Raw genomic sequence first — 55,101 nt, forward strand, 5'->3', positions numbered from 1 at the left:
GTTCGTCGCCGCGCAGGGCATCCACGTCGGCGTCGCCATCTCGCTGCGCCAGGGCGGCCTGATCGCCCCGGCGCTGCACGACGTGGACCACAAGCCGCTGGATGTGCTGATGCGCGAGCTCGCCGACCTGGTCAGGCGCACGCGTGCCGGTTCGCTGCGCAGCTCGGAGATGGGCGATCCGACGGTCACCGTCACCAATCTCGGCGAGCAGGGCGTGGAGGCGGTGGCGGGCGTGATCTATCCGCCCCAGGTCGCCCTCGTCGGCTTCGGCCGCATCGCGCTGCGGCCCTGGGTGCGCGAGGACCGCGGCGAGCTGTGCGTGATGCCCGTCGTCACCGCCAGCCTCGCCGCCGATCATCGCGTCTCCGACGGCCACCGCGGCGCGCTGTTCCTCGCCGAGCTGCGCGAGCTGCTGCAGCGGCCGGAGGAACTGTGAACTCCCATTCCGGACGGAACCGCCATGGACGACACCGAACTGCGCAGCATCGTCATCGCAACGCTGAAGGAAATCGCTCCGGAAATCGAGGAGGCCGGGCTGCGCCCCGAGCGCCCGCTGCGCCAGCAGGTCGACCTCGATTCGATGGACTGGCTGAACTTCCTGGTCGGTCTTGCCGGGCGGCTGGCGGTCGAGATTCCCGAGGCGGACTATCGCAAGCTCGCGACGGTGAATGACCTGGTCGCGTACCTGCGCGACGCGCGCCGGCGAGCCGGCTGAGCCCGACGACGATCGCCCGAACGGCCGCAAACGTCCGGCCGGTGCCGACCCCGCTCTCGGCGCGCGCCACCTGCGTCAGGATGCGTGCGGCCGGCCTCGATGCCCGGCCGCGTCGGCGTCGTCTTCGTGTCCCCGCCGCGCAAACTCGCGCTGCATCCTCGCCAGCTTGCGCAGGCCCTCGACGACGCGCCGGCTCATCGAGCCCGCAGCCATCCTGCCCTGCTCGTCCGGCACGCCCGCCGCCACGCCGGTGAGCAGCTCCACCGCCTCGTCGGCGTCGGCCACCGCCCACACGGCGAAGCGCCCGGCCCGCACCGCCTCGACCACGTCGTCGCGCAGCATCAGGTGGCAGACGTTGGCGCGCGGAATCAGCACGCCCTGGCGGCCGTCGAGACCGCGCACCGCGCACAGGTCGAAGAAGCCCTCGATCTTCTCGTTGATCCCGCCTACCGGCTGCACGACGCCGAACTGGTTCACCGAACCGGTCACGGCGAGCGACTGCTTCACCGCCACGCCCGAGAGCGCCGAGAGCAGGGCCACCAGCTCGGCGAGCGAGGCGCTGTCGCCCTCGACGCCACCGTAGGACTGCTCGAACACCAGGCTCGCCTTGAGCGAGAGCGGCAGCATCCAGCCGAAGCGTGCGGCGAGGAAGGCGGACAGGATCAGCACGCCCTTGGAGTGGATCGGCCCGCCGAGCTTGACCTCGCGCTCGATGTCGATGACCTCGCCGGCGCCGGCGCGCACCGTGGCGGTGATGCGCTGCGGGTGGGCGAAGCTGTCTTCGCCGAGCGGCACCACCGCCAGGCCATTGACCTGGCCGACGTGGCTGCCCGCGGTGTCGATCAGCCACTGCCCGCGCAGGATCTGGTCGAGGTGGCCGAGGCGGATGCGTTCGTGGCGGCGCCGGTGGGCCGCGATCGCGGCGTCCACATGCTCGCACTCGATGCGCGCGGCGCCGGCGGCGAGGGCGAAGTGGGCCGCCTCGCGCAGGCGGTCGTCGAGCGGCTGGGTGCGCGCGCTCAGGCGCTCGGCGTCGGCGGCGAGGCGCGCCGCGTGCTCGATCAGGCGCGCCAGCGCCGGCGCCGACAAGGGCGGCAGGCCGGCGCGGCGCGCCAGGGTGGCGAGCAGGCAGGCGTAAGCGGCGGTGTTGTCCGCGGAGCGTTCGATCTCGCTCTCCATGTCGGCGTTGATGCGGAACAGCGCGGCGAACTCGGGATCGTAGCGGCCGAGCAGGTAGTAGGTCAGGCGATCGCCGATCAGCACCACCTTGAGCTCGAGCGGCATCGGCTCGGGCTCGAGCTGCACCGAGCCGGTCACCCCGATCAGCTCCGAGAGCGACTCGATGCGCAGGCGTGCGGATTTGAGCGCGCGCTTGAGCCCCTCCCAGGCGAAGGGCTGGGACAGCAGCTTGAGCGCATCGAGCACCAGGAAGCCGCCGTTGGCGCGGTGCAGGGCGCCGGCGCGGATCAGGGTGAAGTTGCTCACCAGGGTGCCCATGTGCACCAGGTGGTCGATGCGGCCGACCAGGTTCTGCAGCGTGGGGTGGTCTTCGTACACCATCGGTCGGGTGCCGTCGGCGGGGTTGGCGACGAGCAGGTTCACCAGATAGCGCTGCACGCTGATGCTGCCGGTGTAGGTCAGCGTCTCGCTGTCCTCGTCGGCGTGCGGCGTCGCGCGCAGCGACTCGCCGCTGGCGACGACGTCGGCGAGCACCGCGTCCAGATGCGCGCACACCTCGGGCAGGTCTGCGTGACGCGCCTTCAATTCGTCGACCATGTGGGTGACGGTGGCGCGGATCGCCTCGCGCCCGGCGTCGCGGATGCGGTTCTGCAGCTCGTGCCGCCAGCGCGGGAAATCGCCCATCAGGCGGTGCAGGCGCTCGTGCAGCGCGCGGATGTGCTCGCCGAGCTCGTGCTGGCGTGCCTCGGGCAGCTGCTCGAATTCTTCCTGCGTGAGCGTGCTGCCCTCGTCCTTCATCGGCAGGAAGGCGAAGCCGTGCGGGGTGCGCAGCAGCGCGACGCCGAGCTTCTGGGCCTCGTCGCCGAGGCTGCGCAAGGCGCTCTCCTCGCGCGTCTTGGCCTCCTCCTGCAGGGCCTCGATGCGGTTGCGGTGCTCCTCGCTCTCGAACACCGCGCCGATCGCCGGCACCAGCTCCTCGACGAAGCGGGCCAGATCGTCGCGCAGCGCCGGGCCGCGCCCGCAGGGCAGGCGCAGCAGCCGAGGCTGGGCGGCGTTGGCGAAGTTCCATGCGTAGCACCAGTCCGCGGGTGCATCGCCGCGGCCGCGCGTGTCCTCGAGCAGGCGGCGGACGAGCTCGTGGCGGCCGCTGCCGGGGTCGCCGAGCACGAAGAGGTTGTAGCCCTCGGCGCGGATGTCGAGGCCGAGCCGGATCGCGTCGACCGCGCGGCCGTGGAGGCGGGCGACGTCGAGCTCGGGCAGTTGGGCGGAGGTTTCGATGCCGAGCGCTGCCGGGTCGCAGCGAGTCGCCAGGCGCTCGACGGGCAAGGGGGCCGGCGGCGTGAGCGGAGCGGACATGGGCGCGCCTCCTGCGCTTGGGGTTCTTCTGCGAGTCATCTTAACCCCGGGGCGGGGCGGCGGACCAAGCGGGGAGGAATGCGCGGGGCGGGCACCGTGCGCCCACGGGAGGAGGGGGCACGAACGTGCGAGAGCCGCAGGCGCGAGGGAGACGACGCTGCTGCGGGCGAGGCCTCGTTTACCTCACCCGGAACGGCAGGTTCGCCGTCCCTGCCTTGCCCTCGCGGTCGCGCACGGTGATGAAGAGGCGGTAGGCGCCGGGCTGCGCCGGGGCGACGAAGCTCACGCTGGCGGCATCGGCGTGCAGCACGCGCACGTCGATGCGCGTGGGCGGGGTCTCGGCATCGCCGCCCTTGCGCAGGTCGGTGGCCTCGGCGTGCACGGCCCACTCGGCGGCGAGCGCGCTGCCGTCGTGGGCGACCGCGTCGATGCCGGCGGAGATCTCCGCGCCGGCGGCGAACTCGTCCGCGCCGATGCCGATGCCGCGGATGCGCGGTGCGGGCCGAGGCTGCGGCCGCCCCCAGGCGGCGGCGAGAGCGTCGCTCATCGCGGTGGGGCTACCGTCGGCGAGCAGCAGTCCGTGCCAGGTCGCGGTCTGTTCCTGCTTCGCGCCCCACAGGAAGGGGAAGACGCCGCGGATCTGCGCCTGCTGGTCGAGGAAGGCGAGGGCCTCGGTGAAGAAGCGCGCCTTCTCGGTGCTGGTGAGCTCGACCGGCGCGCCCCAGGGCTTGCGCCCGGCCTGCCACTGCCCGAGCGGGCCGAGCTCGGCGACCACCACCGGCTTGGCGATGCCGGCCGCGCGCAGGCGCTGCGGCAGGTCGAACACCGCACCGGCGTAGACGTTGATGCCGAGCAGCTCGACGTTGGGGCAGCAGCCGGCGAGTGCGCGGAAGGCGTCCATGCCGGTGTCGGCGACCACCATCATGGTGGGGTGGTCGGGGTCGAGCGCGCGGATGCGCGCGGCCAGCCGGTCGACCGCGCGCCACAGCGGCAGCGGGTCGGCGACCCCGGTCTCGATCTCGTTGCCCACGCCCCAGGCGAGCAGGGCAGGGTGCTTGCGGTGGCGGGCGACGAAGTCGAGCAGGGCGTCTTCCTGTGCGCGCATGGCGCGCGCGTCGGCGTAGTCGAAACCGTGGCGCGGGTGCTCCAGCCACAGCCCCATCACCACCTTCAGGCCGAGGCGGTGCGCCTCGTCGAGCACCCAGGCGTCGGACTGGCGGTACACGCGCACGACCTTGGCGCCGGCGGCGGCGAGGCGGGCGAGGCTGGCGCGGTCGCCCTCGAAGGCGGCGCCCTTCCATCGTGCGTCCATGGAGGCGGCGAGGGGGGGAGGTTGGCTTTGGGCGTGGAGGGGCGCCGCGGCGAGCGCCATCACGGCGCAGAAAAAAGTTAACAGGAAGCGCACTTGAAATCCTCTGGACCCGTCCCTATTATTAGCACTCGTTGGCGTCGAGTGCTAACAAGCCTCGATCGACGGGTGCAAGCCCGTCCATCGCCACAGCAGATCCTTTTCCTGCGGACTGGTTCCGCGTGTTTCATCAACCCAGACAGTTGAACCTCAGTTAGGAGAGAACTCGATGAAGATTCGTCCCCTGCATGATCGTGTGATCGTCAAGCGCCTCGAAGCCGAACGCAAGACCGCCAGCGGCATCGTGATCCCGGACAGCGCCGGCGAGAAGCCCGATCAGGGCGAAGTCCTCGCGGTCGGCAACGGCAAGATCCTCGACGACGGCAAGGTCCGTCCGATGGCCGTCAAGGTCGGTGACAAGGTGCTGTTCGGCAAGTACGCCGGCCAGACCGTGAAGGTCGAAGGCGACGAACTCCTCGTGATGCGCGAGGAAGACATCATGGGCGTGGTCGAGGCCTGAGCCTCCCCCGCACCGATCAACCCTAATCGAAACGATTCCGGAGTTCTGAAGAATGGCAGCTAAAGAAGTCAAGTTTGGTGATTCCGCCCGCGAGCGCATGGTCGCCGGCATCAACATCCTCGCCAACGCGGTCAAGGTGACCCTGGGCCCGAAGGGCCGCAACGTCGTGCTCGAGCGCTCGTTCGGCGCCCCGACCGTGACCAAGGACGGCGTCTCCGTCGCCAAGGAAATCGAGCTGAAGGACAAGTTCGAGAACATGGGCGCGCAGATGGTCAAGGAAGTCGCTTCCAAGACCTCGGACATCGCCGGTGACGGCACCACCACCGCGACCGTGCTGGCGCAGTCGATCGTGCGCGAAGGCATGAAGTTCGTCGCCGCCGGCATGAACCCGATGGACCTCAAGCGCGGCATCGACAAGGCCGTCGTCGCCACCATCGACGAGCTCAAGAAGCTGTCGAAGCCCTGCTCGACCAACAAGGAGATCGCCCAGGTCGGCTCGATCTCGGCCAACTCCGACAGCGACATCGGCGACATCATCGCCCGTGCGATGGACAAGGTCGGCAAGGAAGGCGTGATTACCGTCGAAGACGGCAAGTCGCTGCAGAACGAACTCGACGTGGTCGAGGGCATGCAGTTCGACCGCGGTTACCTGTCGCCCTACTTCATCAACAACCCGGACAAGCAGGTTGCCATCCTCGAGCAGCCCTTCGTCCTGCTCTTCGACAAGAAGATCTCCAACATCCGCGACCTCCTGCCGGTGCTCGAGCAGGTCGCCAAGTCGGGCCGTCCGCTGCTGATCATCGCCGAGGACGTCGAAGGCGAAGCGCTCGCCACCCTGGTGGTGAACAACATCCGCGGCATCCTCAAGACCTGCGCCGTCAAGGCCCCGGGCTTCGGCGACCGTCGCAAGGCCATGCTGGAAGACATCGCCATCCTGACCGGCGGCCAGGTCATCGCCGAAGAAGTCGGCCTGACCCTCGAGAAGGCCACCCTGGACGACCTCGGCCAGGCTGCCCGCATCGAAGTCGGCAAGGAAAACACCATCATCATCGACGGCGCCGGCCAGGCCGACCGCATCGAGGCGCGCGTCAAGCAGATCCGCGTGCAGATCGAGGAAGCCAGCTCCGACTACGACCGCGAGAAGCTGCAGGAACGCGTGGCCAAGCTGGCCGGCGGTGTTGCGGTGATCAAGGTCGGTGCCGCCACCGAAGTCGAGATGAAGGAGAAGAAGGCCCGCGTCGAGGACGCCCTGCACGCCACCCGCGCTGCGGTGGAAGAGGGCATCGTCCCCGGCGGCGGCGTCGCGCTGCTGCGTGCCCGCGCCGCGCTGGGCGAGCTCAAGGGCGACAACCACGACCAGGATGCCGGCATCAAGATCGTGCTGCGCGCCATGGAACAGCCCCTGCGCGAGATCGTCGCCAACGCCGGCGACGAGCCGAGCGTGGTGGTGAACAAGGTCGTCGAGGGCTCGGGCAACTACGGCTTCAACGCCGCCACCGGCGAGTACGGCGACATGGTCGAGATGGGCGTGCTGGATCCGACCAAGGTCACCCGCACCGCGCTGCAGAACGCCGCGTCCGTCGCCGGCCTGATGCTGACCACCGACTGCATGGTCGGCGAGCTGGCCGAGGACAAGCCGATGGGCGGCATGCCCGACATGGGCGGCATGGGTGGCATGGGCGGCATGGGCATGGGCATGTAACTGCCTGCCCGGGAAGGTCCGGTCCGCCGGACCTCCCGCCCGCTGCAAGCGAACAAGGCCTCGTCGAGGAATGCCCTCGGCGGGGCCTTTTTGCGTCCATCGGTTCCGGCACGGCGCGGGCCGTCCCGCGTCCAGCCGCCGGGGAGGCTGCCTGCGACTGCGCAAAGCGTGGGATAATTATTTAATTCGGGGAGTAAAAGTCGGTGGGGAGCGCCGCGGCCCAGATGGGCGGGCGCTCCCCGGAACGCCGCTGCGCGCAGCAGCCACGTCCCCGAAGACCGAGCAAAAGGAGAACAGCGGAAACATTCTCTGAATCTCCGCTTACAAGCAACTTACAGCCGGAATGCTATGCGTATCCTGTTGGCGGAAGACGATCCGGTGATCGCCGACGGCATCTGTCGCGCCCTGCGGCGCGGTGGTTGTGCAGTCGATCACGTGGCGGACGGCATGGAGGCGGATGCCGCGCTCGCGGGCCAGGGTTACGACCTGCTCATCCTCGACCTCGGCCTGCCGCGCATGAACGGCATCGAGGTGCTCAAGCGCCTGCGCGCGCGCAAGTCGGCTCAGCCGGTGCTGATCCTGACCGCGCAGGATGGCGTCGACGACCGCGTGCGCGGGCTCGATGCCGGTGCCGACGACTACCTCACCAAGCCTTTCGCCCTGCCCGAACTGGAAGCGCGCGTGCGTGCGCTTACCCGCCGCGGCACCGGCCAGCCGCGCTGCATCGAGATCGGTCAGCTGAGCTACGACCAGGCCGACCGCGTGGTCAAGATCGGCGGCCAGCTCGTCGAGCTGTCGGCGCGCGAGATCGGCCTGCTCGAGATCTTCCTGCTGCGTGTCGGCCGCCTGGTCAGCAAGGACCAGCTCGTTGACCACCTGTGCGGCTGGGGCGAGGAGGTGTCCAGCAACGCGATCGAGGTCTATGTCCATCGCCTGCGCAAGAAGCTCGAGGACAGCGGCGTGCGCATCGTGACCGTGCGCGGCCTGGGGTACTGCCTGGAAAACCCCGATGCTGCCCCTGCGGCGAAAGTCCAGGCCTGAGCGCGCGCCGCGCGGCGCAAACGCGCCGCGCAAGTCCGGGCCGCCGAACTCGCTGTTCGGCGAGATCCTCGACTGGATGCTCGCGCCGCTGCTGTTCCTGTGGCCGATCTCGATCATCGTCACCCACAACGTCGCCGACAGCATCGCCAACCAGCCCTACGATCTCGCACTCGCCGACGGCGTGCGCGCGCTCGCGCGCCTGGTCGAGGTCGAGGACGGCCAGGTGGTGGTGCGCTTTCCGGCGCCGCCGCGCGCGCTGTTCCGCGCCGACCAGGACGACGTCGTCTACTACCAGGTGGCCGACGTCAATGGCGTCACGGTCAGCGGCGACGCCGAGATCCCGCCCATGCCGACCTCGTCCGCAGTCGACGGCGAGGAGGTGCAGCTGCGCGATGCCATGATCCAGGGCGAGGAGGTGCGCATCGCTTGGCGCTTCGTGCGCCCCGACCCTGCGCAGGCCGATCGTTTCGTGCTCGTGCAGGTCGCCGAGACGCGCAACAAGCGCACCGACCTCGCCTCGCGCGTGGTCACCGGGGTGCTGCTGCCGCAGTTCGCCATCATCCCGCTCGCGGTGGTGCTGGTGTGGGTGGGCCTGAGCCGCGGCATCGCGCCGCTCAACCGGCTGCAGAGCCTGATCCGCCGTCGTCGCCCCACCGACCTGTCGCCGGTCGAGCCATCGAGCGTGCCCGAGGAGGTGCGTCCGCTCATCATCGCCTACAACGACATGATGGCGCGCCTGGAAGAGAACCTGCAGGCGCAGCAGCGCTTCATCGCCGACGCCGCGCACCAGATGCGCACGCCGCTGACCGGGCTCAAGATGCAGACCGACCTCGCCATGCACGAGACCGACCCCGACCAGCTACGCCAGTCGCTCACCCGCATCGCCGAGAGCACCGACCGCGCAGCCCACCTGATCAACCAGCTGCTCTCGCTCGCCCGCGCCGAGGCGAGCTTCGAGAAGCTCTACGCGGTGGAGACGGTGGACCTCGATGCGATCGTGCGCGAGGTGGCGCTGGAGCTCTATCCGCGCGCGCAGGCCAAGCGGATCGACCTCGGTGTCGAGGCGGGCGACACGGCCCTGCGCGTGGAGGGCAACCCGGTGCTGCTGCGCGAGATGCTGAAGAATCTGGTCGACAACGCGATCAAGTACACCCCGCGCGGTGGCAGCGTCACCGCGCGCACGCGCTACGCCGGCTCACCGGTGTTCGAGGTCGAGGACAACGGTCCCGGCATCCCCGAGGCCGACCGCGAGCGCGTCTTCGAGCGCTTCTACCGCGTGCTCGGCAGCGGCGTCGATGGCTCCGGCCTCGGCCTGCCGATCGTGCGCGAGATTGCCGAGCTGCACCGCGGCACCGTCACCCTGGACGCCGGCCCGGGCGGACGCGGCACGCTCGCCCGCGTGGTCTTCCCGCGCAGCCACCTGCAGCCACCGCGGCAGGTGCAGGGCGATCACGACGCCCTGGGCTGAGCTTTTCGGGCATTTTCGCCAAACCCTTTGACAAAGGAAAAAGACTGGCTATAATGCGGACCTCGTTGGCCAGTTAGCTCAGTTGGTAGAGCAGCGGATTGAAAATCCGCGTGTCCGTGGTTCGATTCCGCGACTGGCCACCAGAATCCCGATGGGCCGACCGAGTGTCGGCCCATTTGCTTTGCGGCGTCAATTTGCGGCCAGAAGTCGCTGTTCCGGCTCAATTTTGGGGCGCAGGCGCGGTGTTATAATCCGGCTCGCTCCGTCCCACCCCCCTCCCGCATGCAACTCTTCGCCCTCGGCTTGAACCACCACACCGCGCCGCTCGTCATCCGCGAACGCGTCGCGTTCCAGCCCGAGCGCATGGGGCAGGCGCTGCACGATCTGGCCCATACGGATTCGGTGCGCGAGGCGGCGATCCTGTCGACCTGCAACCGCACCGAGCTCTATTTCGCCGCCGAGCAGCCCCAGCACGCGGCCGACTGGCTCGCTCGTTTCCACCGCCTCGCGCTCGCCGAGGTCTCGCCCTACCTGTATTCCTACCCGCAGCGCGACGCGATCCGCCATGTCTTCCGGGTGGCGAGCGGGCTCGACTCGATGGTGATCGGCGAGCCGCAGATCCTCGGCCAGGTCAAGGACGCCGCGCGCTACGCCGAAGAGGCGGGCACCCTGGGCGTGCTGTTGCACAAGCTGTTCCAGAACACCTTCGCGGTGGCCAAGGAGGTGCGCTCGACCACCGCGATCGGCGCCAACACGGTGTCGATGGCCGCCGCGGCCGTGCATCTGACCGAGCGCATCTTCGAGCGCGTTGCCGACCAGCACGTGCTCTTCATCGGCGCGGGCGAGATGATCGAGCTCTGTGCCGCCCACTTCGGCGGCGCTCGGCCCAAATCCATGGCGGTGGCTAACCGTACCGAGGAGCGTGCCAGGGCCCTGGCGGACCGCTTCGGCGCCACCACCATGCGCATCGATCAGATTGGCGAGGCGCTGCCGCGTTTCGACGTCGTCGTGTCCTGTACGGCTGCGCCGCTGCCCATCGTCGGCTTGGGCATGGTCGAGCGCGCGGTCAAGGCGCGCCGCCATCGCCCGATGGTGATGGTCGATCTGGCCGTGCCGCGCGACATCGAGCCCGAGATCGCCGAACTCGACGACATCTTCCTGTACACCGTGGATGATCTCGCCCAGGTGGTGGAGGCCGGCATGGAGTCGCGCCAGCAGGCGGTGATCGAGGCCGAGCAGATCATCGCCAGCCGGGTTGATGGCTTCCTGCACTGGATGTCGGCGCGCGAGACGGTGCCGGTGATCCGTTCGCTGCGCGAGCACGCCGAGAGCCTGCGCCAGGCCGAGCTCGAGCGCGCCGTGCGCCTGCTCGCCAAGGGCGAGGACCCGCAGCGCGTGCTCGAGGCGCTGTCGCACGGCCTCACCAACAAGCTGATGCACGGCCCCACCCGCTTCCTGAACCAGGCCGAGGGCGAGCACAAGGTCGAAGCCGGCCGCGTGGTGCGCGAGCTCTTCAACCTGTCCCGCGATTCCCACTAGCCGCACGGCTCCGCAGGCCGCCGCCCGCCGGCGGCGTGTGCGCCTCCTTCCTCCGTCATGAAGCAGAGCATCCGCGACAAACTCGAACACCTCGCAAACCGGCTCGAAGAGCTCGACCGCACGCTCGCCTCCGAGGAGGGCGCGCGCGACATGAACGCCTTCCGCGAGCTCTCGCGCGAGCGCGCCGAGATCGAGCCGGTGGTGGCGCTGTACCGCGAGCATCGCCTGGCCGAGGCCGACTGCGCGACCGCGCGCGAGCTGCTCGCCGACCCCGAGATGCGTGAGCTCGGCGAACTCGAGCTTGCCGAGGGCGAGGCGCGCATCGAAGCGCTGGAGGCCGAGCTGCAGCGCGCGCTGCTGCCGCGCGATCCCAACGACGCGCGCAACCTGTTCCTCGAGATCCGCGCCGGCACCGGCGGCGACGAGGCGGCGCTGTTCGCCGGCGACCTCCTGCGCATGTACACCCGCTACGCCGAACGCCAGCGCTGGAAGGTGGAGATCGTGTCGGCGAGCGAATCCGACCTCGGCGGCTACAAGGAGGTCATCGCCCGCGTGGTCGGCAACGGCGCCTATTCGAAGCTCAAGTTCGAATCCGGCGGCCACCGCGTGCAGCGTGTCCCGGTGACCGAGACCCAAGGGCGCATCCACACCTCCGCCTGCACGGTCGCCGTGCTGCCCGAGGCCGACGAGGTCGAGGCGGTGGACATCAACCCCGCCGACCTGCGCATCGACACCTTCCGCGCCTCGGGCGCGGGCGGGCAGCACATCAACAAGACGGACTCCGCGGTGCGCATCACGCACATTCCCACCGGCATCGTCGTCGAGTGCCAGGACGATCGCTCGCAGCACCGCAACAAGGCGCAGGCCATGGCGGTGCTCGCCGCGCGCCTGTACGACGCCAGGGTGCGCGCGCAACAGAGCGCCGAGGCCGCGCAGCGCAAGAGCCTGGTCGGCAGCGGCGACCGCTCCGAGCGCATCCGCACCTACAACTTCCCGCAGGGGCGGGTGACCGACCACCGCATCAACCTCACCCTCTACAAGCTCGATGCGGTGATGCAGGGCGAGCTCGACGAGATCGTCGACGCGCTCACCCTCGAGCACCAGGCCGACCTGCTCGCGGCACTCGGGGAGGATGCATGAGTCCCGCCGCGCCGTCCGCCGACGGGATCGACATCGCCGGCGCGCTCGCCTGGGCACGCGCGCGCATCGACCAGATGGACGCGCGCGTGCTGCTGCGCCACGTGCTGCAGTGCCCGGCCGCGCGTCTGGTGGCGTGGCCGGAGCAGAAGCTTGCTGCGGAGGACTGGGCCGAGTACCGCGCCCTCGTCGAGCGCCGCGCCGCCGGCGTGCCGGTGGCCTATCTCACCGGCACGCGCGAGTTCTACGGGCGCGAGTTCCTCGTCACCCCGGCGGTGCTGATCCCGCGCCCCGAGACCGAGCTGCTGGTCGAGCTCGCGCTCGCGCACTTTCCCGGACGGCGCGGGCTGCGCGTGCTCGACCTCGGCACGGGCAGCGGGGCGCTCGCGGTGACCCTGGCGCTCGAGCTCGAGGCGGCCGAGGTGGTCGCGCTCGACCGCTCGCGCGAGGCGCTGTGGGTGGCGATGGCCAATGCCGCCAGGCTGGGCGCGAGCGTGTCCTTCGTGCAGAGCGACTGGTTCGGCGCGCTCGGCGACGAGCACTTCGAGCTCATCGTGTCCAATCCGCCCTACGTGGCTGCGGGCGACCCGCACCTCGAGCAGGGCGACGTGCGCTTCGAGCCGCGTGGCGCGCTCGCCGCCGGGCCGCAGGGCCTGGACGACCTCGCCGAGATCGTCGCCGGCGCGCCGGCACGCCTGGTCGATGGCGGCTGGCTCTTCCTCGAGCACGGCTACGACCAGGCGGCGTCGGCGCGCGGCCTGCTCGCCGACGCCGGCTTTGCCGCGATCGCCTCGTGGGCCGACCTCGCCGGCATCGAGCGCGTCTCGGGTGGGCGCTGGCTGGGGCGCGCAGCGCGCGATTCGCGTTGACGCTGGCGGCGCGCAACGCCTATTATTTCCCGACTGTTTAACTCAACTTTTTCAGGTTTCCAGAATGGACATCCAGGACGTCATCCGCGATCAGGTCACCAACAACGGCGTGGTGCTCTACATGAAGGGCACGCCCCAGTTCCCGCAGTGCGGCTTCTCCTCCACCGCGGTGCAGATCCTCAAGGGCTGCGGCGTGCGCGAGGTGCTCGCGGTCAACGTGCTTGCCGACCCCGAGATCCGTCAGGGCATCAAGGAATTCTCCAACTGGCCCACCATCCCGCAGCTCTACGTCAAGGGCGAATTCGTCGGTGGCAGCGACATCATGCGCGAGATGTACGACAGCGGCGAACTGCAGCAGATGCTCAAGGACGCCGGACTCGTCGGCGAGGACTGATCCCGCGCGACGACCTTCGTCGTGGAACGCCGGCTGCCGACCCGTTTTCAGGGTCCGCCGCCGGCGTTTTCATTCGCACCGTCGGGTGTGCGGCGGCGTGTGCGCAACCAGGCCTTGCGCGCGAGGTGGGGCAGGAGCATGTGCAGGGGCATGCGCAGCAGGTGATAGCGCGCGAGTGCCAGCCGCCGCGCGAATCGCACCGACAGGCCGGGTGGCCGATCGGGGTCGGGCGGGAGCAGGGCGAGCGAGATGCAGGCCTCCATCGGCCGGCGGAGTACGGCGGCGGGGCCGGGAAGGGCGCTCAGGGCCTCCTGGGGGACCGGCGTCTGCATCCAGCTGCGGGCGAAATGCAGCCCATACCAGAGCGGACGGCCCAGCCCGAGCGCATTGGCACGCTCGACGAGGCCCGGCCAGAAGCCCGTCGTGCCGGCGAAGCTGCGCAGCAGGCCGTCGATGTCGGCGATCTCGCGCACGCGCAGGGCGAGATCGCCGTCCTGGAAGCAATGCACGCAGGCATGCAGCACCTGGTCCCGCGCCGACAGCACGCGGAAGCGGCTGCCGGCGATCGGCAAGCTCTCGTCGAACAGCGGCGCCGGATCGAAATGGCGCCGCCCGGTCACCGGCGTGATCGCGTGATGCAGGTCGAGTTCGAGGAAATGGCCCGGGAAGCGCAGGGGGGGCGTCTCGTGGCTCCAGTCGCGGTAGTAGCGTTCATCGTAGGGGTCCAGCGCCGCGCTCTCCCAGCCCGCGGCGTGCAGCCTCGCCTCCATGGTGCGCAGGGCGCGTGCGGGCACCAGCAGGTCGATGTCGGAGACGAAGCGGCCGCGGGCGAAGCCGAGCGCCTGCAGTGCGTAGGCGCCGCCCTTCAGGGCGATCACCGGGAAATCGCCGCCGCACAGCGGGGCCACGTCGCGCAGCTCGGCGTCGAGCATGCGCGCGCTGAAGTCCGCCATCCTCGTCGCCGACAGCAGATGGCGGCGGACCCGCTCCGACACGGTCGGATTGTCCGCGTTGGCGGCGGCGAGGCGGCCATGCAGGCCGGTCATGCGCGCGAGCCGCAGCACCCGATCCCAGCGCGCCTCCGGGATCTCGAGGGCTTCGTGAAGGCCACGCAGCAGCAGGGCACAGTCGGCCGCCGGATGCGTGCTCATGAGGCTTTTCCGAATAGCTGCTCGATGCAGGGGAGGGCGTCGGCGAGCGCGCCATACTCGATCTCCCAGGCGGGGGCCGTGCGCGCGAGGCGGAGGATGGCGTCGAAGCCGACCGGGCCGAGCTTGCGGTAATTGAAACTGTTGAGCCCCAGCCGCATCGCGGCCTCCGCCCGGCGCACCGGTTCGCAGCGCAGGGCTGCGCCTTCGCGATATCTCGGGAACACCACGAGCGCGGGTGTGACCGGCCGGCGGCGTGCTGCTACGCTCGCACGGTCGGGTGCGAAGTGCGCCACGTCGCCCTTGCGCGTACCGGCAAAGACGGGGCCGAGGACCGCGCCCGGCTGGCCGCCGATGATGTCGATCGAGCGATTCTTCAGCGCTGCGGGCTTGAGCAGGGGGTGCAGCAGTCCGGATTCGGTATCCAGCACCCCGAACTCGTCCGAGAGGAAGCGCCAGCCTGCGAGGTGAAGGGCGCAGGTCAGCGTGCTCTTGCCCGAGCCCGGTGCGGCGGGAAGGATCAGGGCACGGTCCTCGCGCGCGACCACGCCTGCATGCAGCAGCACATGCGCGTTGAGGCGCTGCGCCAGCAGCCAGTTGGTGCCCCATTCGAAAAGAGGCAGGGCGCTGTCGAGCGGGTAGGGGTCGAAGGGGCAGGAGGCCTCCGACCACAGGCGTACCTGCGGGCCCCACACGCGCCAGGGCGGCCCGGGGAGCAGCGCGACGCGCACGTCCGCGAAGCCGCTGTCCCCTGCCTGCGAATGGTCGCGGTAGAGCAGGTCGAGCTGGGCATTGAACTCGCGAAGCGGCGAGCGCACCACCACGCTGGCCGCACCGAGGTCGATCGAGCGCTGCATCACGCCGCCCTTCAAGCCTCGGTCCCCGTGCCCGCAGCGCGCTCGGCGAGCGCGGTCAGCGCGACCGCCAGGCGTTCCAGTCCCGCCGGCCAGCCGCCGTTCGCGGCGACCTCGGCGCGGAAGGCCTCGAAACATCCGGCTTCGATGGCGAGCGCCGCCTCGCGCAGCACGATCACGGCGCCCGCGCTCAGCAGATGGGTATCCCAGCGCAGCGGATCGAGAAAAAGAAACTGCCCGTCGAGGGACGGGCAGTAGCGTTCGATCCAGGCCAGCGGCCCCAGCGGCGAGGTCGGCTGCATCGGCGTTCAGCCGCCGTAGGTGAAGCCACTCTTCGCATTCGGATTCACCGACGCGAGGCAGGAACCCTCCAGAGGGGTATTCTGCTCGGTGCGCATGGTGATCGCGGGGTAGTTGCCGACGAAGTTGCCGTTCGCGTCGAAGTACGCCAAAACCCAAGCGGTCTTCGGGTACGCGGGCGACTGCGAGCTCTTCTTCGTCGCCAAGGCGATCAGCGTCGGAGCTTCGCCGACCACCGCCGGCACGCGGTACCAATTGATGCCGTTGTCGAGCGAGAAGCCCTCGAAGTCCGTATCCGGAACGCCCCCCACGTTCCCGCTGCATTCCCACACGTCGACCTTGCTCCAGGCCCACTCGTCAACCCCGGTCATGGCCGCCGGGTCGGTCCACGAAAACTGGTTACCGTTCGCAGGCGGGGTTTCTTCAATGTACGTGTTCTTCACGCATCCGATCGATGCCGCAGCCGCGCTACCGCCGTATCCCAGCGTGAGCACGGTGGATGCGCCCAGCGCGCCCTTCAGGACTCGCCTTCGCTGCTCGACCGTCTCGTTGTTCCGGATCCTGTCCATCATCAATCCCTGATTCCGCTGGTGCCTGATTTCATTATATCTGCCGCCCGACGTCTTTCCGATGAACCTTACCCAGACCGTAGCAAATATCACGCCCGCGTCGAAAAATCGACGCAAGTCGCTGATTTCAAAATAGGTGTGCTGTGCGGGCAGATCGCGCTCCGGGGCCGAGTGTAAAAAACGCCGACGCATCCGCTCCTGCTTCGGGGCGTTTCAGTCCCTGCGCCGCGCCAACTCCTCGTTCAGCCGCGTGGCCAGCCGAAGGGACTCGCGCAGGTAGGCGCGGCCGAACAGGTTGAGGTGGTTGAGCAGGTGATAGAGGCTGTACAGCGGCTTGCGCTGCTCGTAGTCCTCGTGCAGCGGCCAGGCGCGCCGGTAGGCGGTGTAGAAGGCGGAGGGGAAACCACCGAAGAGCTCGCTCATGGCGAGGTCGGCTTCGCGGTCGCCGCGGTGCACCGCGGGATCGAACACCACCGGCGTGCCGTCGGCGAGCACCGCCGCGTTGCCGTGCCAGAGGTCGCCGTGGAGCAGGCTCTCGGGCGGGCGGTAGTCGAGGAAAAGCGCGGGGACACGGTCGAGAAGGCGGTCGGCCTGGCGCTGCAGCTCGATGTCGAAGCCCTGCGCGCGGGCGCGCGCGAACTGCGGACGCAGGCGCTGCTCGACGAAGAAGCGCGCCCAGTTGTCGCGCTCGGTGTTCGCCTGCGGCGTGCGCCCGATGAAGTTGTCGCGCGGCCAGCCGAAGTGCTCGCCGACGTTGCGGTGCAGCGCCGCCAGCGCCTCGGCGAAGCGGGCGCCGTCGGCCGCGCTGGTCAGCGGCTGCAGGTCGAGCCATTCCAGCACCAGGATGGCGTGGGCCTCGTCCCCCCCGCGCGCGATCACCGCCGGGGTGCGTAGGCTGCCGCTTGCCGCGATCGCGCCGAGGCCGTCGGCCTCGGCCTCGAACATCGGCGCCTGGGCGGCAGGGGCGAGCTTGGCGAAGAAACGTGCGCCACCGGCGTCCTGGAGGCGCAGCGCGGTGTGGATGCTGCCGCCGCTCACCGGCTCGGCGGAGACGATGCGCAGCTGCTCGCCCATGGCGGCGCGCAGGGCGGCCTCGACGGCGGGAAGGGCGGGGTGGGGCGTCGGCGATTCGTTCATAGATTGGCGATGCGGGCACTGGCTTGCGACAGGCGCGTCGCCAGCACCTCGAGGAAAGCCTGGTAGAAATGCATGCGCAGGGTCTCGCTGGCGCGCTCGAGCGCGCGCGCGCGAATCGTCACCAGCTCGGTGTCCGCGGCGGCCTCGACCGAGGCCGAGCGCACGCCGGAGATGGTGGAGAACACCGCGATCTCGCCGAAGCAGTCGCCCGGGTTGAGCACCTCGAGCAGGCGTCCCTGCTTGCTCACCCGCGCCTCGCCGGCGAGCACGAAGCAGATGGCGTCGCCGCGCTCGCCCTCCTTGATGATCACCGTGCCCGCGAGCGCGCGGTCGAAGCGCGACAGCCCGATCACCTCCCACAGCTCGGCGTCGGCGAAGCGGCGGAAGAAGCGCATCGTGCGCAGCGCCTCGAACTTGCCGGTGTCGCCGAGGCGGTCCGGGGCGAGCGCGAGGCTGCGGTTGCGGAAGGCGAGCGCGAGGTCGTGGGAGAACTCGCTCCAGCTCTGGTAGCGGCGCTCGATGTCCTTCTCGGTGGCGCGGCGCACGATCGCGTCGAGCGCCTCGGGTACCTCGGGGCGCAGCTCGGAGGGCGGCGGCGGGGTGTCGTGTGCGATGCTGTAGAGCAGGCTGTAGCTGTTCTCCTGCTCGAAGGGCAGGTGGCCGGTGAGGAGCTGGAACATCACCACGCCGAGCGAATAGATGTCGGTGCGGTGGTCGAGCGGCACCTCGCGCACCTGCTGCGGCGACATGTAGGCGGGCGAGCCGACGCCGGCGATCTGCGTGGTCTCGCGCGCGGTGTGCAGCGCGGCGCCGAAGTCGGAGATGCGGATGTCGCTGCCGCCGGGCGCCATCAGCAGGATGTTGGCCGGCTTGATGTCGCGGTGCGTGATGCCCTGGTGGAAGGCGTAGTCGAGCGCGCGCGTGGCCTTGAAGACGATCTCGATGACGCGCCCGAAGGGGGCCAGCGTCGCCGGCGTCGCGATGTCCTCGAGCGTGCCGCCGGGCACGTGGTCCATCACCAGCCAGGCATCCTCGTCGGTGACCAGCGCATCGTGGATGCGCACGATGTGCGGGTGGGCGAGCTTGCCGGCGAGCGCGGCCTCGTTGAGGAAGAGCTGACGCAGCAGGCGGCCGCGCTGCGGATCGGCGAGGATCTCGCGGCGCAGGCGCTTGATCGCCACCTCGACCTGGCGGAACGGGTCCCAGGCGAGATGGACGCTGCTGGTGGCGCCCTTGCCGATGCGGCGGAGAAGCTCGTACTTGCCGATGCGCTCGGCCGCCGCTGTGGTCATGGGCGTCGGATCGGGCTCAGCCTTGGCCGAGGCCGAGGCCGATGCGGGCGCGCGCCACCGCGGCGCGCACCTGCTCGGGCGCGGTGCCGCCGATGTGCTTGCGCGAGGCCAGCGAGCCTTCGACGGTGAGGACGCCGAAGACGTCCTCACCGAGGCGCTCGGCGGCGCCGGGCACGTGGGCCATGGCGATGCGCAGCTCGTCGAGGGTGAACTGCGGCAGGTCGCAGCCCTTGACCTCGGCTGCGCGCACCGCCAGCGCCACGGCCTCGTGGGCGTCGCGGAAGGGCAGGCCCTTCTTCACCAGGTAGTCGGCGAGGTCGGTGGCGGTGGCATAGCCCTGGCTGAGCGCGCCGCGCATGGCCTCTGCCTTGACGCGGATGCCGCCGATCATGTCGGCGTAGATGCGAAGCGTGTCGATGACCGTGTCGGCGGTGTCGAACAAGGGCTCCTTGTCTTCCTGGTTGTCCTTGTTGTACGCCAGCGGCTGGCCCTTCATCAGCGTGAGCAGGGCGACCAGGCTGCCATTGACGCGGCCGGTCTTGCCGCGCACCAGCTCGGGCACGTCGGGGTTCTTCTTCTGCGGCATGATCGAGCTGCCGGTGCAGAAGCGGTCGGCGAGGTCGATGAAGCCCACGCGCGGGCTCATCCACAGGATCAGCTCCTCGGACAGGCGCGACAGGTGGGTCATCAGCAGCGCGCTGGCGGCGCAGAACTCGATCGCGAAGTCGCGGTCGCTGACGGCGTCGAGCGAGTTGTAGCAGACCTCGTCGAAGCCGAGCTCGGAAGCGACGAACTCGCGGTCGATCGGGTAGCTGGTGCCGGCGAGCGCGGCCGAGCCGAGCGGCAGGCGATTGACGCGCTTGCGGCAGTCGGCGAAGCGCTCGGCGTCGCGCCGGCTCATCTCGAAGTAGGCCATCAGGTGGTGGCCGAAGGTGACCGGCTGCGCCACCTGCAGGTGGGTGAAGCCGGGCAGGGGCGTGCCGGCATGGGTTTCGGCGACCTCGAGCAGGCGTGACTGGAACTCGGCGATCAGCCCGAGGATGCGGTCGATCGCGTCGCGCAGCCACAGGCGGATGTCGGTGGCGACCTGGTCGTTGCGGCTGCGTCCGGTGTGCAGGCGTTTTCCCGCGTCGCCCACCAGCGCGGTGAGGCGCTTCTCGATGTTCAGGTGCACGTCCTCGTCGTCGAGGCTCCAGGCAAATTCGCCGCGCTCGATCTCGCCGGCGATCTGTGCCATCCCGCGCTCGATGTCGACGAGATCCTGCGTGCCGATGATGCCCTGGCGGGCGAGCATCCTGGCGTGCGCGAGCGAGCCGCGGATGTCCTGCGCGGCCATGCGCTGGTCGAAGGACACGCTCGCCGTGTAGCGCTTGACGAGTTCGGAAACGGGTTCGGAGAAGCGGCCGGACCAGGCCTTGGCGCTCGCGTCGGCGGGGGCGTTGGCGCTGGCGGCCGGCGTCGTGGTGTCTGTCATAATCGGGGTGTTGGAAACGGAAAAGGCCGGCCCTGCGCTGCCGGCCCGGCATGGAACGATTACGGGAAGGGGCGCCGCCTGCGGTGGCGCGCGTAGATGGCCGAAAGTATAAAGCAAAAGCCCCCGGCGCTCGGCGCGCCGGGCCTGCCCGACTTCCGCAACCTCGGGGTGATGTTGCGCGTCCTGCTGGCGGTGAACCTCTTCGCCGCGCTCACCGTGGCGATCCGGCTCGATGCGCCCGCCCGGCTCGCCGACGAGCTCGCGCTGATGGCCGGGCGGGTGGAGCTGCCGCTGCTGCTGAGCCTGGTGCTCCTCTACCTCGGCGCGCCCGGGCTGAGTGCGCTGCCGGTCGCGGCCGGGCGCGGCGTCGTACTCGTGCTCGCCAGCCTGGCGGCGATCGCCGCCAGCCTGCTCGCCGCGGTGCCGGCCGCGGAGTGGTGGCGACCACTGGGCTGGGCGTGGCTCGCCGCTGCGCTCTGCCTGGCGTATTTCGACTGGCGCAGCCGGCGCCTGTCGCCGGCGCTCGCCGAGGCGCGGCTGATCGCACTGACCGCGCGCATCCGGCCGCACTTCTTCTTCAACTGCCTGAACGGCGTGCTCGGCGTCATCCGCTCCGAGCCGCGCCGCGCGGAACAGGCGCTGGAGGAGCTCGCCGACCTGTTCCGCGCGCTGATGCAGGACGGCCGCGAGCGCGTGACGCTGGCCGAGGAGATCGAGCTCGCCGAGCGCTACATCGGGCTGGAGCGCCTGCGGCTCGGCGAGCGCCTCGCGGTGCGCTGGGAGTTTGGAGGAGGGGGTGGAGAGGCGGGAGAGGACGGGGAAGGCGGGGAAGGCGGGGAGGGCGGACGAGGTGGTGAAGGCGGCGAGAGGCGTACGCGCGTGCCCGCGGAACTGCTGCGCGCCCGCATGCCTTCGCTGCTGCTTCAACCCCTGCTCGAAAATGCCGTCTACCACGGCATCGAGCCTGCCGCCGCCGCGGGCGAGGTGATCGTCCGCATCGCGCGCCACGGCAAGGAGCTTTGCATCGAGGTGGACAACCCGGTCGCCGCGCAGGGGCTGCACCATGTCGGCAACCGCATGGCGCTGGATAACATCCGCGAGCGCCTGATGCTGTTCCACGACCTCGAGGCGAGGCTGGAGATCGACGAGGCGGATGGCCGCTACCGGGTGCGCATCCGCCTGCCCTGGGAGAGGGAGGCCGCATGACCGCAACCGCACCCGAGGCTGTCGCGGCGCTGCGCGTGCTCGTCGTCGATGACGAAGCGCCGGCGCGTGCGCGCCTGCGCGACCTGCTCGGCGACGTCGCCGGGCAGCAGCCCAACGCGATCGTCGGCATGGCCGCCAACGGCGTCGAGGCCCTGCGACTGCTCGACGCCGCGGCGGCCGACGTGGTGCTGGCCGACATCCGCATGCCGGTGATGGACGGCGTGGAGCTCGCCCGCCACCTCGCCCGCCTGCCGGCGCCTCCGGCGCTGGTCTTCGTGACCGCCTACGACCAGTACGCGGTGCAGGCCTTCGAGCTTGCCGCGGTGGATTACCTGCTCAAGCCGGTGCGCGCGCAGCGCCTGGCCGCGGCGCTCGAGCGCGTACGCGCGCGCCGCGCGCCGCCGGCGGCCGACGTGCTGGCCACGCTGGCGACGCGCGCGCGTCGCCACTTCAGTGTCGCGGAGTGCGGCCGCATTCTGCTGGTGCCGGTGGCCGAGGTGCGCTATCTGCGTGCCGAGCTCAAGTACGTCACCGCGCGCACCGCGGCGCGCGAGTATGTGCTCGACGAGTCGCTGGTGCAGATCGAGCAGGAGTTTCCGCGCAGTTTCCTGCGCCTGCACCGCAACTGCCTGGTCGCGTTCGCCGCGGTGGCGGGTGTGGAGCGGGCAGCGGAGCGGGATGGACAGAAGGAGGCCGAGCCGCGCTGGGAGGTGCTGTTGCGCGATCTGCCCGAGCGTCTGCCGGTGAGCCGGCGGCAGTGGCCGGCGGTGCGGCAGGCGCTCGGCCTGTAAGACGGCTCAGCCGCTGTTGCGCAAGCCCGCGGCGATGCCGTTGATGGAGATGTGGATGCCGAGCCGGATGCGCTCGTCGATGCCGCCCGCCTCGGCGGCGTCGCGGTGGCGGCGCAGCAGCTCGACCTGGACGTGGTTGAGCGGGTCGAGGTAGGGGAAGCGGTTGCGGATCGAGCGCTTGAGCAGCGGGTTGGCGTCGAGCAGCTCGCTCTGGCCGGTGATCCGCAGCACCGCCCCGACCGTGGCCTGGTGCTCGGCGCGGATGCGCCCGAAGATCGTGTCGCGCAGCGCCGCGTCCTTGACCAGCTCGGCGTAGCGGCTGGCGATCGCGAGGTCGGTCTTGGACAGCACCATGTCCATGTTCGACAGCAGGGTCTGGAAGAAGGGCCATTCCATGTTCATGCGCTGCAAGAGCGCCAGGCCGTCGTCCGGGTTGGCGGTGAGGAAATCGCGCACCGCGCTGCCGAAGCCGTACCAGCCCGGCAGCATCACCCGGCACTGCGACCAGCTGAACACCCAGGGGATCGCGCGCAGGTCCTCGATCGCGGTGCTCTTCTTGCGCGAGGCCGGGCGGCTGCCGATGTTGAGCGCCGCGATCTCGCTGATCACGGTCGACTCCCAGAAGTAGCGCTCGAAACCCTCGGTCTCGTAGACCAGGCCCCGGTAGGCCGCGAAGGCCGCGTCCGAGAGCGCCTGCATGGCGTCGAGGAAGGCGGGCGGCGTCGGGCTGGCGCTGGCCGGGCGCAGGCTGGACTCGAGCGTGGCGGCGACCAGCACCTCGAGGTTGCGCCGGCCGACTTCCGGATTGCCATATTTGGCGCCGATCACCTCGCCCTGTTCGGTGAGGCGGATCTGCCCCTGCACCGCGCCCTCGGGCTGGGCGAGGATGGCCTGGTAGCTCGGGCCGCCGCCACGGCCCACCGAGCCACCGCGGCCGTGGAAGAGGCGCAGGCGCACGCCGTGGCGCGCGAAGGTTTCGACCAGCTCGCCCTCGGCCTTGTAGAGCGCCCAGCCCGAGGTCAGGAAGCCGCCGTCCTTGTTGCTGTCGGAGTAGCCGAGCATGACCTCCTGGGTGTGGTCGCGCGCTTCGAGCAGTCCGCGGTAGGCGGGGATCGAGAAGATGCGCGCCATCACGCCGGCGGCGTTCTCGAGGTCGCCGATGGTCTCGAAGAGCGGCACGATGTTCACGTCGAGCGCGTTCTCGAGCGGGCGCAGGAGGCCCGCCTCCTTCAGCAGTACCGCGAGTTCGAGCAGGTCGGAGACGTCGTCGGTCTTGGAGATGATGCAGTTGCGGATCGCCGCCGTGCCGTAGCGCAGGTGGGCCTGGCGGGCGGCGCGGAAGATCGCCAGCTCGCCCTCGGTCTCGTCCGTGTAGCGGACGTGCGGCGAGGCGAGCGGGCGCGCGGTGGCGAGTTCTTCGAGCAGCAGCGCACAGCGCGCGTCCTCGTCGAGGCTGGCATAGGCGGTGCCGGGGCAGGCGCGTTCGAGCAGCTCGGCGACCGTGCGTTCGTGCACATCCGAGTTCTGGCGCAGGTCGAGCGGGGCGAGATGGAAGCCGAACACCTTCACCGCGCGGCGCAGGTGGCGCAGCCGCCCGCGCGTGAGCGCGCCCGAGCCGTTGGCGGCGAGCGAGCGGTGCAGCACCTCGAGGTCCTCGGCGAGCGCGGCCGCGCTCGGGTAGGGCTGGGCGGCGGCGACCGCGTGGCGTAGCGGGTCGTGGCCAAGCAGGCTGCGGTAGGTGGCGGCCAGGCGCGCGTAGATGCCCGAGATCGCGCGCCGGTAGGGCTCGTCGCTGCGATGCGGCGAGTGGTCGGGCGAGGCCTCGGCAAGCGCGAGCAGGGCATCGGAGGCCGAGACCAGGCCGATGCCGAGCGAGAGCTGCGAGCCCAGGATGTGCAACTCGTCCAGATAATGCCCGAGCGCGACCGCGCACTGCATGGCGAGCGCGCGCTCGAGCACCTCGGCGGTGACGAAGGGGTTGCCGTCGCGGTCGCCGCCGATCCAGCTCCCCACCTGCACGAAGGCGGCGAGCTCGGGCGTGCCCAGCGCCCGGTCGGCGGCGGCGAGACGGTCCTCCAGGCTGGCGTAGAGCCGTGGCAGTTCGCGCAGGAAGGTGGTCTCGAAGTAGGACAGGCCGTTGTTGACCTCATCGATCACCGACAGCTTGGCGGTGCGCAGCATGCGCGTCTGCCACAGCGTCAGCACCGCGCGACGCAGCGCCTCGTCGTTGGCCTCGGCCTCCTCGGGGGTGAGCTGCATGCGGTCGCGCGCGTCCAGGAGCCGCGCGATCACGGTCTCGCAGTTGAGGATGCTCTTCCTCTGCACCTCGGTGGGGTGGGCGGTGAGCACCGGCGACACCAGCGCGCCGTCGAAGAAGCCGGCCAGCGCCGCGGGGTCGGCCGCACCGCTGTCGAGCGCGCGCTCGAGCGCGTGCGCCAGGCTGCCCTCGCGCGGTGCCGAGCCGGCGATCAGGTGCGCGCGCGAGCGCCGGATGTGGTGCTGGTCCTCGGCGATGTTGGCCAGGTGGGAGAAATAGCTGAAGGCGCGCACCACCTGGATGGTCTGCTCGCGTGACAAGGCGTCGAGGATGTCCTCCAGCTCGCGGCGCGCGGCGATGTCGTCGTCGCGGCGGAAGCGCACCGAGTTCTGGCGGATGCGTTCGATGAGGCCGAATGCGGCCTCGCCCTGCTGGTCGCGCACGGTGTCGCCGAGCAGGCGGCCGAGCAGGCGGATGTCGTCGCGGAGGGGGGCGTCCTTGTCCTGGTTCATTCTTTCGTTTCGGAATTCGATTGGAGGGGAGAGCGGAGCTTACCGCAAGCGGGTCGCTTTCCTGCCCGTTTCGGGTCGATCCCCGGTGCTGCCGTCTTTCGCGCCGGCTGCCCGGTGGGAGGCGGCGCGGCCGGCCCGCGTGCTAGAATACGCCCAGTCGTGCGGACGCATTCAGCATTCTGTCATGTTGCGATGCATCATCCTGGCGCCCGTCGCCTCCGCACCTGTGCCCCCGTTTTCCAGGTGAATCCCGATCGTGAGTCAAAGCAGCCCCGAGCGCATCGTCATCGCAACCCGTGAGAGCCGTCTCGCCCTGTGGCAGGCCGAGCACATCAAGGCCCGCCTCGAGGCGCTCCACCCCGGCTGCCGGGTCGAGCTGCTCGGCATGACCACGCGTGGCGACCAGATCCTCGATCGTCCGCTCGCGAAGGTCGGCGGCAAGGGCCTGTTCGTCAAGGAGCTCGAGACCGCGCTGCTCGACGGCCGCGCAGACATCGCCGTGCATTCGATGAAGGACGTGCCGATGGTGATGGAGCCGGAGTTCGCGCTGCCCTGCATCACCGCGCGCGAGGTCCCGCTCGACGCCTTCGTCTCCAGCCGCTACGAGAGCCTCGCCGACATGCCCCCGGGTGCCGTGGTCGGGACCTCCTCGCTGCGCCGCGAGTCGCAGATCCACGCGCAGTATCCCTTCCTCGGCGTCACCAGTCTGCGTGGCAACCTCGATACCCGCCTGCGCAAGCTCGACGAGGGTCAGTACGACGCCATCATCCTCGCCGCCGCCGGCCTCACGCGGCTCGGCCTGGGCGAGCGCATCCGCTCGGTGATGCCGGCCGAGGTCTCGTTGCCCGCGGCCGGGCAGGGCGCGCTCGGCATCGAATGCCTTTCGGCGCGCGCGGACGTGATCGGCTGGCTGCAGCCGCTCGTCGATGCCGACACCACCGCGTGCGTCCTCGCCGAGCGCGCGGTCGCACGCGCGCTCGCCGGCAGCTGCGAGGTGCCGCTGGGCGCCTACGCGGTGATGCGCGAGGGGCGGCTGTGGTTGCGCGGCTTCGTCGCGCGCCCCGACGGCAGCACCATCGTGCGCGCCGAACGCGAGGGCGCGCCGGCCGAGGCCGAGGCGCTCGGGCGCGCGCTCGCCGACGACCTGCGGGCGCAGGGCGCGGAAGCGATCCTCGCCGAGCTCGGCTGAGCGGACGGCAAGGGAGGCGCGCGGTGACGACCCCGGCGGCAGCTTCCGATCTCCGGTCCGTGCGTCCCCTCGCCGGGCGCACCCTCGTCGTCATGCGCCCGCGCGAGCAGGCCGAAAGCCTGTGCGCCCGCCTCGAGGCCGCCGGCGGGCGTGCGCTGCGCTTTCCGGTGATCGCGGTCGGTCCGGCGCTCGATCCGGCGCCGCTGCAGGCCATCGTTGGCCGCCTCGACGAGTTCGACCTCGCCTTCTTCGTCAGCCCCAACGCGGTCGACCACGCCATGCGCGCGATCCTGCCGCAGCGCACCTGGCCCGCCCGCCTTCGTGTCGCCACCGTGGGCAAGGGCAGCCAGCGCGTGATGCAGGACTGGGGCTTCGCGAACGTCATCGCGCCGCAGGACGGTTTCGACAGCGAGGCCGTGATCGCCCTGCCCGAATTCGCCGCCGACGCGGTGCGCGGGCGCAAGGTGCTGATCTTCCGTGGCGACGGCGGCCGCGAACTGCTCGCCGACACCTTGCGCGAACGCGGCGCGAGCGTGGAATATGTCACCTGCTACCGACGCCATTGTCCCGAGGCCGATCCCGCGCTGCTGCTCGGGCCAGCGGCGCGGGGCGAGCTCGACGGCCTGCTGCTGACCAGCAGCGAGGGCGTACGCAATCTGGAATGGATGCTCGGCACGGAGGGGCTCGCCGCCCTGCACGCCGTGACGGTGTTCGCCACGCACCCGCGCATCGTCGCGCAGGCGCGTGCGGCCGGTTTCGAACGGGTGGTCGAGACGCCGGCCGGAGACGACGGTTTGATGCAGGCCCTAGAAAGCCATTTTGCCTAGACGTGGAACCATGAGACAAGAAAATCCCGCTCTGACCCAGCCGCCGCCGGCGACGTCCGCATCGCCGGCCCCGGAGGAGACCCGACCCGTCATCGAGGAGGTGGGCGTGCCCGAGGCACCGCCCGCAGCCGAGGTGGATCCCGCGGCGCGCGGCGCTGCGAGCGAGGGCGATCCGGTCGCCCCCGCCGCACGAACGGCGAACGCCGCCGAGGAGCAGCCCGCTCGCAGTCCCGCCGCGTGGTGGGCGCTGCTGCTGGCGCTGATCGCCGTCGGCGTGGCCGGCTGGTCGATCTGGCAGGCTCGCGAGATGCGCCTGCAGACGGGACAGCTGCGCGCGGAGGTCGCCAGCCGTCTCTCCGATGGCGAGACCATCGCCACCGAGGCGCGCGGGATGATGCGCCAGCAGCAGGAGGTCATCGCCTCGCTGCAGGGCAAGCTCGGTGCGCTCGAATCCAGGGTCGAGACCACACAGGGCCAGGCCGAGGCGCTCGAGGCGCTTTACCAGGAGTTCTCGCGCAGCCGCGAGGACGGCGTGCTCGCCGAAGTCGAGCAGGCCGTCGCGCTGGCCTCTCAGCAGCTGCAGATCGCGGGCAACGTCGAGGCCGCGCTGATCGGCCTGCAGGAGGCCGAGGCCCGGTTGGCGATCCACGATCGCGGCCAGCTCGCCACCCTGCGCCGTGCGCTCGTGCGCGACATCGAGGAGCTGCGCCTGCTGCCGGTGCTGGATGTTTCCGGCCTCAGCCTGCGCCTGGAGCTGATGCTCGAGCGTGCGGACACGCTGCCGCTCGCCTTCGAGAGCCCGCTGCCGGCTGCCGCTGCGGTGGGCGCGGAGATGGGGCCTGCCGATGGCGGTGGCTTCGTGGGCTGGATGGCCGGTGTGTGGCGCTTCGCGCAGAACGTCGCGGCCGATGCCTGGAGCGAGATCCGCACCCTGATCCGCGTCGAGCGCCTCGACCAGGAAGATCCGGTGCTGCTCGCGCCCGAGCAGAACACCTTCCTGCGCGAGAACCTCAAGATGCGCCTGCTCACCGCGCGCCTCGCGCTGATGGCGCGCGACGGCCGCAGCTACGCAGCCGATCTTGCCCAGGCCCGCCAGTGGTTGGAGCGTTTCTACGACCTGCGCGACGAGCGGGTGCAGGCCGCGCTCGGCGAGTTGAAGCAACTCGAGGCGGTGAAGGTGCGCTACGCGCCGCCCGATCTGAGCGAGACCTTCAGCGCCTTGCGCAGCGTGCAGTCGCGCGCTGGCCGCAGCGGCGCGGATGCGCGCGGCGCTGCCGCGCCTGCGCAGGCAGCGCCTGCAGCCGCTGCCGCGCCCGCTCCTGCGTCCGCCCCTGCCGAAGCGCCCGTGGCGACTGCCGAGACCCCGGCATCCGCAGCCCAGGGAGCGGCGAACCAGCCTGCCGCTGCCGAGGCGCAGCCTGCTGCGCCGGCCGAGCAGGCGCCTGCGGGCTCCGTGACCGACGCTGCCGCCCCGGCGGCGAGCCAGTGAGGGCCGAACGATGCGCGCACTGATCTGGCTGATCGGCATCTTCGCCCTCGCCGTCGGCGTGACGATGCTGGCCGGCGTGAATGACGGCTACGTTCTCGTCGTGCTGTCGCCGTGGCGGGCCCAGGTTTCGCTGAACCTCTTCATCGTGGTGCTGGTGGTGGGCGTCGCCCTCATCCACCTGCTGCTGCGCATGGTGACCCGTACCGTGCAGCTGCCCGGCCGGGTGGCGCGCTGGCGCGAGCGCCGGCGTCGCGACAAGGCCGACCGGGCGCTGCACGGTTCGGTGACGGCGCTCTTCGAGGGGCGTTACTCGGAAGCCCTCAAATCCGCCTCGACCGCCTATTCGGCGAGCGATGGTTCGCCGATGGCCGCGCTGGTCGCAGCGCGCGCCGCCTACGGCCTGCAGGACGACACCCGCTACCGCGAGTGGCTGGACCACGCCGCCGAACAGGGCAAGGAGAGCGAGGTGGCCCGCCTGATGACCGAGGCCGAGCTCGCCATCGATGCCCGCCAGTTCGAGCTCGCGGCGGCACGCCTGGCGCAACTGCGCGAGACGGGGCAAAAGCACATCGCGATGCTGCGCCTGGAGAGCAAGGTGGCCTACGAGCTCGGGCGCTGGGAAGAGCTGGTGAACAACGTGCGCCAGCTGCGCAAGCACAAGGCTTTGACCGCGGAGCAGGCTGCGCCCGCGCTGCGTCGTGCCCACGTCGAGCGCATGCGCCAGCTCGTGGGTGATGCGTCCGCCTTGCTCGGGTACTGGCAGGAGATTCCCTCCGAGGAGCTTGCCGACCGGGGGCTGATCAAGGAGGTGCTGCCGCTGATGGCGCGCGCGGGTCAGGCGATGCACATGCGCGCGCAGACCGAGACCTTGCTCGACGAGCAGTGGGACAGCGATCTGGCGCGCCTGTACGCGAGCTGTGCGAACACCATGGACGACACCAACGCTTGTCTGCACAAGGCCGAAGCCTGGCTGGAGAAGCAGCCGCGCGACGCGGGCCTGCTGTTCGCCCTCGGCCAGCTTTGCCGTCGGGTGGAGCTATGGGGCAAGGCGCAGAGCTATCTCGAGGCCTCGTTGAGCGTCGACCCGCAGGTCGGCACCCATCTGGCGCTCGCGCATCTCTTCGAGACCCTGGAGCGCCGTGACGAGTCCCAGCGCCACTACCGCGCCGCGGCCGAGAAGATGGCGGTCGGCGCGCTGGCCTGAGCGAAGAATCACGCAGAGAGATCCCGGGGCCGCGAGGCCCCGTTTTTTTGTCCGCTGCTCGCGATCCGACAAATCAGGCCCAAGCGCGCGGGACGAGGAATTCCTCGTACAGCCTGGCCTCGGGCGAGCCCTCCTGCGGGCGCCAGTCGTAGCGCCACTTCACCACCGGCGGCATCGACATCAGGATGGATTCGGTGCGTCCGCCCGACTGCAGGCCGAACAGCGTGCCGCGGTCGAAGACGAGATTGAACTCGACGTAGCGGCCGCGCCGGTAAGCCTGGAAGTCGCGTTCGCGCTCGCCGTAGGGGATGTCGCGGCGGCGCTCGACGATGGGCAGGTACCCACCCAGGAAGGCCTCGCCCACCGCCTTGGTGAGGCCGAAGGCGGTGTCGAAACCGGTCTTTCCGTCGGCGCCGAGGTCGTCGAAGAACAGCCCGCCCACGCCGCGCGGCTCGTTGCGGTGCTTGAGGAAGAAGTAGCGGTCGCACCAGTCCTTGAGGCGGGCGTATTCGGCCTCGCCGCCCCAGGGTAGCACCGCCGCCTTGCAGCTGCGATGGAAGTGGCGCACGTCCTCCTCGAAGGGGTAGTAGGGCGTCAGGTCCATGCCGCCGCCGAACCACCACACCGGATCCTTGCCTTCGGCCAGCGCGACGAAGCAGCGCACGTTCATATGCACGGTGGGGCAATACGGATTGCGCGGATGCAGCACCAGCGACACGCCCATGGCCTCGAAGCGGCGGCCGGCGAGCTCGGGGCGATGCGCCGTGGCCGAGGCGGGCATGCCGTCTCCCATCACGTGCGAGAAGTTCACCCCGCCGCGCTCGAAGAAATTGCCGTCCTCGATCACTCGGGTGAGGCCGCCGCCACCGCCCGGGCGGTCCCAGCCGTCGCTGCGGAAGGCCTGGCCGTCGAAGGCCTCGAGGCGCTCGACGATGTGGCGCTGCAGCTCGGTGAACCAGGGTTTGACGCTGCGTGGATCCATGCGGGACCTCCGTGGCATTGGCGCGCCAGCGCCCCGCGAGAGCTTCGCGCGCGGACGTCGGCGCTGGGTGAGAGCTACGCCGTCGCTCGCGGAGGCGGAGACGGCGATGGGGCGCCTGCACGGCGCCCGGCGATCAGGCGGTCTTGCGGCCGATCGCGCGGTGGCCGATGTCGCGGCGGTACTGGCGGCCTTCGAAGACGATGCCGTCGGCGACCTCGTAGGCGCGCTTCTGCGCGCTGCGCACGTTGTCGCCGAGCGCGGTCACGCACAGCACGCGCCCGCCGGCAGTGACGACCTGGCTGTCCTGCAGCGCGGTGCCGGCGTGGAAGACATGCACGTCCTCCTGCTCGGAGGCGGGCAGCCCGGTGATGACGTCGCCCTTGCGCGGGCTCTCCGGGTAGCCTGCAGCGGCGAGCACCACGCCGAGCGCGAAGCGGCGGTCCCACTCGGCCTCGGTCTGGTCGAGCTTGCCGGCGATGGCGGCTTCGATCAGATCGGCGAGATCGGTCTTCAGACGCATCATGATCGGCTGCGTCTCGGGATCGCCCATGCGACAGTTGAACTCGACCACGCGCGGCTTGCCCTCGCCGTCGATCATCAGCCCGGCGTAAAGGAATCCGGTGTAGGGCAGGCCCTCGGCGGCCATGCCGGTCAGCGTCGGGTTGATGACCTCGCGCATCACGCGCGCATGCACGTCGGGGGTGACCACCGGGGCGGGCGAGTAGGCGCCCATGCCGCCGGTGTTGGGGCCCTGGTCGCCGTCGTGCAGGCGCTTGTGGTCCTGGCTGGTGGCGAGCGCGAGCGCGTGCTTGCCGTCGGCCATGACGATGAAGCTGGCCTCCTCGCCCTCCATGAACTCCTCGATGACGACGCGCGCACCCGCATCGCCCATCCGGTTGTCGAGCAGCATCATGTCGATCGCGGCGTGCGCCTCGTCGGCCGTCATCGCCACCACCACGCCCTTGCCCGCGGCCAGGCCGTCGGCCTTGATCACGATCGGCGCACCCTCGGCGTCGACGTAGGCGTGTGCGGCGGCGGCATCCGCGAAGGTCTGGTACTTCGCGGTCGGGATGTTGTGGCGGACGAGGAACTGCTTGGCGAAGTCCTTCGAGCTCTCGAGCTGGGCGGCGGCCTTGGTCGGACCGAAGATCGGCAGGCCGGCGGCGCGGAAGGCATCGACCACGCCAGCCGCCAGCGGCGCCTCGGGGCCGACCACGGTGAAGGCGACGTGCTCGTGCTTGGCGAGCTCGACCAGCACCTTGATGTCGGTGACGGGAACGTTCTGCAGCAGCTTTTCGGCAGCGGTGCCGGGGTTGCCCGGCGCCACCAGCACGCGGGTGACCTTGGGCGACTGGGCAAGTTTCCAGGCCAGCGCGTGTTCGCGGCCGCCGGAACCGATGACGAGGACTTTCATGTGCTGCTCCGAAGCTCTGCTGGGGTGGTCGTTCTTAGTGACGGAAGTGACGGAAGCCGGTGAACACCATGGCGATGTCCTGCTCGTTGGCTGCCGCGATCACCTCTTCGTCGCGCATCGAGCCGCCGGGCTGGATCACCGCGGTCGCACCCGCCTGGGCGAGCACGTCGAGGCCGTCGCGGAAGGGGAAGAAGGCGTCCGAGGCGACCACGCAGCCGGCGATCTGCAGACCGGCGTTCTCGGCCTTGATCCTGGCGATGCGCGCCGAGTCGACGCGGCTCATCTGGCCGGCACCGACGCCGATGGTCATGCCGTCCTTGCAGTACACGATGGCGTTGGACTTGACGTACTTGGCCACGCGCCAGGCGAAGAGCATGTCGCGCATCTCGGCTTCCGTCGGCGCCCGCTTCGTGACGACCTTGAGGTCCGCGATCTGGATGCGGGCCTCGTCGGCGCTCTGCACCAGCAGGCCGCCACCGACGCGCTTGTAGTCGAAGGCACCGGCAGGCTGTCCGAGCGCGCAGGTGAGCACGCGCACGTTCTTCTTGCTCGCGAGCAGCTCGAGCGCGTCGGCGGTGTAGGACGGCGCGATCAGCACCTCGAGGAACTGTGCCGAAACGGCCTCGGCCGCGGCACGGTCGACCTCGCCGTTGAACGCGATGATGCCGCCGAAGGCCGAGGTGGGGTCGGTGGAGAAGGCCTTCTTGTAGGCCTCGAGCGGGCTGGCGGCGACGGCCACGCCACAGGGATTGGCGTGCTTGACGATGACGCAGGCCGCCGCCGAGCCGTCGAAGGCCTTCACGCATTCCCAGGCCGCGTCGGCGTCGGCGATGTTGTTGTAGGACAGCTCCTTGCCCTGCAGCTGGGTGTAGCCGGCCACGCCGCCCTCGGCCGCGCCGGGCTGGCGGTAGAAGGCCGCGGTCTGGTGCGGGTTCTCGCCGTAGCGCAGGTCCTGCACCTTGTCGAAGGCGAGCTGCAGGCGCTCGGGATAGGTCTGCAGCGACACGTCGCCGGCCTCGTTGGTGACGAGCGCGGTGAGGTAGTTGGAGATCGCCGAGTCGTAGCGCGCGGTGTGGGTGAAGGCCTTCACCGCGAGCGCGAAGCGGGTCTTGTGGCTGAGCTTGCCGGCGTTGGCCTCGAGCTCTTCGATGATGCAGCCGTAGTCCTCGGGGTCGGTGACGATGCCGACGCCGCCCTGCTCGTTGCCGTGGTTCTTGGCCGCGGCGCGCACCATGGTGGGGCCGCCGATGTCGATGTTCTCGATCGCGTCTTCCAGCGTGCAGTCGGGCTTGGCCACGGTCTGCTGGAAGGGGTAGAGATTGACCACCACCAGGTCGATGCGGCCGATGTCGTGGGCGGCGATGGTGTCCATGTGTTCGGCGAGATCGCGGCGGGCGAGGATGCCGCCATGCACCTTCGGGTGCAGGGTCTTGACCCGGCCGTCCAGCATCTCGGGGAAGCCGGTGTGCTCGGAGACGTCGGTCACCGGCAGGCCGGCCTCGCGCAGCAGGCTGGCGGTGCCGCCGGTCGACAGCAGCTTGATGCCGAGCGCGGAGAGCTTGCGGGCGAAGTCGAGCACGCCACGTTTGTCGGAGACGCTGATCAGGGCTTGGGTCACGTTCATCGTTGGGCCGGAAGCGGAAGGATGGAGGAAAAGGGGAAGCACCCGCTCAGAGCAGGTCGTATTCGGTCAGCTTGCGCCGCAGCGTGTTGCGGTTGATGCCGAGCATCTCGGCGGCCACGGTCTGGTTGCCCCTGGCCTGCTGGAGGACGAAGGCCAGCATCGGACGCTCGACGTTGCGGATCACCATGTCGTGGATCGCCGCCGGCTTCTCGCCGTCGAGGTCGCGGAAATACTGGTCGAGGGTGCGGACGACGGCGTCCGCGATCTCGTTGCTGCGGCTCATGCTGCGAGTTCCTGCGGATATTCGGCGTGCGGCGCGCGCTCGTGCTCGTAGCTCAGGCGGGCGCCGGCCTCGGCGAGCTGGCCGAAGAAGTCGTCCACCGCGGCGAGCTGGGCGGGAATGTCGGGGATCTGGTTCATCGCGCGGCGGAAGGCCGCCGAGCCCACCAGGCCCTTGGTGTACCAGGAGATGTGCTTGCGCGCGATCTTGACGCCGCGGTCGTCGCCGTAGAAGGCGTAGAGGTCGGCGAGGTGCTCGCGGCACACCTGGTGGATCTCGCTCACCAGCGGCGGCGGCAGGAGCTCGCCGGTGGCGAGGAAATGCTCGATCTCGCGGAAGATCCACGGCCGGCCCTGCGCCGCGCGCCCGATCATGACGCCGTCGGCGCCGGTGTAGTCGAGCACGTGCTTGGCTTTCTGCGGGCTGCCGATGTCGCCGTTGGCGATCACCGGGATGTTCACGAGGGTCTTGACGTGGGCGATGGTGTCGTACTCCGCCTCGCCCATGTACTGGTCGGCCCGGGTACGGCCGTGGATGGCGATGGCGCGGATGCCGGACTCCTCGGCGATGCGCGCGATCGTCGGCGCGTTCTTGTTGGCGCGGTTCCAGCCGGTGCGGAACTTGAGCGTGACTGGGGTATCGGGCACCGCCTTGACTACGGCCTCGAGGATGCGCGCGACCAGCGGCTCGTCCTGCATCAGCGCCGAGCCGGCCATCACGTTGCACACCTTCTTGGCCGGGCAGCCCATGTTGATGTCGATGATCTGCGCGCCGTTGTCGGCGTTGAACTTCGCGGCTTCGGCCATCATCGCCGGATCGGCGCCGGCGATCTGCACCGAGATCGGATCGACCTCGCCGGTATGGTCGGCGCGGCGGCGGGTCTTCTCGCTGCCGTAGAGCAGCGAATTGGAGGTGACCATCTCGGATACGGCGACGCCTGCGCCCAGCTTTTTGCAGAGCTGGCGGAAGGGGCGGTCCGTCACGCCGGCCATGGGGGCGACGAAGAGGTTGTTGCGCAGGGTGAAGCCGGCAAACTGCATGGTTGGAAGGACGAGGGGAAACAAAGCATTTTACCCTATCGATCCTGGCCGTGCGCTTGTTGGGGCGCGTGTGCAACACGCTGATGCTGCGCAGCTCCCTGGAGGCGCCTGTCGGGCGCACGACGGATGGTGCGTCGGGCGTGGCGCGCTCTGCGTGTCGTGGTGTGCGCGGAGGCAGGGGGCGGTGAGTGCGAAAGGGCAACTGCTGCAGTGCGCGGCGCGGGGCCGGGGTGGGGGTCGCCGCCTGCCCTCGCGGCCCTTCGCTGCGCTGCGGGCTGCCCTCGGCGGAGGACGTCGCGGGGGCGGCGACCCCCACCCCGGCCCCGCGACCGCAAACGTGGGGGCGGCTTGCGGACGAAACCCGCCCGGGCTTCAGGGCTCGTTTGCTTGCTGCAGCGCCTGTTCGAGGTCGGCGATCAGGTCGTCGCTATCTTCGATGCCCACCGAGAGGCGCAGCAGGTCGAGCGGGCAACGCGTGCCCGGACCCTCGATCGGGCCGCGGTGCTCGATCAGGCTCTCGACCGAGCCGAGCGAGGTCGCGCGGCGGAAGATCTTCACCGCGCCGGCGACCCGGCGTGCGGCATCCTCGCCGCCTCTCACGCGCAGCGACAGCATGGCGCCGAAGCCGCCTTCCATCTGGCGGCAGGCGATGTCGTGACCGCGGTGCGAGGGCAGGCCGGGGTAGAGCACGGCGAGCAGCGCCGGGTGATGTTCGAAATGCTGCGCGATGCGCAGCGCCGAGGCGGCAGCGGTGCGCACGCGGGGAAAGAGCGTGCGCAGGCCGCGGTTGAGCAGCCAGGCTTCGAACGGGCCGAGCACCGCGCCGCCGGCGGCCCGTGCGGTCTTGATGCGCGCCCAGAAGTCGTCCTCGGCGCGCGTCACCAGAACGCCGGCGACCACGTCCGAGTGGCCGTTCAGATATTTGGTCGCCGAGTGCATCACCACGTCGGCCCCGAGCGCCAGCGGCCGGGTGAAGACCGGGGTCGGCACGGTGGAGTCCACCACCAGGCGCGCGCCCGCGGCGTGGGCGAGTTCGGCGGCGCGCGCGATGTCGAGGATTTCCCAGGTCGGGTTTGCGGGCGTCTCCACCCACACCAGGTCGGCCGGGCGCTGCAGCAGTGCGGCGAGCTCCGCGGCGTCGGCGTAGAAATCGAGCGCGATCTGCCAGTTGGCGGCAAAGCCGATCATCCAGTTGCGCAGCGACCAGTACATGTCGTGCGGCGCGACGATGCGCGCGCCCGGCTTCAGCGCCAGCAGCACCGCCGAGGCCGCGGCCATGCCGGAGGCGAACAGCGCCGCTCGAGCGCCGCCTTCCAGCTCGCACAGCAGGGCCTCGGCGGGGTCGTAGGCCGGGCTGGCGTCGCGCGCGTAGATGCGCCCGCCGGGCAGGCTGCCATCCTCGGCGCGCTCGAAGGTGGTCGCCAGGTGGATCGGCGGCACGATGTCGCGGTGCGGCATCGGGGTGGCGCCCGTGCCCTGGGCGGCGAGGGTGGCAGGGGAGAGCTTGGCGTCGTGCTGCATGATGCGCGGTCCTTCGGGCGGGGGATGCGGTGAGGATGAGCAGGAGGGCGGGTGCCCGGGTGGCGGCGAGCCTACAAGTTCCCCGTAGTGGTGTCGAGTCCGGGCTGCGGGTAAGATCTCAGGCTTTTTTCCAGTCCGGAAAGCTCCCGTGATCCGCATCGAAAACCTGCGCAAGACCTACCGTGCTGCCGACGGCCGCGAGGTGGAGGCGCTCGCCGACATCGAGCTCGAGATCGGCGCCGGCGAAGTGTTCGGCATCATCGGCCGCTCGGGCGCGGGCAAGAGCACGCTGATCCGTACCCTCAACCTGCTCGAACGCCCCTCGGCCGGGCGCGTGCTGATCGACGGCGAGGACATCACCACGCTCGACAGCGAGGGCCTGTACGCGCTGCGTCGGCGCGTCGGCATGATTTTCCAGCACTTCAACCTGCTCGGCGCCAAGACCGTCGCCGACAACATCGACTGGCCCCTGAAGGCGACCGGGCACACGAATGCCGCCGAGCGTGCGGTGAGGGTGAAGGAGCTGCTCGCGCTGGTCGGACTGTCCGAGCAGGGCCACAAGTATCCGTCGCAACTGTCGGGCGGGCAGAAGCAGCGCGTGGGCATCGCGCGCGCGCTCGCCAACCGGCCGCAGATCCTGCTGTGCGACGAGGCGACCTCGGCGCTCGACCCCGAGACCACCCAGTCCATCCTGCGCCTGCTGCTCGACATCAACCGCCAGCTCGGCCTCACGATCGTGCTGATCACCCACGAGATGCAGGTCATCCGCACCATCTGCGACCGCGTCGCGGTGATCGACGGCGGGCGCATCGTCGAGTCGGGCAGGGTGGCCGACGTCTTCCTGCACCCGCGGCATCCGGTCACGCGCAGCATGGTGGCGCAGAGCGACGCGCTCGCCGCGGCGAGCTTCGATCCGGCGCACGCCTACATGAAGGACAAGCTGCGCGGCACGCTGGTGCGCCTGACCTACATCGGCGACGTCACCTACCAGCCCATCCTGAGCCGCATCATGGCGGGCGCGAAGGTGCAGATCACGATCCTGCAGGGCGAGGTCTCGAGCATCAAGGACGTCCCCTTCGGCCAGCTGCTGCTCGAGCTCGAGGGCAGCGAGGACGACATCCGCGAGGTGTTCGCCGAGCTCGACCGCCACCAGATCCACCACGAGGTGCTGCAGTAATGGACCTGTCCGTCATCGACTGGAGCGACATCTGGATCGCGACCTGGGAGACCCTGGTCATGACCGGGGTGTCGCTGCTCTTCACCATCCTGCTCGGCCTGCCGCTGGGCATCCTGCTGTTCGTCACCGCCAGGCGCCAGCTGCTGGAGCAGGGCTTCGTCTATACGGTGCTGTCCTTCGTGGTCAACGTGCTGCGCTCGGTGCCCTTCCTGATCCTCTTGATCGTGATGATCCCGGTCACGGTGATCCTGATCGGCACCTCGCTCGGGGTCGAGGGCGCGATCCCGCCGCTGGTGGTGGGCACCGCGCCCTTCTTCGCGCGCCTGGTCGAGAACGTGCTGCGCGAGGTCGACCGCGGCGTCATCGAGGCCTGCCAGGCGATGGGCATCCGCACGCATCGCATCATCTTCGGCGCGCTGCTGCCCGAGGCCCTGCCCGGGCTGATCGCCGCGGTCACCGTGACGGCGATCACCTTGATGTCCTATGCTGCGATGTCCGGCGTGATCGGCGGCGGCGGCCTCGGCGACCTCGCGATCCGTTTCGGCTATCAGCGCTTCCAGACCGAGGTGATGGTGATCACCGTCGCCCTGCTGGTCGTGCTCGTCCAGATCATCCAGTACTCGGGCGACCGCCTGGTGCTGTATTTCACCCGCAAGTGATCCCCACGAAGGAGACTTCAACGATGTCGTTTACCCTGCGCAAACTTCTGGCGGCCGCCCTCGGCACGCTCACCCTGGCCGCCGGCACCGCCGCCGTGGCCGCCGACCGCCTGGTCATCGCCGCCACCCCGGTGCCGCACGCCGAGATCCTCGAGTTCGTCAAGCCGATGCTGGCCAAGGAGGGCGTGGAACTCGAGATCAAGGTGTTCACCGACTACGTCCAGCCCTCGATGCAGACCAACGAGAAGCGCGTCGACGGCAACTTCTTCCTGCACCAGCCCTACCTCGACGCGTTCAAGCAGAAGCAGAAGAACGACATCCAGACCGTGGTCGCCAAGGTCCACGTCGAGCCGCTGGGCGCCTACTCGGCCAAGCACAAGTCGGTGGCCGCCATCCCCGAGGGCGCGACGGTGGCGATCCCGAACGATCCGTCCAACTCGGGCCGCGCGCTGCTGCTGATGGCCAGGAACGGCCTCATCACGCTGAAGGACCTGAACAACATCTCGGCCACCCAGAAGGACATCGCCGACAACCCGAAGAAGCTCAAGATCCGCGAGCTCGAGGCTGCGACCCTGCCGCGCGTGCTCAACCAGGTCGACCTGGCGGTGATCAACACCAACTACGCGATCGAGGCCAAGCTCAACCCGGTCAAGGACTCGCTGTTCATCGAGGACGCCACCTCGCCCTACGCCAACCTGCTGGTGGCGCGCGAGGACAACGCGACCAGCCCGGCGATCAAGAAGCTCGCCGCCGCGCTGAACTCGCCCGAGGTCAGGCAGTTCCTCTCCGACAAGTACCAGGGCGCGGTGGTGCCGGCGTTCTGATCGGTCGAGCCGCGGCGGTCTTGCAGGAGCGACGCGCGTCGCGACCGGCGGTGCCGGATGCGACCGGCGTTGGCGGGCGCGCAGCGGCTGCAATCGCGACTCGCGTCGCTCCCACGATCGACATCTGTCCGCGCGCCAAGTTGCGGTGGTTCTCGTAGGAGCGACGCAAGTCGCGATTCGGGCGGCGCGTGAACCGCGGTGCTGCGGCCGCCCGGCATCACGGCCAGGCGCGTGCCCCGAACATCATGCGGCGTGCGACGAAGTTGCGCAGCGGTGGAATCAGGTCGAGGGCGAACAGCGCCGCGCCGCGCGCATGCCGCAGCGGTGCGAAGTCGTTGCTGAACACCCGCACCAGGGTGTCGGTGAAGCGCATCGTGCCGAGGCGGTCCAGGCCGCGGGCGTTCGCATAGCCTGCGAGGATGGAAGCGGCGCCGGCGTCGAATGGGCTCGCAGCCGGGTCGTCGGAACGCTGTCGAGCCGCCTCGCTTGCGCGCAGCAGCGCGTCGGCGAGCGCCCACACATCCCGCAGCGCGAGGTTGAAGCCCTGTCCCGCGACCGGGTGCAGGGTCTGCGCCGCGTTGCCGAGCCACACCGTGCGCTGGGCGATGGTCGAGCGCCGGTAGCGCAGCACCAATGGATAGCGCAGGCGCGGGCCGACGCCGGTCAGGCGCGCGCGGCCGCCGATGTGGGCCTGCAGGCGGGCGAGGTAGGCGGCATCGTCGAGCGTCAGCAGTTCGTCGGCCGTCTCGGGGCGGGCGACATGCACCAGCGCGTAGCCCTCGCCCTTGGGCAGCAGCGCCACCGGACCCTGCGGGGTGAAGCGCTCGAAGGCGGTGTGGCGATGGCCGCCCGCGACCTGCACGTCGGCGATGAGCGCGTGCTGGCCGTAGTCGTGCTCGACCACGTTGGGGTCGCCCGCGCGCAGGCCACCCTCGGCGCAGGCCGCCAGGCGGGCGCGCAGCGTGGGGGCGGGGCGGCCGGTGTCCGCGAGGCTGGCGATCACGTCGTCCTCGCCCGCGGCCAGGTTGGTGATCTCGGTCTCGTCGAACACCGGGATGCCGGCCGCGTCTACCGCCTTGCGCAGGGCCGTGGCGAGCGCGCCTGCCGAGGCGACGTAGCCGAGCGCGGGCAGCTCGTGCTCGGCGGCGTCGATCAGGGTGCGGCCGAGCCCGCCCTGGTGCGAGATGTGGATGTGCTGGATCGCCGTGGTCGGCAGCCCATCCCAAACGCCGAGGCGCTGCAGCGTGAGCCGGGTGCCGTGGGCGAGCGCGAGGTCGCGCGGGTCGCGCGCCACCGCCTCGCGCGCGCGCGCGTCGGCGAGCACGATGTCGAGCCCGGCGTCCTTCAATGCCAGCGCGAGCGCCAGGCCGACCGGGCCGGCGCCGACGATCAGCAGGTCGTGGACATGGTCGGGCGCGTCGTCAGCCATGACGGGCGTCCCGCATCAGGGCCTCGATGTCCGCAACCGCCTTGGGCGCGTCCTCGGTGATCAGCGCGCAGCCGTCGGCGGTGACGATCGCGTCGTCCTCGATGCGGATGCCGATGTTCCAGAAGGCCTCGGGCACGTCCTCGGCCGCGCGGATGTAGCAGCCCGGCTCGATGGTCAGCACCATGCCCTCGACCAGCGGCCGCCATTCGCCGCCGAGCTTGTATTCGCCGGCGTCGTGCACGTCCATGCCCAGCCAGTGGCCGGTGCGGTGCATGTAGAAGCGGCGATAGTCGCCGTTCTCGAGCACGCCGTCCAGGCTGCCCTGGAGGAGACCGAGGTCGAGCATGCCCTGGGCGAGCACCTTCACCGCGGCGTCGTGCGGCTGGTTCCAGTGCGCGCCGGGGCGGGTGGCCTCGCGCGCCGCGGCCTGGGCGGCGAGCACGAGCTCATAGACCGCGCGCTGCGGACCTGAGAAGCGGCCGCTCACCGGGAAGGTCCGGGTGATGTCGGAGGCGTAGCCGTCGAGCTCGCAGCCGGCGTCGATCAGCAACAGGTCGCCGTCATTGAGGCGCTGGTCGTTGTCGACGTAGTGCAGCACGCAGGCATTGGCGCCGCCGGCGACGATGCTGGTGTAGGCGGGGGCCTGGCTGCCGGCGGCGCGGAAGGCGTGCAGCAGCTCGGCCTCGATCTCGTACTCGTGCCGGCCCGGGCGGGTGGCGCGCATCGCGCGGCAGTGGGCGGCGGCGGAGATCTGTGCTGCCTGGCGCATGGTGGCGAGCTCGGACGCGTCCTTGACCAGGCGCATCTCGTCGAGCTCGGCGCGCAGGTCGCGCACCGAGTGCGGCGGGGTGAGGCCGGTGCGGGCCTTGTCACGCACGGCGTTGAGCGCGCCGAGTACGCGCGCGTCCCAGTCGTTGTCGTAGCCGAGGCTGGTCCACAGCAGGGGCTGGTCGGCGAGGTAGTCGGGGAGGCGTTTTTCGAGGTCGCCGATGGTCCACGCCTCGTCGAAGCCGAAGGCCGCGCGCGCGGCCTCGGGGCCCCAGCGGTAGCCGTCCCAGATCTCGCGTTCCTCGTTCTTCTCGCGGCAGAAGAGGATCTGCTTCGTCTCCTTGCCCGCCACCAGCACGACCACGGCCTCGGGTTCGCGGAAGGCACTGAGGTAGTAGAAGTAGCTGTCGTGGCGGTAGGCGTAGTGGGCGTCGCGGTTGCGCACGCGCTCGGGGGCGGTGGGCAGGATGGCGACGCCGCCGCCGGCGGCCTGCATGCGCTGCAGCAGGCGGGCGCGGCGGGCGCGGAAGGGGGTGGTGTCCATGGGGGCGGTGCCGGGTGCGTTCATGGTTGAAATTATGTCACGGGGCGCACGCGGGGGCGGGTCGGCGGGGCGTTCCCTGTGCCCTCCAGTTCCCGATCGAGTTCCGCCAGGCGCCGCGGGGTGCCAACGTCGATCCAGCGCCCGGCGTGGTGCCGGCCGGTGACCTGGCCCGCGTTCATCGCCGCGCGCAGCAGGGGGGCGAGTTTGGCGGGGGTGTCGTCGGCGAGGGCGGCGAACAGGGCGGGATGGTAGGCGCCGAGCCCGGAGAAGGTGAGCCGTGGGGCGCCTTCGGCGTGGAGCAGGCCGGCGGCATCGAGGTGGAAGTCACCTTTCGGGTGGTGCTCGGGGTTGTCCACCAGCAGCAGGTGGGCGAGCGGGCCGTCGGCGTGCAGGCCTTCGGCGGCGGCGCGCAGGGACGTGAAGTCGGCGTCGCAGAACACATCGCCGTTGACCACGACGAAGGGCTGGTCGCCGAGCAGCGGCAGGGCGTGGCGGATGCCGCCGGCGGTTTCCAGCGCGCTGGCTTCCGGCGACCACGCGATACGCACGCCGAAAGCCGCGCCGTCGCCGAGCGCTTCTTCGAGCCGGTGGCCGAGGTGGGCGTGGTTGATCACGAGATCGCGGAAGCCGGCGGCGCGCAGTCGTTCGATGTGCCACACGATCAGCGGCTTGCCGCCCGCCTCGAGCAGCGGCTTGGGGGTGTGGTCGGTGAGCGGGCGCATGCGCTCGCCGCGACCGGCGGCGAGGATCATCGCTCGGGTCATGGTGTCTCGGCTGAAGGGGGCATGGGCAGGCGCAGGCTGGCGCCGCGTTGGGGCCGCGGCGCGCCGTTCAGAAGGTGTAGCCGACCTGGGTCTCCTCGGGTTCGAGGCGGTCGAGCAGCTTCAACAGCGGGCCGAGGTCGCGCCAGCGCTTGCATGCGCGGCGCAGGTAATCCATGACCAGCGGCATGTCGGCGAGGTAGCCGTCCTTGCCGTCGCGGTGGTACAGGCGCGCGAAGATGCCGAGCACCTTGATGTGGCGCTGCACGCCCATCCACTCGAAGTCGCGGTGGAAGTCGGAGAACTCCGCCCGCACCGGCAGGCCGAGCTTCTTCGCGGTCTCCCAGTAGCGGATCAGCAGGTCGAGGATGAACTCCTCGTCCCAGCGGATGTAGGCGTCCTTGAACAGCGACACCAGGTCGTAGCTGATCGGGCCGTAGACCGCGTCCTGAAAGTCGATGATCCCGGGGTTGGCGCCGCGGCCTTCGGCGGGGTCGAGCAGCATCAGGTTGCGCGAGTGGTAGTCGCGATGCACGAAGACCTGCGGCTCGGCGAGGTTGACCGCGAGGATGCGCTCGAACGCCGTGTTCAGCATCGCCGTCTCGGCCTCGGTGAGCGCGACGCCCTTGTGGCGGGCGATGTACCACTCGGGGAAGAGCTGCAGCTCGCGCAGCAGCAGGGCGCGGTCGTACTCGGGCAGCACGCCGGGGCGGCTGGCGCACTGGATGGCGGCGAGCGCGCCGAGGGCGTCGGCGTACAGGTGATGTGCGGTTCGGACGGCTTGCGGCGCATCGTCCTGCGTCTTCAGGGCTTGCAGGTAGGTCGTCGAGCCGAGGTCGGAGAGCAGCAGGAAGCCCTGCTCGAGATCGTGCGCGAGCACGTCCGGCACGTGGGCGCCGGCGGCGCGGAAAAGCTCCGCGACGTGCAGCCAGGGGCGCACGTCCTCCTTCTCGGGCGGGGCGTCCATGACGACGCGCGAGGGACTGCCGTCGGCGAAGGTGGCGCGGAAGTAGCGCCGGAAGCTGGCGTCGGCCGAGGCCGGGGCGAGTTCGAAGGACTGGCCGGGCAGGACACTGGCGAGCCAGGTCCGGAGTTGTTCGAGGCGATGCAAACCGGATCTCCGCGGGGGTTCGTGTACAATCCGCGAGTTTATCAACACGGTGGTTCGGGTGGGCAGTCGCGCACCGCGAACGACGGCAAGGGCTTGATCCGCATGCTTCCGAATACGCGCATTCGACTGATTCCACTGCTCCTGCTGGGCCTGTCGGGCGCTGCATTCGCGCAAACCATGCCCGCGCTTCGGGTGGCGCCCGAGCTGCTGCGCCAGGCGTCGCCGGCCACGCCGGAGCGACCCGCGACGCCGGTGCAGGCCTCCCCCGCGGCGGCCTCTGCCACGCCACCCCCGGCCGCACCCGCTCCGACCCCGGCGCCCGTCTCCGCACCCGCGGCCGTCGCACCCGCACCGGCACCCGCACCCGCACCCGCGGCCCTCGCCAAGCCGCCGGTGGTCGCCGCGCCTGCCCCCGCCGTCGAGCGACCCGCGCTCGCCCCGGGCGAGACCGCGGTCAGCGCGCTGCGCATCCATGGCGAGCGCGGGATCGAGCTGGTCGCCGAGGGCGAGGCCGAGCTGCAGCGCGACGACACCCTGCTCACCGCCGACCGCGTCACCTATCGCGAGCCGACCGACGAGGTGCTCGCCGAGGGGCACGTGGTGCTGAGCCGAGGTGGCGACACGATCCGCGGGCCGAAGGCCACGCTGGTGGTGGGCGACCGTGTCGGCAGCTTCGAGACGCCGACCTACGAGCTCTCGCGTGCGCGTCCGCCCGCGCTCGCCGGCGACGCCCCGCGCACCGTGGCCGGCAGCGGCCAGGCCGATCTGCTGCGCCTGGAGGGCGAGAACCAGTACCGCCTCGCCAACGCGACCTGGACCACCTGCAGCCCGCAGGACCCGGACTGGTACATCAAGGCGCGCGAGCTCGAGCTCGACTACGACCGCGAGGTCGGCACCGCCCACGCCAGCTCGATCGTGTTCATGGACACGCCGATCTTCTGGATGCCCTGGGCCGAATTCCCGCTCAGCGGCCAGCGCCAGTCGGGGCTGCTGCCGCCCACCTTCGGCTCGTCGAACAAGACCGGGGTGGACTTCACCCAGCCGTACTACTGGAATATCGCACCCAACTACGACGCGACCCTGGCGCCGCGCATCATGACCCGGCGCGGCGTCCAGTTCGGCGGCGAGTTGCGCTATCTCGGCGAGGACTCCCAGGGCACCACGCGCCTCGAGTGGATGCCGAACGACAAGGTGACCGGCGAGGAGCGCAGGCTCGGCTCGATCCAGCACCAGCAGCGCTTCGCCCCCAACTTCTACGGCACGCTCGATCTCAACGCGGTGTCCGACGACGGCTACTTCGAGGACCTGTCCTCCAACATCGGCGTGGCCTCGCGGGTCAACCTGCTGCGCGAGGGGCGGCTGATCTACACGGGCGGCTGGTGGACCGCCTCCGCGCTGGCGCAGCGCTACCAGACGCTGAACCCGGATCCGGACGTGCGCAACGTCGAGCCCTATCGCCGCCTGCCGCAGTTGCGCCTCGACGCCGTGCGCGCCGACCTCGCCGGCGGCATGGCCGGCCTGCTCGAGACCGAGTTCGTCCGTTTCGCCCATCGCGAGAGGGATCGCGACGAGGCCGCGCGCGTCGTCGCCTATCCGCAGCTGTCGTTGCCGATGCAGGGCGCGGCCTGGTTCGTCACGCCCAAGGCGGGCGTGCATTACACCAGCTACGACATCGACCGCGTCGCGGCGACTTCCGGCAAGCCCGAATCGATCACGCGCTCGGTCCCGATCGTCTCGCTCGACTCCGGCCTGTTCTTCGAGCGCGAGACGAACTATTTCGGCAGCGACTACCTGCAGACGCTCGAGCCGCGGCTGTTCTACCTGCGCGTGCCGAGCCGCGAGCAGTCGGACATCCCGCTCTTCGACACCAACCGCTTCGACGTCGGTTTCGCGCAGATCTTCGCCGAGAACCGCTACTCGGGCAGCGACCGCATCGGCGACGCCAACGACCTCACCGCGGCGCTTACCACCCGCTTCATCGATGCGGAGACCGGGGTCGAGCGCCTGCGCGCGCTGATCGGCCAGCGCTACTACTTCTCCGACCAGAAAGTCTATCTGTACGACGAGGACGAACTGCGCCGCGCCGGCACCGGCAACGAAATCCTCGCCGGTCTCGGCGGACGCATCACCAGCACGGTGACGGTGGATTCCTACGCCCAGTACAACACCGAGACCAGCCGCACCGAGCGCCTCAACGCGAGCGTGCGCTACCAGCCCGGCTTCGCGCGCACCCTCAACCTGAGCTACCGCTACGCGCCCAACCTGCGTGTCGATCAAGACATCGTCGGCCTCGAGGACATCGACGTCTCCGGCCAGTGGCCGCTCGCGCGCCAGTGGTACGGCGTCGGTCGAGTCACCCACTCGCTCAAGGACGACCGCATCACCGAGGCGGTCGCGGGTATCGAGTACGACGGCGGCTGCTGGGTGTTCCGCACCGCGGTGCATCGCTTCGCGATCGACGAGGACGACGTGACCAACGCCATCTTCATCCAGCTCGAACTGAACGACCTCGCCGGGATCGGCTCGAATCCGCTCAGCCTGATCAAGCGCAGCGTCCCCGGCTATGGCAAGATCAACGACTCCTCGGCCAACCGCGTGTTCGGCAACAACTGAAGCCGGTTCCGCGCTTCCACCTCCAAACACATGAAACGACTCCTTTTCCGCTCCCGCGTCGCAATCGCCATCGGCCTCGCGGCCACCACGCTCGCGCTGCCGGTGCATTCCGCGCCGCGCGCGGTCGAGGTCGACCGCATCGTCGCGGTCGTCAACAACGAGGTCATCACCGGCCTCGAGCTGCGCGCGCGCATCGAGCAGACCCGCCGCCAGCTCGCCCGCCAGGGCGCCCAGCTTCCCCCCGAGGAAGTCCTGCAGCGCCAGCTGCTCGAGCGCCTGATCGTCGAGCGTGCCCAGCTCCAGCTCGCGCGCGAGTCCTCGCTGCGCGTGGACGACGTCACGCTCGACCGCGCGATCGAGCGCATCGCCTCGAACAACAAGCTCTCGATCGACCAGTTGCGCGCCACGCTGGAGAAGGATGGCGTCACGTGGAGCCGCTTCCGCGACGAGATCCGCAGCGAGATCCTGCTCACCCGCCTGCGCGAACGCGAGGTCGACAGCCGCATCGTCGTCACCGACGCCGAGATCGACAACTTCATCGCCAACAACCCGGACGCCTTCTCCGGCCAGGAGTTCGCCGTCGCCCACATCCTGCTGCGCACGCCCGAGGGCGCCTCGCCGCAGCAGGTCGAGGCGGTGGCCAGGCGCGCCGAGCAGGTGATGGCTCGGCTGCGCTCGGGCGAGGACTTCGCCCGCGTCGCCGCCGAGGTCTCCGACGCGCCCGACGGCCTGCAGGGCGGCAGCCTGGGCTGGCGCCCGCTCGATCGCCTGCCGGCCCTGTTCGCCGACGCCGTGCGCCGCATGCGCCCGGGCGAGACTTCGCCGGTGCTGCGCAGCGCCGCCGGCCTGCACATCGTGCGCCTGGTCGACGCGCGCGGCGGCGGTGCGGCGGCGGTGCAGAAGCTCGAGCAGACGCGCGCGCGCCACATCCTGATCAAGACCTCCGAGGTCCTCTCCGACGCCGACGCGGAGGCCCGCCTGCTGGCGATCCGCGAACGCGTGGTCAATGGCGCCGACTTCGCCGAGCTGGCCAAGGCGAGTTCGGCCGACCTCTCCGCCGCCCGCGGCGGCGATCTCGGCTGGCTCAACCCGGGCGACACCGTGCCCGAGTTCGAGCGCGCGATGAACGCGCTGCGGCCGGGCGAGGTCAGCGCGCCGGTGCGCTCGCCTTTCGGCTGGCATCTGATCCAGCTCGTGGAGCGCCGCATGCAGGACGTCACCGACGAGCGCAAGCGCGCCGCCGCGCGTCAGGCCCTGCGCGAACGCAAGGCCGAGCAGGCCTACGAGGACTGGTTGCGCCAGCTGCGCGACAGCACCTACGTCGACTACCGCATCGAGCGCGAATGAGTGTCGCCGCGGAAGCGGGGCGCAGGCTCGTCGCCATCACCAGCGGAGAGCCCGCGGGGGTCGGCCCCGAGCTGTGCCTGCGCCTGGCCGAGCGCGCCTGGCCGCTGCGCCCGGTGGTGCTCGCCGACATCGGGTTGATGCGTGCGCGAGCCGCGGCGCTCGACAGCGCTGTGGGCGTGGTCGAATTCGACGCCGCGCGGCCTGCGCCCGAGGGCGCGGTCGAGGTGCTGCATCTGCCGCTCGCTGCGCCTTCCCGGGCCGGCGTGCTCGATCCGGCCAACGGCGCCTACGTGTTGCGCTTGCTCGACCGCGCGATCGCCGGCTGCCTGCAGGGCGAATTCGCCGCCATGGTCACCGCGCCGGTGCACAAGGGCGTGATCTGCGAGGGTCTCGGCGCCCACGAGACCATGCCCTTCACCGGCCACACCGAATACCTCGCCGAGCACACCGGCACGCCGCGGGTGGTGATGATGCTGGTGGGCGGCGGCCTGCGCGTAGCGCTGGCGACCACCCACCTGCCGCTCGCCGCGGTGCCGGCGGCGATCACGCCGCAGGTGCTCGAAGAGACCCTGCGCATCCTGCACGCCGACCTGCGCCGCCACTTCGGCCTCGCCGCGCCGCGCATCCTGGTCGCCGGCCTCAACCCGCATGCGGGCGAGGGCGGCCACATGGGGCGCGAGGAGATCGACGTCATCATCCCGGTGCTCGAGCGCCTGCGCGCCGAGGGCATGCAGCTCGTCGGTCCCTTGCCCGCCGACACCCTGTTCGTGCCGCATACGCTGGCGCAGGGCGATGCGGTGCTGGCGATGTACCACGACCAGGGCCTGCCGGTGCTCAAGCACGCCAGCTTCGGTGGCGGCGTCAACGTCACGCTCGGCCTGCCGATCATCCGCACTTCCGTAGACCACGGCACCGCCCTCGACCTCGCCGGCAGCGGCCGCGCCGATCCGGGCAGCCTGTTCGCCGCGCTCGAGCTGGCGATCGCGATGACGCAGGCGCGCGCCGCCGCCTGAGCGCGGCGCAGCCAGGCCGGGCTGCCCCGGCGAAAGGAAATCCATGCACGACTTCGACACCGACGGCCATCGCGCGCGCAAGCGCTTCGGCCAGAACTTCCTCTCCGACCCCAACATCATCCGCAAGATCATCGACGGCATCCGCCCCCAGCCGGGCGAGCTGATGGTCGAGATCGGCCCCGGCCTGGGGGCGATGACCGACCCGCTGATCGAGCGTCTCGGCCACCTGCACGTGGTCGAGATCGACCGCGACCTCATCGCCCGCCTGCACGAGCGCTACACGCCGGCGCAGCTCACGGTGCACGAGGGCGACGCGCTGAAGTTCGACTTCGGCAGCCTTTGCGCCGGCGAGGAGGGGGGCGTCGGGCCCAGGCTGCGCATCGTCGGCAACCTGCCCTACAACATCTCCACCCCCATCCTGTTCCACCTCGCCGGCTTTGCCGACCAGGTCAAGGACATGACCTTCATGCTGCAGAAGGAGGTGGTGATGCGCATGGTGGCCGAGCCCGGCACCGAGGAGTACGGACGGCTGTCGGTGATGCTGCAGTACCGCTTCCGCATGGGGCGGCTGTTCGACGTGCCGCCGGGCGCCTTCCGTCCGGCGCCCAAGGTGATGTCCAGCATCGTGCGCATGGCGCCGCTGCCGGCGGAGCAGCTCGGCGCGCGCGACGAGGCCTTGCTCGGGCGCATCGTCGCCGCCGCCTTCGGCCAGCGCCGCAAGACCCTGCGCAACACCTTGCGCGAGTTCATCGACGACGCCGGGCTGCAGGCGCTCGGGATCGACCCCGGGCTGCGTGGCGAGAAGCTGTCGGTGGAGCAGTACGTCGCGATCGCGAATGCGTGCGCGGGGCGAGAGGGGTGAGGCGCCAAGTCGAGAGGCGCGTGAAAAAGCCGGCGGTGCGCCGGCTTTTTCGTGGGGTGGGGCGCGCTTACTTCTTGCCGAGCGGGCAGGTGTTCATGCCCAGCATCGTGTAGGCCGGGCACCAGCCGAGCAGGCCGGTGGCGAGCGGGACGATGCCGATCCAGGCCCACACCGGGCCGCCGAACACCGCCCAGGCGAGCAGCGCGATACCGGGCCACGATGCGAAGGATCTTGTCGGCGCCACCAACGTTCGTTTTCATGTGTGTTCTCCTTGGATCGGATGAGGTGAGTGGCCGGATTGGACCACGCCCGGCCGGCTGCGGTCTGTAACCGAGGTTACACAGCCCGTACCCGATCCGGGATGCTACGCCGGTCCGCCCGGGAGCGGGATCCCGGAGGTAGGTGGCTCAGGCCGCGCCCTTGCCCTCGGCGGCCATGCGGCGCAGTCCCGGCGGGTCGATGATCTCGACCTGCTCGCGCGCGAGCTTGACCAGGCCCTGCTCGGCGAAGCTCTTGAGCAGCCGGCTGACGATCTCGCGCACGCTGCCGAGCTCGTCGGCGAGCTGCTGGTGGGTGACGTGCAGCACGCGGCCCTTGCCGAGCAGCAGCGCCGCCAGGCGCTGGTCGAGCTTGCGGAAGGCGACCTCCTCAATCAACTGCATCAGGTCGGCGATGCGCTCGGCAAACAGGTGGAAGACGAAGTCGCGGAAGGGGCGTTCGCCCATCATGTCGTCGAACACCGCCTTCGGCAGCAGCATCAGCAAGGTGTCGGACTCGGTGACGCCGCGCGCGTTGTAGTCCTCGTGGCCGAGCAGGCAGGACGAGGAGATGATGCAGGTCTCGCCCGGGCCGACGCGGTAGAGCGGCAGCTCGCGCCCGCTCGGCGCGCACTTGCTCACCCGCACCGAGCCCTCGACCACGAAGGGAAAGCCCTCGCAGGCCTGGCGGTCGTCGAACAGCATCGCGCCCGCGGGCACGTGCATCCAGTGCGCGCTTTGCAGCAGGCGGGCGCGCGCCGGTGCCGACAGCTCGGCCAGCACCGGGTAGCGGGCTTCGAGGCGCCCGGCGTCGGTCGGGGAGGTGCTGGCGCTCATCGCTTCAGGCCAGTTCCAGCACCACCGGCGCGTGGTCCGACGGACGCTCCAGCCGGCGCGGTTCCTTGTCGACCACGCAGTTGCGGCAGGCCGCGCGCAACGCCGGAGACACCAGCAGGTGGTCGATGCGCAGGCCGAAGTTGCGCCGGAAGGCCATCATCCGGTAGTCCCACCACGAGAACGCGCGCTCGGGCTGCTCGAAGAGGCGGAAGGCGTCGATCAGGCCGAGCTCCTGCAGCGCGCGGAAGGCGGCGCGTTCGGGCGCGGAGACGTGGATCTCGTCCTTCCAGTCGGGGTGGGCGTCGCGGTCCTCGGGGGCGATGTTGAAGTCGCCCGCCAGCACCAGGCGCTCGTGCGTCTTCAGCTCCGCGCGCAGCCACTCGGTCAGCGCGGCGAGCCAGCGCAGCTTGTACTCGAACTTGTCCGAACCCACCGCCTGGCCGTTGGGGAAGTAGCCGCACACCACGCGCACACCGGCGATGGTGGCGGCGATGATGCGCTTCTGCTCGTCCTCGAAGCCGGGGATGTTGCGCACCACCGTGGCCGCGTCGATCGGCTGCGGGCTGAGGATGGCGACGCCGTTGTAGGTCTTCTGGCCGATGAAGACGGCGTGGTAGCCGGCGGCTTCGAGCTCGGCGAGCGGGAAGGCCTTGTCTTCGAGCTTGAGCTCCTGCAGGCACAGCGCGTCGGGCTGGTTGGCGGCGAGCCAGTCGAGGACCTGGGGCAGGCGGACCTTGAGCGAGTTGACGTTCCAGGTGGCGATCTTCATCTGTCGTACCGGCGATTGAAGCAAGGCCCGCCATTGTAAGCCGCCAAGTCACAAGTCACCGGCTCGCGATCAGCGCCTCCTGGCAATGCGGGTGACCAGCCCGCGCAGGAGCAGGTAGGGCAGGATCGCCAGCGTGAACGCCACGAGGATCACTTCGCCCGGATACACGAAGCGCAGCACGATGATCTGGTAGGCGACATCGAGCACGACGGCGAGGAGGAAGACCTTGCTGACGTCCTTCCAGCCATGCTTCAGCATGTCGATCCGGTGCTCCGGATGGGTTGCCAGCGCCCAGAAGTAGGGCGGTTTGCCGGTCCGTGCGTCGAGCAGCCCGGCCTTGATGGCGAAGAACGCCGCCATGAGCGGTTGCAGCAGCAGGCGGAACTTCAGCGGACCGCTGACGCGATCGCCCATGTTGTCGAGGATGCGAATCCAGATGTCATCCATTTCGGGTGTTCTCCATTGAGGTGTCCTTGCCGTCAGCCCAGGGGCAGCAGGATGAGGCCGTAGAGGAGACCGCCCGACAGGAAGGGCCAGAACCGGCCGTCCTTCTCCGTCGGCAGTTCCAGGATCAGGCTGTTCATGATCACTGCGCCCGACAGGAAGGCGAGCAGCAGCGGGATCAGGCTCGCCGGCAGGTCGAGCAGCGCCGCGCTTGCCCAGCCGGCGAGCGCCATGCCGGCGAGGACGAAGCGACCGCTGCCGCGATAGTCGTTGCCGTATTCATTACTGAGTTCGCGGTTGATTGCGAGACAGTGAAAGCTCATGGCGACCGCGTACAGTTCGATGGCGGCGTGATGCGCCTCGAGCCCGCGCAGCAGCAGATAGCCCATCAGCCAGGCGTAGGCGGCGAAGCCGCCGATCTGGACCTGGAAGTCCAGGCGATCCGGCTTGCCCTCGCGCGCGCTCGACTGGCGCGTATGGAAGTGCCGGATGCCGTAGAAGCTCAGGAATCCGGCCAGGGCCAGGTAGTAGATCGCCTTGCCTTCGTAGGGCAGCGCCCTGGCGGCCGCTTCCGTGAACGCATGGCGCGCGCCGTGCAGTTCCGGCATGACGTGGAGGAACACGTAGGCGGCCGCCATTCCGCCGCCGAACGAGGTGAAGCTGCGCGGCCCGAGCAGCCGGCCGAGAATGCGGGTGCGCTCGCCGACGAGGAAGGCGGCCGCGAGCAGCAGCGCCGCGAGGCCCGTTTCGAGGAGCTTGGCGGCTTCCATGCCAGTTCTCAGAGCAGGTTCGCGATGATGCTCACGAACACCCCCAGGCCCACGAGGGAGATGATGAGCGCCATGACGAAGGAGGGGCGCTTCCAGATGGCGACCGCCGCGACCGGCCGCATGCCCTTGATTGAAAACCAGTACTCGACGGTGCCCATGACCATCGCCAGCGTGCCGAGCCCGACGAGGAAGAGGCCAACGGTGCGCGGTTCATATTGCTGGGGGACCAAATTGACGTCGCCGCCCTTGAGCCCCTCGAGCACCTTGTAGATGGTGAAGCCGAAGCTGATCATCGACAATGCGGTGCGCAGCCAGGCCATCAGCGTGCGATCGGCGCCCATCACCGTGCGCTTGATGGCGAGGAGGGTGCGGTCTTCGGCGAGCTCGTTGGACGACTTGAGCTCGTGCGCGAGCGCCTTGGCCGCCTTGGTTTCGCTGGCCTGGGGGCGGCCGGGGCCGGGACCCGGAAACATGCCGCTGAGCTTTCCCATCAGGGACGGGTGGTGTGGCGGCGTCTTGCGGCTCGAGGCCGGTTCGTCGCCCGCTGGTCGCTTGTCGTCGTCTGTCACATCGGACTCCTGCACAGGGGGCCATCTGCTTGTGATAAAAGCGGGCCTTGCGGGTTACTTGGGGGCGATCGAACCTGTCGCGGACTTGAGAGGCCCGCGGTTCGGATTGCTCGCACCTTACGCGCAGCGGGACATGGAGGGCATTGGACCTTGGGCTTAGTCGGGTCCGGGCGTCTGTCCATCACCGCTGTTGCCGGCGGGTTCGTCAGTCGGGTCGGTTTCTTAGGGGGTCTTGGCATCGATGTTGAACGGGACGGACGCAGGCTCGCCGAACAACGGGGGCGGCAGTGTGGGCGCCGAAGAGCAAGTGCGCACAAATGCCGCTTTCGCGGACAATTTCAGCTTCCTGGCTTTGGCGTCGGCGCTCTCCTCCAGCCTCGTGCGCGCCCAGTCCGCGGAGCTCGATGAACAGGTCCGCAATGCCCTGCAGCGAATCGTCGAGTTCTTCGACGCGGATCGGGGCATCCTGTGCGTCGTGGCGCATGCCGACCGCCGTGTGCTGATCCGCGACTGCGTGCAGCGGGGCGGCGCGGACCTGCCGTTGAGCACGCCGGATGCGGGGGCGATCTTCCCGTGGCTTTTCGACGAGGTCGTTGTCGGGGGGCGAGTGGTGAGCATTCCGTCGATCGATCGATTGCCGCCGGCGGTGGCGCTCGATCGTGCCGGCCTGTGCGGATGGCAAGTCCGGTCCGCCCAGTTCGTTCCCATCTCGCATGCAGGCGTGGTCGAGTTCGTGCTCGGGCTGGGGTGCAGTTGTGACGACCCGGGCTGGACCGACGAGACCATCGGCCGCCTGTGCCTGCTCGGGGAAACGCTTGCCGGCGCGCTGCGGCATCAGGTCCTCGAGGAGAAGCAGGTCGACTCGCTGCGCTTCGAAAGGGTGATCGCCGATGCCTGCGCGCGCTTCGCCGGAGCGTGGTCGGATCAGATCGACGAGGAGATCGAGCGGGCCCTCAAGGAGGTGCTCGATTTCACCGGAGCCGATCAGGCAGGATTCTTCGCCACGGTGGACACGCCCGGGCATCTCCGCCTTACCCATCTGAACCATGCGGAGGGCATCGTTCCGGCGGAAAAGCAAGTGATTCCCTATGGCCGCGCCTGCCCCTGGTTGTATGACATAGTCGTGAATCAGCGCCGTCTTTATTGCTTCCACCGCTGGGACGAAATCCCCATCGAGGCCGAGGTCGATCGTCGCTATCTCGAGATGAAGGGGACGCGCTCGGGTCTTTACGTTCCCTACGTCGTGGGCGGTGTCGTGCGGCACGTTTTTGCGGTGATCAGCAACACCGGAGAGATACGCTGGTCGCCGGTGCTCGTCGAGCGCATTCAGGCACTGGGAGGCGTCTTCGTCAGTGCGCTGGCACGAAAAAGCGTCTTCGACGCCCTGCGGCGCAGTGAAGAAGGCCTGCGCGAGGCGCAGCGCATCGCAGGGCTCGGCAGTTGGGAGTGGGATGTGCAGACCGATGCGGTCTGGACCTCGCCGCAGACCGACCTGATCCTCGGCTCGAAAGCGCGATCGTTCAAGACCTTCATGGAAAGGGTCCCCGAAGACGAGAGGGCCGTGCTGACGCAGGCGCTCGAAGCCTGCCTGTCGGCGACCCCCGCCCGCCAGCGCATCCACCACCGCATTCTGGGCGCAGGTGGGGAAGAGCGTTTCGTCGAGAACCATTTCGAGCGGGTCGCGGGCGGCCCGGCGTCCGGGCCGCGTGTCTTCGGCACGCTGCAGGACATCACGCTTCGTCGCCGTGACGAGCTCGAGCTCGAGAGCCTGCGTGCGCAACGCTGGCACGCCGATCGCGTCGCGCAGATCGCGGTGATGACTTCATCGCTGGCGCACGAACTGAGCCAGCCGCTCACCGCCATCCTGAGCAATGCGCAGGCCGGGCTGCGAATGCTCCGGGCCGGTGCCTTGCCCGCCGAGGAAGGCGAGGCGATCCTCGAGGACATCGTGGCCGACGACAAGCGTGCC

Annotated in this window: 49 protein-coding genes, 1 tRNA gene and 1 pseudogene (2 of these 51 cut by a window edge); 25 read left to right on the forward strand and 26 right to left on the reverse strand. The window is 70.0% G+C overall.

Going from position 1 to position 55,101, the window contains the following annotated elements; genetic code table 11:
• Window positions 1-436, forward strand: partial view of a dihydrolipoamide acetyltransferase family protein gene (locus TMZ1T_RS06955; RefSeq protein WP_012585003.1) — the end only. The gene continues 779 nt to the left of window position 1, outside the view; the window shows 436 of its 1,215 coding nt (coding positions 780-1,215); its start codon lies off the left edge, out of view; the stop codon is at window positions 434-436.
• A 24-nt stretch (window positions 437-460) separates the two neighbouring features.
• Complete coding sequence (locus TMZ1T_RS06960; protein ID WP_004328524.1) at window positions 461-715, forward strand: acyl carrier protein; 255 nt, start codon at window positions 461-463, stop codon at window positions 713-715.
• 75 nt (window positions 716-790) lie between these two features.
• On the opposite strand, the gene TMZ1T_RS06965 is transcribed toward TMZ1T_RS06960, so the two are convergent.
• Window positions 791-3,250: a Lon protease family protein gene (locus tag TMZ1T_RS06965; protein WP_012585004.1), complete on the reverse strand. Its 2,460-nt coding sequence runs from the start codon at window positions 3,248-3,250 to the stop codon at window positions 791-793.
• 178 nt (window positions 3,251-3,428) lie between these two features.
• Complete coding sequence (locus TMZ1T_RS06970) at window positions 3,429-4,562, reverse strand: glycoside hydrolase family 2 TIM barrel-domain containing protein (protein WP_004311483.1); 1,134 nt, start codon at window positions 4,560-4,562, stop codon at window positions 3,429-3,431.
• Between the two features lie 265 nt (window positions 4,563-4,827).
• Between TMZ1T_RS06970 and groES the strand changes: the two genes are divergently transcribed.
• From groES to grxD, 9 genes are all read left to right on the forward strand, one after another.
• A complete protein-coding gene (groES, locus tag TMZ1T_RS06975; protein WP_004311482.1) occupies window positions 4,828-5,118 on the forward strand; it encodes a co-chaperone GroES in 291 nt (96 codons plus the stop codon).
• Between the two features lie 52 nt (window positions 5,119-5,170).
• Window positions 5,171-6,820 (forward strand): chaperonin GroEL, encoded by a 1,650-nt coding sequence (gene groL, locus TMZ1T_RS06980; RefSeq protein WP_004311481.1) that lies wholly within the window; start codon window positions 5,171-5,173, stop codon window positions 6,818-6,820.
• A 348-nt stretch (window positions 6,821-7,168) separates the two neighbouring features.
• Window positions 7,169-7,861 (forward strand): response regulator transcription factor, encoded by a 693-nt coding sequence (locus TMZ1T_RS06985; RefSeq protein WP_004311480.1) that lies wholly within the window; start codon window positions 7,169-7,171, stop codon window positions 7,859-7,861.
• A complete protein-coding gene (locus tag TMZ1T_RS06990) occupies window positions 7,830-9,329 on the forward strand; it encodes a sensor histidine kinase (RefSeq protein WP_004311479.1) in 1,500 nt (499 codons plus the stop codon). The genes TMZ1T_RS06985 and TMZ1T_RS06990 overlap by 32 nt, the downstream gene beginning before the upstream one ends.
• Before the next feature lie 67 nt (window positions 9,330-9,396).
• Window positions 9,397-9,472, forward strand: a tRNA-Phe gene (locus tag TMZ1T_RS06995).
• A gap of 139 nt (window positions 9,473-9,611) precedes the next feature.
• Complete coding sequence (gene hemA, locus TMZ1T_RS07000; RefSeq protein ID WP_004311478.1) at window positions 9,612-10,868, forward strand: glutamyl-tRNA reductase; 1,257 nt, start codon at window positions 9,612-9,614, stop codon at window positions 10,866-10,868.
• Between the two features lie 57 nt (window positions 10,869-10,925).
• Window positions 10,926-12,008 carry a peptide chain release factor 1 gene (prfA, locus tag TMZ1T_RS07005; protein WP_012585006.1) on the forward strand — a complete coding sequence of 361 codons (1,083 nt, stop codon included), beginning with the start codon at window positions 10,926-10,928 and terminating at the stop codon, window positions 12,006-12,008.
• Window positions 12,005-12,874: a peptide chain release factor N(5)-glutamine methyltransferase gene (prmC, locus tag TMZ1T_RS07010; RefSeq protein WP_012585007.1), complete on the forward strand. Its 870-nt coding sequence runs from the start codon at window positions 12,005-12,007 to the stop codon at window positions 12,872-12,874. The genes prfA and prmC overlap by 4 nt, the downstream gene beginning before the upstream one ends.
• Before the next feature lie 64 nt (window positions 12,875-12,938).
• The gene (grxD, locus tag TMZ1T_RS07015; RefSeq protein ID WP_004311475.1) at window positions 12,939-13,268 is read left to right on the forward strand and encodes a Grx4 family monothiol glutaredoxin; all 330 of its coding nucleotides are present in this window, start codon (window positions 12,939-12,941) and stop codon (window positions 13,266-13,268) included.
• 47 nt (window positions 13,269-13,315) lie between these two features.
• Here grxD and TMZ1T_RS07020 read toward each other — a convergent pair whose 3' ends face one another.
• From TMZ1T_RS07020 to argH, 7 genes are read right to left on the reverse strand one after another with little or no spacing between them, the layout of a single operon-like run.
• Window positions 13,316-14,419, reverse strand: coding sequence for a nucleotidyltransferase domain-containing protein (locus TMZ1T_RS07020; RefSeq protein WP_012585008.1), 1,104 nt, complete (start codon window positions 14,417-14,419; stop codon window positions 13,316-13,318).
• On the reverse strand, window positions 14,416-15,273 hold the full coding sequence (locus TMZ1T_RS07025) for an HprK-related kinase A (RefSeq protein WP_012585009.1): 858 nt from the start codon (window positions 15,271-15,273) through the stop codon (window positions 14,416-14,418). The genes TMZ1T_RS07020 and TMZ1T_RS07025 overlap by 4 nt, the downstream gene beginning before the upstream one ends.
• 11 nt (window positions 15,274-15,284) lie before the next feature.
• Window positions 15,285-15,572, reverse strand: coding sequence for a hypothetical protein (locus TMZ1T_RS07030; protein WP_004311471.1), 288 nt, complete (start codon window positions 15,570-15,572; stop codon window positions 15,285-15,287).
• 6 nt (window positions 15,573-15,578) lie between these two features.
• On the reverse strand, window positions 15,579-16,331 hold the full coding sequence (locus tag TMZ1T_RS07035) for a hypothetical protein (protein WP_012585010.1): 753 nt from the start codon (window positions 16,329-16,331) through the stop codon (window positions 15,579-15,581).
• 21 nt (window positions 16,332-16,352) lie between these two features.
• Window positions 16,353-17,276 (reverse strand): fructosamine kinase family protein, encoded by a 924-nt coding sequence (locus TMZ1T_RS07040; protein ID WP_004311466.1) that lies wholly within the window; start codon window positions 17,274-17,276, stop codon window positions 16,353-16,355.
• Window positions 17,273-18,568, reverse strand: coding sequence for a protein kinase domain-containing protein (locus tag TMZ1T_RS07045; protein ID WP_012585011.1), 1,296 nt, complete (start codon window positions 18,566-18,568; stop codon window positions 17,273-17,275). The genes TMZ1T_RS07040 and TMZ1T_RS07045 overlap by 4 nt, the downstream gene beginning before the upstream one ends.
• A 16-nt stretch (window positions 18,569-18,584) precedes the next feature.
• A complete protein-coding gene (gene argH, locus TMZ1T_RS07050; protein ID WP_004311463.1) occupies window positions 18,585-20,042 on the reverse strand; it encodes an argininosuccinate lyase in 1,458 nt (485 codons plus the stop codon).
• A gap of 96 nt (window positions 20,043-20,138) precedes the next feature.
• On the opposite strand from argH, the gene TMZ1T_RS07055 reads away from it, so the two are divergent.
• Together TMZ1T_RS07055 and TMZ1T_RS07060 are read left to right on the forward strand one after the other, a co-directional pair.
• On the forward strand, window positions 20,139-21,248 hold the full coding sequence (locus tag TMZ1T_RS07055; RefSeq protein ID WP_004311461.1) for a sensor histidine kinase: 1,110 nt from the start codon (window positions 20,139-20,141) through the stop codon (window positions 21,246-21,248).
• Window positions 21,245-22,039, forward strand: a complete 795-nt coding sequence (locus TMZ1T_RS07060) for a LytR/AlgR family response regulator transcription factor (protein WP_012585012.1) — start codon at window positions 21,245-21,247, stop codon at window positions 22,037-22,039. The genes TMZ1T_RS07055 and TMZ1T_RS07060 overlap by 4 nt, the downstream gene beginning before the upstream one ends.
• A gap of 6 nt (window positions 22,040-22,045) precedes the next feature.
• Here TMZ1T_RS07060 and ppc read toward each other — a convergent pair whose 3' ends face one another.
• Entirely contained in the window at window positions 22,046-24,808 is a 2,763-nt protein-coding gene (gene ppc, locus TMZ1T_RS07065) for a phosphoenolpyruvate carboxylase (RefSeq protein WP_004308693.1), read from the reverse strand.
• A gap of 256 nt (window positions 24,809-25,064) precedes the next feature.
• Here ppc and hemC point away from each other — a divergent pair, with 256 nt between their 5' ends.
• The 4 genes from hemC (at window position 25,065) to TMZ1T_RS07085 (ending at window position 29,517) form a co-directional block, all read left to right on the forward strand.
• A complete protein-coding gene (gene hemC, locus TMZ1T_RS07070) occupies window positions 25,065-25,997 on the forward strand; it encodes a hydroxymethylbilane synthase (protein WP_004308695.1) in 933 nt (310 codons plus the stop codon).
• 92 nt (window positions 25,998-26,089) lie between these two features.
• Window positions 26,090-26,824, forward strand: a complete 735-nt coding sequence (locus TMZ1T_RS07075; RefSeq protein WP_004308696.1) for a uroporphyrinogen-III synthase — start codon at window positions 26,090-26,092, stop codon at window positions 26,822-26,824.
• Between the two features lie 10 nt (window positions 26,825-26,834).
• Entirely contained in the window at window positions 26,835-28,313 is a 1,479-nt protein-coding gene (locus TMZ1T_RS07080) for a uroporphyrinogen-III C-methyltransferase (RefSeq protein ID WP_012585014.1), read from the forward strand.
• Between the two features lie 10 nt (window positions 28,314-28,323).
• On the forward strand, window positions 28,324-29,517 hold the full coding sequence (locus TMZ1T_RS07085) for a heme biosynthesis HemY N-terminal domain-containing protein (RefSeq protein WP_004308699.1): 1,194 nt from the start codon (window positions 28,324-28,326) through the stop codon (window positions 29,515-29,517).
• Window positions 29,518-29,590: 73 nt separating this feature from the next.
• Here TMZ1T_RS07085 and hemF read toward each other — a convergent pair whose 3' ends face one another.
• The 6 genes from hemF to TMZ1T_RS07115 all read right to left on the reverse strand — a co-directional run bounded on the left by hemF (window position 29,591) and on the right by TMZ1T_RS07115 (window position 36,378).
• Window positions 29,591-30,499, reverse strand: coding sequence for an oxygen-dependent coproporphyrinogen oxidase (hemF, locus tag TMZ1T_RS07090; protein WP_004308701.1), 909 nt, complete (start codon window positions 30,497-30,499; stop codon window positions 29,591-29,593).
• Window positions 30,500-30,632: 133 nt separating this feature from the next.
• Window positions 30,633-31,913, reverse strand: coding sequence for a phosphoribosylamine--glycine ligase (purD, locus tag TMZ1T_RS07095; protein ID WP_004308702.1), 1,281 nt, complete (start codon window positions 31,911-31,913; stop codon window positions 30,633-30,635).
• A 34-nt stretch (window positions 31,914-31,947) separates the two neighbouring features.
• Window positions 31,948-33,537 (reverse strand): bifunctional phosphoribosylaminoimidazolecarboxamide formyltransferase/IMP cyclohydrolase, encoded by a 1,590-nt coding sequence (gene purH, locus TMZ1T_RS07100; protein WP_004308704.1) that lies wholly within the window; start codon window positions 33,535-33,537, stop codon window positions 31,948-31,950.
• A 46-nt stretch (window positions 33,538-33,583) separates the two neighbouring features.
• Complete coding sequence (locus tag TMZ1T_RS07105) at window positions 33,584-33,820, reverse strand: helix-turn-helix domain-containing protein (protein ID WP_004308706.1); 237 nt, start codon at window positions 33,818-33,820, stop codon at window positions 33,584-33,586.
• A complete protein-coding gene (gene dusB / locus TMZ1T_RS07110; RefSeq protein ID WP_012585015.1) occupies window positions 33,817-34,857 on the reverse strand; it encodes a tRNA dihydrouridine synthase DusB in 1,041 nt (346 codons plus the stop codon). The genes TMZ1T_RS07105 and dusB overlap by 4 nt, the downstream gene beginning before the upstream one ends.
• Before the next feature lie 372 nt (window positions 34,858-35,229).
• Complete coding sequence (locus tag TMZ1T_RS07115; RefSeq protein ID WP_004308709.1) at window positions 35,230-36,378, reverse strand: trans-sulfuration enzyme family protein; 1,149 nt, start codon at window positions 36,376-36,378, stop codon at window positions 35,230-35,232.
• Window positions 36,379-36,526: 148 nt separating this feature from the next.
• Between TMZ1T_RS07115 and TMZ1T_RS07120 the strand changes: the two genes are divergently transcribed.
• Genes TMZ1T_RS07120 through TMZ1T_RS07130 form a run of 3 tightly spaced genes read left to right on the forward strand, consistent with a single transcriptional unit; the run spans window position 36,527 to window position 39,038 of the window.
• A complete protein-coding gene (locus TMZ1T_RS07120; RefSeq protein ID WP_012585016.1) occupies window positions 36,527-37,555 on the forward strand; it encodes a methionine ABC transporter ATP-binding protein in 1,029 nt (342 codons plus the stop codon).
• Window positions 37,555-38,214 carry a methionine ABC transporter permease gene (locus tag TMZ1T_RS07125; protein ID WP_004308713.1) on the forward strand — a complete coding sequence of 220 codons (660 nt, stop codon included), beginning with the start codon at window positions 37,555-37,557 and terminating at the stop codon, window positions 38,212-38,214. Before TMZ1T_RS07120 ends, TMZ1T_RS07125 begins: the two co-directional genes overlap by 1 nt.
• A gap of 23 nt (window positions 38,215-38,237) precedes the next feature.
• Window positions 38,238-39,038: a MetQ/NlpA family ABC transporter substrate-binding protein gene (locus tag TMZ1T_RS07130; protein WP_004308714.1), complete on the forward strand. Its 801-nt coding sequence runs from the start codon at window positions 38,238-38,240 to the stop codon at window positions 39,036-39,038.
• Window positions 39,039-39,255: 217 nt separating this feature from the next.
• On the opposite strand, the gene TMZ1T_RS07135 is transcribed toward TMZ1T_RS07130, so the two are convergent.
• From TMZ1T_RS07135 to TMZ1T_RS07150, 4 genes are all read right to left on the reverse strand, one after another.
• Window positions 39,256-40,467 (reverse strand): FAD-dependent monooxygenase, encoded by a 1,212-nt coding sequence (locus TMZ1T_RS07135; RefSeq protein ID WP_004308715.1) that lies wholly within the window; start codon window positions 40,465-40,467, stop codon window positions 39,256-39,258.
• Window positions 40,460-41,803 (reverse strand): aminopeptidase P N-terminal domain-containing protein, encoded by a 1,344-nt coding sequence (locus TMZ1T_RS07140; protein WP_012585017.1) that lies wholly within the window; start codon window positions 41,801-41,803, stop codon window positions 40,460-40,462. Before TMZ1T_RS07140 ends, TMZ1T_RS07135 begins: the two co-directional genes overlap by 8 nt.
• A gap of 8 nt (window positions 41,804-41,811) precedes the next feature.
• On the reverse strand, window positions 41,812-42,531 hold the full coding sequence (gene murU / locus TMZ1T_RS07145) for an N-acetylmuramate alpha-1-phosphate uridylyltransferase MurU (RefSeq protein WP_004308718.1): 720 nt from the start codon (window positions 42,529-42,531) through the stop codon (window positions 41,812-41,814).
• 79 nt (window positions 42,532-42,610) lie between these two features.
• Window positions 42,611-43,651, reverse strand: a complete 1,041-nt coding sequence (locus tag TMZ1T_RS07150) for an aminoglycoside phosphotransferase family protein (protein WP_004308719.1) — start codon at window positions 43,649-43,651, stop codon at window positions 42,611-42,613.
• A 102-nt stretch (window positions 43,652-43,753) separates the two neighbouring features.
• On the opposite strand from TMZ1T_RS07150, the gene TMZ1T_RS07155 reads away from it, so the two are divergent.
• From TMZ1T_RS07155 to rsmA, 4 genes are read left to right on the forward strand one after another with little or no spacing between them, the layout of a single operon-like run.
• Window positions 43,754-46,264 (forward strand): LPS-assembly protein LptD, encoded by a 2,511-nt coding sequence (locus TMZ1T_RS07155; RefSeq protein WP_012585019.1) that lies wholly within the window; start codon window positions 43,754-43,756, stop codon window positions 46,262-46,264.
• 30 nt (window positions 46,265-46,294) lie between these two features.
• Window positions 46,295-47,611 carry a peptidylprolyl isomerase gene (locus TMZ1T_RS07160; protein WP_004299811.1) on the forward strand — a complete coding sequence of 439 codons (1,317 nt, stop codon included), beginning with the start codon at window positions 46,295-46,297 and terminating at the stop codon, window positions 47,609-47,611.
• Window positions 47,608-48,624: a 4-hydroxythreonine-4-phosphate dehydrogenase PdxA gene (gene pdxA / locus TMZ1T_RS07165; protein WP_012585020.1), complete on the forward strand. Its 1,017-nt coding sequence runs from the start codon at window positions 47,608-47,610 to the stop codon at window positions 48,622-48,624. Before TMZ1T_RS07160 ends, pdxA begins: the two co-directional genes overlap by 4 nt.
• A gap of 43 nt (window positions 48,625-48,667) precedes the next feature.
• On the forward strand, window positions 48,668-49,486 hold the full coding sequence (gene rsmA, locus TMZ1T_RS07170; protein WP_012585021.1) for a 16S rRNA (adenine(1518)-N(6)/adenine(1519)-N(6))-dimethyltransferase RsmA: 819 nt from the start codon (window positions 48,668-48,670) through the stop codon (window positions 49,484-49,486).
• Window positions 49,487-49,553: 67 nt separating this feature from the next.
• On the opposite strand, the pseudogene TMZ1T_RS07175 reads toward rsmA, so the two are convergent.
• From TMZ1T_RS07175 to TMZ1T_RS07200, 6 genes and pseudogenes are all read right to left on the reverse strand, one after another.
• Window positions 49,554-49,746, reverse strand: a pseudogene (locus TMZ1T_RS07175) (YgaP family membrane protein).
• Between the two features lie 147 nt (window positions 49,747-49,893).
• Window positions 49,894-50,580: a Crp/Fnr family transcriptional regulator gene (locus tag TMZ1T_RS07180; protein WP_004299820.1), complete on the reverse strand. Its 687-nt coding sequence runs from the start codon at window positions 50,578-50,580 to the stop codon at window positions 49,894-49,896.
• A 4-nt stretch (window positions 50,581-50,584) separates the two neighbouring features.
• Window positions 50,585-51,349 (reverse strand): exodeoxyribonuclease III, encoded by a 765-nt coding sequence (xth, locus tag TMZ1T_RS07185; protein WP_012585023.1) that lies wholly within the window; start codon window positions 51,347-51,349, stop codon window positions 50,585-50,587.
• Between the two features lie 69 nt (window positions 51,350-51,418).
• A complete protein-coding gene (locus TMZ1T_RS07190; RefSeq protein ID WP_004299822.1) occupies window positions 51,419-51,796 on the reverse strand; it encodes a hypothetical protein in 378 nt (125 codons plus the stop codon).
• A 32-nt stretch (window positions 51,797-51,828) separates the two neighbouring features.
• Window positions 51,829-52,563, reverse strand: coding sequence for a hypothetical protein (locus TMZ1T_RS07195; RefSeq protein WP_004299823.1), 735 nt, complete (start codon window positions 52,561-52,563; stop codon window positions 51,829-51,831).
• 8 nt (window positions 52,564-52,571) lie between these two features.
• Window positions 52,572-53,036, reverse strand: a complete 465-nt coding sequence (locus TMZ1T_RS07200; protein ID WP_144312148.1) for a YidH family protein — start codon at window positions 53,034-53,036, stop codon at window positions 52,572-52,574.
• Window positions 53,037-53,373: 337 nt separating this feature from the next.
• Here TMZ1T_RS07200 and TMZ1T_RS07205 point away from each other — a divergent pair, with 337 nt between their 5' ends.
• Window positions 53,374-55,101: the 5' portion of an ATP-binding protein gene (locus TMZ1T_RS07205; protein WP_012585025.1), read on the forward strand. 510 nt of this gene lie beyond the right edge of the window; the window shows 1,728 of its 2,238 coding nt (coding positions 1-1,728); the start codon lies at window positions 53,374-53,376; its stop codon lies off the right edge, out of view.

The sequence above is a fragment of the Thauera aminoaromatica genome, assembly GCF_000021765.1.
Lineage (GTDB): Bacteria > Pseudomonadota > Gammaproteobacteria > Burkholderiales > Rhodocyclaceae > Thauera > Thauera aminoaromatica.

What these genes read in the sequence shown, in the direction of transcription:
- TMZ1T_RS06960 (WP_004328524.1), top strand. Translation starts at nt 461, where the DNA reads ATGGACGACACCGAACTGCGCAGCATCGTCATCGCAACGCTGAAGGAA.
- TMZ1T_RS06965 (WP_012585004.1), bottom strand. Translation starts at nt 3,250, where the DNA reads ATGTCCGCTCCGCTCACGCCGCCGGCCCCCTTGCCCGTCGAGCGCCTG.
- TMZ1T_RS06970 (WP_004311483.1), bottom strand. Translation starts at nt 4,562, where the DNA reads ATGGACGCACGATGGAAGGGCGCCGCCTTCGAGGGCGACCGCGCCAGC.
- groES (WP_004311482.1), top strand. Translation starts at nt 4,828, where the DNA reads ATGAAGATTCGTCCCCTGCATGATCGTGTGATCGTCAAGCGCCTCGAA.
- groL (WP_004311481.1), top strand. Translation starts at nt 5,171, where the DNA reads ATGGCAGCTAAAGAAGTCAAGTTTGGTGATTCCGCCCGCGAGCGCATG.
- TMZ1T_RS06985 (WP_004311480.1), top strand. Translation starts at nt 7,169, where the DNA reads ATGCGTATCCTGTTGGCGGAAGACGATCCGGTGATCGCCGACGGCATC.
- TMZ1T_RS06990 (WP_004311479.1), top strand. Translation starts at nt 7,830, where the DNA reads ATGCTGCCCCTGCGGCGAAAGTCCAGGCCTGAGCGCGCGCCGCGCGGC.
- hemA (WP_004311478.1), top strand. Translation starts at nt 9,612, where the DNA reads ATGCAACTCTTCGCCCTCGGCTTGAACCACCACACCGCGCCGCTCGTC.
- prfA (WP_012585006.1), top strand. Translation starts at nt 10,926, where the DNA reads ATGAAGCAGAGCATCCGCGACAAACTCGAACACCTCGCAAACCGGCTC.
- prmC (WP_012585007.1), top strand. Translation starts at nt 12,005, where the DNA reads ATGAGTCCCGCCGCGCCGTCCGCCGACGGGATCGACATCGCCGGCGCG.
- grxD (WP_004311475.1), top strand. Translation starts at nt 12,939, where the DNA reads ATGGACATCCAGGACGTCATCCGCGATCAGGTCACCAACAACGGCGTG.
- TMZ1T_RS07020 (WP_012585008.1), bottom strand. Translation starts at nt 14,419, where the DNA reads ATGAGCACGCATCCGGCGGCCGACTGTGCCCTGCTGCTGCGTGGCCTT.
- TMZ1T_RS07025 (WP_012585009.1), bottom strand. Translation starts at nt 15,273, where the DNA reads ATGCAGCGCTCGATCGACCTCGGTGCGGCCAGCGTGGTGGTGCGCTCG.
- TMZ1T_RS07030 (WP_004311471.1), bottom strand. Translation starts at nt 15,572, where the DNA reads ATGCAGCCGACCTCGCCGCTGGGGCCGCTGGCCTGGATCGAACGCTAC.
- TMZ1T_RS07035 (WP_012585010.1), bottom strand. Translation starts at nt 16,331, where the DNA reads ATGCGTCGGCGTTTTTTACACTCGGCCCCGGAGCGCGATCTGCCCGCA.
- TMZ1T_RS07040 (WP_004311466.1), bottom strand. Translation starts at nt 17,276, where the DNA reads ATGAACGAATCGCCGACGCCCCACCCCGCCCTTCCCGCCGTCGAGGCC.
- TMZ1T_RS07045 (WP_012585011.1), bottom strand. Translation starts at nt 18,568, where the DNA reads ATGACCACAGCGGCGGCCGAGCGCATCGGCAAGTACGAGCTTCTCCGC.
- argH (WP_004311463.1), bottom strand. Translation starts at nt 20,042, where the DNA reads ATGACAGACACCACGACGCCGGCCGCCAGCGCCAACGCCCCCGCCGAC.
- TMZ1T_RS07055 (WP_004311461.1), top strand. Translation starts at nt 20,139, where the DNA reads ATGGCCGAAAGTATAAAGCAAAAGCCCCCGGCGCTCGGCGCGCCGGGC.
- TMZ1T_RS07060 (WP_012585012.1), top strand. Translation starts at nt 21,245, where the DNA reads ATGACCGCAACCGCACCCGAGGCTGTCGCGGCGCTGCGCGTGCTCGTC.
- ppc (WP_004308693.1), bottom strand. Translation starts at nt 24,808, where the DNA reads ATGAACCAGGACAAGGACGCCCCCCTCCGCGACGACATCCGCCTGCTC.
- TMZ1T_RS07075 (WP_004308696.1), top strand. Translation starts at nt 26,090, where the DNA reads ATGCGCCCGCGCGAGCAGGCCGAAAGCCTGTGCGCCCGCCTCGAGGCC.
- TMZ1T_RS07080 (WP_012585014.1), top strand. Translation starts at nt 26,835, where the DNA reads ATGAGACAAGAAAATCCCGCTCTGACCCAGCCGCCGCCGGCGACGTCC.
- TMZ1T_RS07085 (WP_004308699.1), top strand. Translation starts at nt 28,324, where the DNA reads ATGCGCGCACTGATCTGGCTGATCGGCATCTTCGCCCTCGCCGTCGGC.
- hemF (WP_004308701.1), bottom strand. Translation starts at nt 30,499, where the DNA reads ATGGATCCACGCAGCGTCAAACCCTGGTTCACCGAGCTGCAGCGCCAC.
- purD (WP_004308702.1), bottom strand. Translation starts at nt 31,913, where the DNA reads ATGAAAGTCCTCGTCATCGGTTCCGGCGGCCGCGAACACGCGCTGGCC.
- purH (WP_004308704.1), bottom strand. Translation starts at nt 33,537, where the DNA reads ATGAACGTGACCCAAGCCCTGATCAGCGTCTCCGACAAACGTGGCGTG.
- TMZ1T_RS07105 (WP_004308706.1), bottom strand. Translation starts at nt 33,820, where the DNA reads ATGAGCCGCAGCAACGAGATCGCGGACGCCGTCGTCCGCACCCTCGAC.
- dusB (WP_012585015.1), bottom strand. Translation starts at nt 34,857, where the DNA reads ATGCAGTTTGCCGGCTTCACCCTGCGCAACAACCTCTTCGTCGCCCCC.
- TMZ1T_RS07115 (WP_004308709.1), bottom strand. Translation starts at nt 36,378, where the DNA reads ATGCAGCACGACGCCAAGCTCTCCCCTGCCACCCTCGCCGCCCAGGGC.
- TMZ1T_RS07125 (WP_004308713.1), top strand. Translation starts at nt 37,555, where the DNA reads ATGGACCTGTCCGTCATCGACTGGAGCGACATCTGGATCGCGACCTGG.
- TMZ1T_RS07130 (WP_004308714.1), top strand. Translation starts at nt 38,238, where the DNA reads ATGTCGTTTACCCTGCGCAAACTTCTGGCGGCCGCCCTCGGCACGCTC.
- TMZ1T_RS07135 (WP_004308715.1), bottom strand. Translation starts at nt 40,467, where the DNA reads ATGGCTGACGACGCGCCCGACCATGTCCACGACCTGCTGATCGTCGGC.
- TMZ1T_RS07140 (WP_012585017.1), bottom strand. Translation starts at nt 41,803, where the DNA reads ATGAACGCACCCGGCACCGCCCCCATGGACACCACCCCCTTCCGCGCC.
- murU (WP_004308718.1), bottom strand. Translation starts at nt 42,531, where the DNA reads ATGATCCTCGCCGCCGGTCGCGGCGAGCGCATGCGCCCGCTCACCGAC.
- TMZ1T_RS07155 (WP_012585019.1), top strand. Translation starts at nt 43,754, where the DNA reads ATGCTTCCGAATACGCGCATTCGACTGATTCCACTGCTCCTGCTGGGC.
- TMZ1T_RS07160 (WP_004299811.1), top strand. Translation starts at nt 46,295, where the DNA reads ATGAAACGACTCCTTTTCCGCTCCCGCGTCGCAATCGCCATCGGCCTC.
- pdxA (WP_012585020.1), top strand. Translation starts at nt 47,608, where the DNA reads ATGAGTGTCGCCGCGGAAGCGGGGCGCAGGCTCGTCGCCATCACCAGC.
- rsmA (WP_012585021.1), top strand. Translation starts at nt 48,668, where the DNA reads ATGCACGACTTCGACACCGACGGCCATCGCGCGCGCAAGCGCTTCGGC.
- TMZ1T_RS07180 (WP_004299820.1), bottom strand. Translation starts at nt 50,580, where the DNA reads ATGAGCGCCAGCACCTCCCCGACCGACGCCGGGCGCCTCGAAGCCCGC.
- xth (WP_012585023.1), bottom strand. Translation starts at nt 51,349, where the DNA reads ATGAAGATCGCCACCTGGAACGTCAACTCGCTCAAGGTCCGCCTGCCC.
- TMZ1T_RS07190 (WP_004299822.1), bottom strand. Translation starts at nt 51,796, where the DNA reads ATGGATGACATCTGGATTCGCATCCTCGACAACATGGGCGATCGCGTC.
- TMZ1T_RS07195 (WP_004299823.1), bottom strand. Translation starts at nt 52,563, where the DNA reads ATGGAAGCCGCCAAGCTCCTCGAAACGGGCCTCGCGGCGCTGCTGCTC.
- TMZ1T_RS07200 (WP_144312148.1), bottom strand. Translation starts at nt 53,036, where the DNA reads ATGTTTCCGGGTCCCGGCCCCGGCCGCCCCCAGGCCAGCGAAACCAAG.